This is a genomic window from Mesorhizobium sp. Root554 (assembly GCF_001427025.1).
Classification (GTDB): Bacteria; Pseudomonadota; Alphaproteobacteria; order Rhizobiales; family Rhizobiaceae; genus Mesorhizobium.
Genome location: NZ_LMGA01000001.1, coordinates 3387971 through 3445641 on the forward strand (window position 1 = coordinate 3387971; position 57671 = coordinate 3445641).

The following is a 57671-nucleotide window of genomic DNA, read 5'->3' on the forward strand; positions in this document are numbered from 1 at the left end:
GATATAGGCATAGGCATTCGACGTCATGAGGTTGCGATTGGGCCGCGCCGCGATCCCTGCTAGAACCCATGACGCCGCTTACAGTGGCCCAAGCCAGTTGCGATTGGGCCGCGCCGCGATCCCTGCTAGAACTTTCGTGTTCGGGGCGGACGACCCAGCGGAGTTGCGATTGGGCCGCGCCGCGATCCCTGCTAGAACTCGCAATCCTGTTTCCTTCGACGGTCACAAGTTGCGATTGGGCCGCGCCGCGATCCCTGCTAGAACTATCATTTCGGTATGTCGTTGGCAGATTTCGTTGCGATTGGGCCGCGCCGCGATCCCTGCTAGAACCAGAACGACAGACGATCCCGCACCATGATCGTTGCGATTGGGCCGCGCCGCGATCCCTGCTAGAACGAGATACCGTAAGTGTCGCCCTCGTATCGAGTTGCGATTGGGCCGCGCCGCGATCCCTGCTAGAACTGCCCCCGGAAAACCTCTTGTTTTCCGGGGGTTTTTTGTGCGTTTAGGTATGAAAAAGTGTCAGTAAAAGTGAGGTTTGGCCGCTTAGTCACGCCATTTTCCCGGCGAATCAGTGTCAAAATAGGGTCAGTTGGTCAGGCTTACCCGGCCGGGTCGGCGAAGCGCGGCCGCGAAAGCTCTGGATGCCTTCATATTGTTTGTCCGTAAACCAGATCACCTCGACAGTGCCTGGATCCGGCACGGCGCGACCGATACGCCGGGTGAGCGCCTCGGCCTGCTCCTTGCCTGCCGTGAAACGGATGTAACAGGAGAGCTGCATCATCGAGAATCCCTCGTCGAGCAGGAACAGCCGGAACTTGTTCGCCCGCTTGCGCTCGGCCTTGGTCAATACCGGAAGATCGAAAAGCGCCATGATCCACAAGATGCGATACCCCGACAGCAGCGAGACCTGGTTCACGGCAAGGCATCGGCTGCAAGCGACGGAATTGGAGAGGCGGGAAAGATGAGTTTTTTGCGCCCGCCTGTGAAGACCTGCGCCAGCGACACCGCAAGCCGAAAGAGGACATTTGAAAGCGGTGCGGAGCCTTCCGCAGTGACGAAATCGGCGTGCAGCACCTCGGCCAGCCGGCGCTTCGCCGCCGTATCGAGCCGGTCGACGCCTTCCAGGGTCAGGGCGTGGACCACGAGATCGACGGCAGGACGGAACGGCTCCATGACGTCGTCGGCCAGGCGCAGCGCGTCGCCCTTGCTGCGGTGCTGCAACGACAAAGAAGGATGCAGCCCGGCGGCGACGATGGCGCGCGCGGTCGCGGCGCGCAGCACCGTATAGCCGTAGTTCAGCATGGCGTTGGGGCCGTCGCCGTCGCGATGGCGGTAGAATCCCTTGCCGAACATTGCCGGAAAATAGCGCTGGGCGGCCTGCGCCTCGAGATTGTCGGGATCGCCCGAACGGACGCGCTCGGCAAGCGCACGGATCGGAACCGGATTCGCGCCGGTTCGCTCCAGCGCTGCCGCCTGGGCGAGGATCTTGGCGCGCACCAGTTCGGCCCACAGGCGCTTACGCGTCGGCAGGGTGGACTCGGCCTGCGCCTCCATGCGGTCGCCCTGCGCGTGATGGCCGTCCACCGGCAGCAGCCAGGCGGCGGGGCGGAAATCGGTGCCGCACACCACCAGAGGCGCACCGCGCAAGGCAAGGGCAGCGATGATCTGGCTGGTGAAACTGGCGGCCGGATTGGAAAGGATCACGGCCTCGATGTCGTCGAGCGGTACTTTCCCCAAAGGTCCGTCCGGCCCGGCGACAGTCAGGAAACCGCGGTCGAGCGAAAGTCTTCTGCCTTCACCTTCGATTTCGACGATCCGTCCCAGCATGGCACAGTTCTCCGTGGAGGAGCGCCACGCCGGCACAGTTTTGCTGCCGGCATTGCCCCTTGGAGAGGTAACCGGCAAGGAAAGTGCCAAGTGAGAAAAAACCCGCCGGGCGGACCCGGCGGGTTGTTCTAGAAGGATAGCGGCATGACCCAACCGCAACTCTCTACATTCACTCGGCCAACTTCGAGATCGTGAGAGCGGCTAACGTGGCTACCCCAATTAAGTGAGCTATAAACCAATTTAGGGTCGACAATGCTTTTTCATTCGTGACGACGGGAGTCGAACCCATAACCGCCTGTCTCAGAATGCAGGGCGCTCTTCCTGTTGAGCTACGTCACGCAGGAAGTGCGCTTATGGGATGTAGAGAAAGCAATAATCGGATCAGACCAAGTGAGAATATTTAGTGATCCAGAAATGTTTTATGTGTTTGAAATGCGCTTGGTCACCCTTCCCAATTCATCCACCTTGACCGCCACGCAGCCGCGCTCCTTGAGTTTGCCGATGTTGGCGAAGTCCCAGCGGAAGGGATCGTCGGCGTCCTGGTGGCGCTTTTGCAAGTCGCCGCCCTCATTGTGCTCGGTAAGCAGTACGAGGTTGGATTTCATCCAGATTTGCTGCACAAATTTGACGAGGCGCACGCCTGAACTTTCCAACTCCACCGCGTCACCTTTGTGCAGACGCATCACCAGCTTGCCGCCCAGTTTCTCGCGCTCCCACTGCGGCCGGAAGTCCTTCTGGTTGGCTTCAAAAACGGTGACGGCAAAGCCTTTCCATGCGCCGTCGCGCATTTGCACGACATCGACATGGTGGTTTTCGCCGGGTGCGACGGCCTTATAGGCCTTGTCTGTTTGCCGGTCGTGGATCGTCACCGCGCTCATGTCCTCCTTGCCGACGCGGATGCGACGCATCCCTTGCGCCTTGGCGAAGGTATCGAGCGCTGCGGCAAAGCCCTTGGCGTCGGAAACCTTGCCCCTGGCGTCGCGAGACGGCGCCACCGCGGCCTGCATCGCCTTGCGAAGTCCTGCGTCGCGAATACGGTCGACCTCGCCGGGCGTCAGGTCTACCAGCAGCTTGCGGCGCACGAGATTGCCGATCTCTTCCGCCTCGGCCTCGTCGCCGACGATGCCGTAGGCGGTGTCTTCATGCAGCGCGCCCTGCTTGCCGTGCTCGGGCTTGTTAGAGACGACGACGCGGTCCACCACCGACCGCACGGCGTCACGGAAATTGTCGAAAGGCCAGGGCACCTTGCCGACCACGTCGTCATAGTCGCTTTGCTCGGCCTTGCCGGCCAACGTGTTCAACTCGAGCAGCAGGCTGCGCGTCATGGCGCCGATGGTGATGGCGTCTATCGCGTGGTGCCGGTGGTCGGTGCGGTCTTTGAGGTTGTCGTCGGAGAGGATCGAATTCAGCCCCCACTTGCCGCGCAGCAAGCTGGTCAGCGCGCCGGGCGTGACGTAGACCGCGTCGGGGTCGCAGATCTTGCCGAGATAGGCCTTGGCCAGCCGCGACATGTGCTTGGTCTCGTTGAGGTGACGGGCCTGGAAACCGGTGGTGAGGCCCATCTGCTCCAGCGTGGTCTTGTCCATCTTGCCTGAGGTGCGCGCCTCGAAGACGTCCATCGCGTCCTCGCGGAAGCGCCAGCGCTTGTTGGGCGGCAGCTTTTCGGCATTGGCGGCAATGTCCGGCCATTTCGGATCGGCGTGAAAGGCTTCCCAAGGCGTCTTGCCGCGCTTGATGCGGTTGATGGTGCGGAAGCACAGAACCTTGTTGGCGGCGCTGTCGTCCAGCGTGCGCGAGCGCGGCAGGACGTGCTCGATCTCGATTTCCGGGCTGAAAAGCTGCGTGATGCCGATCGGATCGAGCGTGAACGGGCAATGCGCCACGCCGTTGCCGGCGCGTTGCTGTTCATCGTAGAGTTTCAGCCGTGCCCGATTCTCGCCGTTGTTGTCCTGCCCCAGTTCCACCAGTTTCTTAGTACGCTTTTCGTTCGCCTCGCGGTTGTCGCGGTTGCGGCGCTGTTCCTGCTCCTTCTCGCGCGCCGACATCTTCAGGTCGCGCGCCAGTTCGACGACGATCTGGTCGGGCGGGCCGAAGCGTTCGATCAGCGCGTTCACGAGTCGGCGCAACTGGTTGAGACCGATATGCACCGACGGGTTCATGATGCGGCCGTAGAATTTCGCCTCGTCCTTGCGGTCGGCCGGGTCCATCATGCCGGGCAGGATGTGGCGCTGCAGCACCTTGCCGTAATAGGGCAGGGCATCGAGAATTTCGCCGTCGCGCTCATCGGAATGGTGCCAGTCCTTGCCCAGCCTCTCGCCGGCGCGGCGAACCGCCTTGTCGTAGGTGACGACGAAGCCGTTTTCGTCGCGCGAGTCGATCAGTGCCTGGAGGATCGCGGCGTTGGCGGTTGGCCCCAGCCGCGAATAGCCGTCGGGCAGCGGGATCGAGGCGGCGTTGCGCGCCTGCACTGCGCTCAGGCCGTCCTCGGTCATTAACCGGGCGACCAGTTTGTCGTCGTCGGTCGCTTCGAGCAGTTTTTTTACGAAGGCGTCCTTGCCCGACCACGACAATGCGCGCCAGCGCGGACCGTAATGGTCGTCTTGGACGAGCAGGCGGTTGGTGCGCAAGTCGACCAACCCTTCCTCGCCCATTTCCTCGAAATTGATCCTGACCTCACCGCCGAGACGCAGCGCCTTGCGGAATTCAGTCTTAAAGGCCAACCCTTTGGTCTTGCTGACCTTGATCTTCGTCAGGCCGCAATGCAGCAGCGCTGTCGCCAAATCGTCGCGTTCGGAGGATTTTAGCGGGCGGTCCGTGCCGGAGCCGGTGGAAAGGCGGATATGGCCCAGCCGTTCGTAGATCTCGCGCGCCTGCACGGAAGGCAGCGCCTTGGGCAGTCGGCTTTCCTTTTCGCCAGCCGCGTATTCGAAAGTGCAAAGGCCGATTAACGGCGGCTTCAGTTCGCGCTGCCGAAACAGGATCGATCTGATCTTGTCGCCTGCTTCCCGCGTAAGCAGCATTGGATGATGGCGGGCCTGGGCTTCCCAGAGCGCGTCGAACTCATGGCACAGCATTTCGCGTGTCGGATAGAATTCGTAGAGCGCGGTCGCGCCCTGGCCTTCGAGGCGGATGCGGGTCGGCTGGCGTAGCTTTGCGGCGCGCAGATCCGGCTTCCCTTTGGCCGGGTCGTGCGCTTTCAAAACGGCCTGCCGTTTCATGTCGGGGTCGCGATGACGCCGCCACAGGAATTCGCCGAAGGTGCGCGCGTTTTCGTCCTCGAATTTTTTTGCAAGCGCGGCGGAAGCCGTCGCGATCTTGCCCTTGTCCCTGTCGTCGCTTTTGCGGTCTGTCTTGCGATTCGACTTGAAGCCGCGGCGCTGATGCAGATGGAAAATTGCGCGACCGAGTTCATGCGGTGCCAGCGCCTTGTCCAGCCCGGCGGCGCGAAGCTGATAGGGATCGAGGTCTGCCAGCGCCTTGCGCTCCTTCTCGCTGGCAGGCATCAAGCCGGCCTCGATCAATGCCGCGACCAGCGCCTCGCGCCGCAGCACGAAGCGGTCGCGGCGCTTGCGCGCCTGCCGCGGAATGCGCCGCATCGTCGCCAGCGACTGCCCGTCCTTCGGGTTGCGGCCGTCCTTGAACAGGCGCACGCCGGCGCCGAGCAGTTCCAGCGGCGCATCCTTCTCGCCGAAGATGCCCTTGGGGTCGCGACCCGTGCGCCAGACGGCCCAGCCTATGGAGTTCGTGCCGATGTCGAAGGAATAGCGCGTGCCCATCCCGTGCCCCTGTTCTTGTTTTTCCCCATTCCCAATAACCGCTTCATCCGCGAGATGACAAGACAGAGGATGACAAGACAGGGCTTGCACCATGGCGAGGCGTTGGCTATCTTTAGGACGTTCTAGCAAGGATCGCGGCGTGGCCTCTCCGTTAACAAGGCTTCATGCCACCAGATAAAGGCGGGCTCCGGTCCGCCTTTTTGCTTCTCGATGTGATCTGGGCGCCGTTTCAATAGCATACGTAGCTTACGGCAGGCTCTGCGAACGGCTTACGAGTTTGTTACAGATCTAGCGCAGAGGAAGCGCCAATCTCAGCTGAAACGACTGCAAAGCCCTAGATGTGAACTCGATCGGGCCACAGCGAAGTCGATGTTGAGGTTCTCGACGTGGTTCCAGCTCTACCTGGCGCTGCGTCCGCCGGTCCCGTTGACTGCCGACGATATCATGGAAACCTTCGACGGGTCGCGGTCGGAAGAGGTGTTCCGACTGCTTTGGCAGATGGCGTCCGTCGGGCAGGTGAGCTATCTTATGCACCCCCGTCACCTGTGCGACATAGCGCGCCAGGCCGTGCCGGCAGCCAGGGTGCATGAGATTTCATAGGCTAGATAAAAGCGTCTTTTGGCGAGCGGTCGGGTTATTAAAAGCCAGGCTATTCGATGTGCTAACCGGTTTGCAGCCGCGTCGCTAAGTATTGATCTATTTGATGCGTATTGCTGGCGTGTTTGCAAAAATACGGCTTTAATTACAACAACTTACACAAGACTACGAATCTGGGGGGCAGGAGTTCGAATCTCTTCGGGCGCGCCATACTGTTTCCACGACTTGGCATCTTTTTCGGCCAACTGCGGCGCTTTGGTTTGCGGACGGTTTGCAATCCGTGCTTGATGCTTTTCCCAAAACGGTCAACTGCTTTGCTCGCCAGGATGCGGTTGTCAATCGGCCCTCAATATGCCCCCCGGATCGGGGCGTAAGAGGACCTCGGTGGCTCGTGCTTGCGCCTGATGCCGGTTGCCATCACCGTCATAGGCACTGCGCAAGTCATCGCGCAGGATCCAGCCTGCCGGCGCGACATGGGAACCGGCCAACGGCTGTGTCTGCCTTGGTGCCGAGCTTCTGGTTAATCCTCAAAATCTGCTGTTTAGCTTCAGTCCGAGGGCATGGCTGTGACTGTCTTCGAAGCCGATCGTGCCACGGTAGTCGAAGCCGATGGTCATCTGGTTGTGCAGCCGCAGATCCGCGCCGAGCCCGATCATCACCTGGTCCCGTGCAAACGGCGTCGTCTGGAAACCATAAGCGGGACCGCCCGGCAGGTCGGCGTAGAGGATGTCCACATCGCTCGAACCTGAAAACTCATGCGTGTATTCAAACCGGAAGCGTGGCACGAGCAGGCCAATCGCCACCGGTATCTCGTAACTGCCGGTAAGCCCGATCGTACCGTCAAGGCTGTCGACGCTCTGCTCGCCATAGGCTAGCGAATAGATACCCGCCCCGCTTTCGGTGAACGCATCCAGCGTCGACGAGGAGGCTGCAAGCCGGGCGAATGGCGTCAATTGCAAGCTGCCGGTCGAATAGTCAAATCCGGTTGTGATCGAGCCGAACACCTGATCGCCGTCGCGCTGGCCATTCGCGAAACCGCCTGTGCCGGTAACGAAGCGGCGCGAGTCGAAACTGAAGTCGCCGTATCCGGCCAATGCATCGACAAACAGCCACTCGGTTGGACGGTAGCTGGCATAGAGCGTGACGCTGTAAGCTTCGCCTGAACTCTTCGTGCCATTGACGCCGATGTCGCTTTCGTCGCTGGCATAGCCGATGCCCAACCCGGCAACGAACTGGTTGTTGAAGCGATAGTCGAAACCCGCTGTCACATCGACGGAGATGGAGTCGCGGGTCGTCCCATCGTCCGGCGATTTGTAGCCAAAATCGACATAGCCGCCGGCCCAGAACCCCACGCCCCCGGTCATGGCCGCGTTGTCGCACCCCGTTTTATCAGGCAGTACGACGCTTCCCGGCCTGCCATCCTCGCCTGCGCCGGACAAACGAACCGCGTTTGCAAAGGTGTCGCGGCAGGTCTCGCCGCGCAAAGCGCCCATGCGTTGATTGATGTTGTCGATCTGCCCGGCGGCGAATTGTTGCGCGGCCTGTGCCTGCGCATTGAGTAGCCCCGCAACCTCGGGGTCGTCGGACGGATCAGGCCTTGGGGCGACCGTTATCGTCACGGTCGCCGGGGCAGAGACGCCGCCGGGTCCCGTCAGCGTGTAGGTCACGATGGCCGTGCCCGAAAACGCCGATGACGACGTAAAAGTCAGTGCGTAGGCCGGTGCGCCGGACAATGTGGCCGTACCTGCTTCCGTTGGTGTGCTGGATAGGATCGCGGCGTCGCTGAATGGCCCGCCAGTAGCCCCCTGCGTCAGAGGCAGCGTGACGGTTTCACCGGCAACAACCGATGCGGTGAGCGAGGGTGCGGTGGGCGGAGGCAGGGCGTCGATGACGAGCGTGTATTGGCGGCTGCCGCGATTATCGGCGGCATCGAACACATCGACCGTAAAGGGAAAACTGCCGCTCTGCGTCGGAGTGCCCGCAAGTGTTCCATCCAACGCCATGTCGATGCCGTCCGGCAAATTTCCGACGACTACAAAATATCGGTACGGGGCGCCGATGCCGCCGCTGGCCGTAAATGTCTGGCTGTACATTTGGCCAATCTGGCCGGCCGTTATCGTGGTCGGGCTCAAAGTCACGGGCGGCGTGGAAGAAATCACGATTGAATATTGACGTTCGATGAAATTTCCACCGCGATCCGTCGCGCGCAGTGTGAAGGGGTACGTGCCGGCGACCGTTGCCGTGCCGGAGAACCTGCCGTCAGCATATGCAAGTCCGGGAGGCGTGACCGGGATGCCGACAAGCGTGATGGAATATGGCCCGCCCGCGCCGCCGGAAGCGACTACCGTCTGATCATAAGGCTGGCCGACCTGGCCATCTGGCAGCGCCGTTGGCGAGAGGGTAACCGGGGTGTCCGCGATCACGATCGAATAGTCGCGCTCGGTGAAATTTCCGGCGCGATCCACCGCCCGGACCGTAAAACTGTAGGTGCCTGCCACGGTCGCCGTGCCGGAGAGCCTGCCGCCAGCATATGCAAGGCCAGGCGGCATGACCGGGATGCCGACAAGCGTGATGGAATAGGGCCCGCCCGCGCCGCCGGACGCTACCATCGTTTCATCGTAAAACTGGCCAACTTTTCCGTCTGGAAGCGTTGCTGGTGCAATCGTGACGGGCGGCCCATCGGAGATCACCACCTTGTAGTCGCGCTCGCCCGTATAGCCGACATCGTCGGTGGCCCGGATTCGGAAGTTATATATTCCGGCGACGAGCGCCGTGCCCGACATGACCCCTGCGCTGCTGAACGTGCCAACGGGCAGGTTGCCGGAGACGATGGAGAATTGATAAGGCCCTCGCACACCACCGGATGCTGTCAATGTGTGATTGTAAGGCTGCCCGAGTTGCCCATCGGGCAGTATTGCTGGCGCCACGACGACCGGCGGCGGCGGCGCGATCTCGAAAGTGTAGCTCCGGTCGCCAGAGCGGCCGCCGCTGTCCGTCGCGCGGAATCTGACGGTAAAGCTGCCGCTTTGAATTGGCGTGCCGCCTATCGCACCGGCGGCACTGAATGACATGCCGATCGGGATTGCTCCAGACACGATGGAGAAACTGTACGCTCCATCGCCGCCGCTCGCCGTCAGTTGTGCGCTGTAAGGCTGGCCAGCCTGGCCATCTGGAAGACCAGCGAGCGTGATCTCGACAGGGTCGGGCTCGGCAATGACGACCGTGTATATCTTCGGGACGGGGGGCGACGCGCCCGGGACCTCGTCGAGCCAAGCCCTTTCACCGAACAAGTATCTCAGGACATATGTGCCGGCGGCTTTAGGTACGCCGGAAATTCGGAACTCGTTGTTGGCGAAGCAGCACAGGCCCGGTATCCGGTCGGAGGCTCCCGAAAAGGTTGAGAAATACGGGCCGCCGCTCAACCCTCCCGATACGACGTACGTCTGGTCATACGCGACACCTACCTTGCCGGGGGGCAAAACTTCCGGCGAAACGCTAATGGGGTCTGCCTGGGCTTGGCCGGCAGCAAATGCCGAGGCTATCAGCACAAACACAATGCAAAGAAAATTTTGGACCGCGGCGACTTTGCCCGTCCGCAGCTTTGAAATCGTCATACTTCCCCGCATGGCCATTTTCTGGCTGCCCAACTCGCGAGGAGGGTTTCCGATTTCCGAAACCTTGAATACCCGTCATATAACAGGGGTGCCGCGCGGCGAGGTCAGCCTGTGACATGTGGGCAACAGCCCGAGCCAGCCTGGATTCAATCGGCGCGATGCAGCGGCAGGGTCGACTTGATCAATGCAACAAGTTCGCTTTGGCGGTGCGTGCCGGTCTTTCGGAAAATCTGCTCGAGGTAATGGCGTGCCGTCGTCGTCCGGATATTCTGCTCCGCTGCTGCCTGCTTGAGCGCCACACCTGTCGCAAGTGCGGCTGCCAGCTTGGCTTCAGCAGGTGCGAGATCGAACAGGCCGGACAGCAACGTGGGAGACGGGACGATGTTGCTCGCATTGACGGCCGTGGCCGCCACGAGAATATCCGCACCCGAAAAAATATCGTGGGCGCTGCGACGCAACGGCATTATATGTATCACGAGCGGACCGGCCTCCTTAGGTCTGACAGGGATGGAGCGCACCACCGGCTCAGCGGCTTGGCTCGACGCTTGAATAGCCTTCCTAAAAAGTCCGTTGGCGGCTACGTCAGCGATTGCCATGCCGCCAAAGGACTTCGGCAGGAATACCGAAGTCATGCTGTCAAACAGGTCGTTCGAAGCCCGCACGCACCCATTGCCGGAAAGCACGGCAGCAGGTAGTCCGATAGCCTGCAAAGCCGAGGCAGTTGCTTGTGCCTGCCGCAGGCCCAGGCGCGCCGCCATCAGCCCGGCACGCGCTAGATGGGGACGAAAGCTGTCTAACAAACGGATAGAACGGCGATCATAGGCGCCGTCCTTCGTCCATCGCTGAAATACGAATGTAACGAGTTCCCCGCTTGGCATGGGCACAGCCGCGCAGACATGCTGGCCAATCCCAAATGCTCTGAGTTTCGACCGCACTGGGTCTTCCTCAACTTCGTCGGCGGTCATAAAATCCTCTACGGCAACGAAGCTCGTTGGCTGCAGGGCGCGCATGCGTTGAATTCCGCCGGAAGACCGCCATGTGTCGCCGGCCAGAAACTCTTCGAAAAGATGGCGAACGTTCTCTTGGGCGCTGCCTCTTACCGGAGACTCATCGCTGAACAGGCAAATCGCGCCGCTTGCGGAGGCCGACAAATCGCTGATTGCAGCCAGTACTTGCGGCCATTCGTCCGGTACAAAGGCGGCTTCGTAGATGCGATCGACGAGTTGGTTCGGCATGGATCAAGACCCGTGTATCTCGTCAGGGATAGCAGAAACAGATTGAGTTACATATTCGGGATGCCTCGTGCCTCGGCTTTGCCTGCGTCGGGCCTTGAGTTGACCGCCTTGTTCCGCGGCAGCGATGAAATGGCGACAGCAGCACATACCTATTTGGAGGATTTGCCGTCACTCAAAAAGTCCGGGATTGTCCGACTCGATCTGCGGCAGATCGGTCAGGATGCCGTTCAGATGAACCCGCATTGCATCGGCGGCGGCGTCCGCGTCCTTCCCGTCGATCGCCATCACGATCTTTTCGTGCTGGCCGATCAGATTGCCCATTGAGGCCGGATTGCGAAGCTGCAGGTTGCAGACCCGGTCCATATGCGCCTTGATGTCGGAAATCGCATTCCAGGCGAGCGCACAACCGGCGCCTTCGGCGATGGCGATATGAAACTGCTCATCCTCCTTGCGGAACCAGTTGTGGTCGTGCGCCTCCATGGCGCTTCGCTGCCGCGCCAGAATGCCGTCGAGCTTGCGCCTGGTCCAGGCGTCGAAGTTTTCGCTGGCGCGCCGGGCGACCGCGGTTTCGATCACCTCGCGCACAAAACGCGCCTCCATCATCTGGCGCGCTGAAATCTTGACCACGACGGTCCCGCGGTTGGGCCGGATATCCACCAGCTTGGATTTTCCGAGTGCGATCAACGCTTCCCGGACCGGCTGGCGCGATACGCCCATGCGGGTGGCGATGTCCTGCTCGGAAAGGCGCGAGCCGGGCGCAAAATCCAGGCGAATGATCGCCTCGCGCAAGTCCCGCTCGACCTGCGCCGCGGTCGATTCTCCGGTCTCGATTTTCAGTATCTCAAGGTTCATGCGTGTTGCCGCCAGCTCAACGTTGACACCAGTTCAGAACCACCATACAGTACCATACAATTCAAGGCCAACACAAACCCGGCGCTCGACAAGCTGGGTTAGCATGGAGGGGCCGGGACACATCGCCCGGTTGATTGATGACAGTATATCCTAACTTCATAGTGCCGGATTCTAGTGATCCGCGCCTGCAGAGTAAATCCCGATACAGGATGCTGATCGACGGCCGGTCCGTCGACGCCGCGTCGGGCAAGACGATCGACCGGGTAAGTCCGGGTCATGCTGGCGTTGTAGTCGGCACCTGGCCAGATGCTTCGGCCGACGATGTGCGTACCGCGGTCGCGGCTGCACGCCGCGCGTTCGACACCGGGCCATGGCCACGCATGTCCGGCGCCGAACGGTCCCGCCTCATGTTCAGGACGGCCGAGCTGATCCTCGCGCATGTCGAGGAGATCGCGCTGATTGAGAGCCTCGAAGTTGGCAAGCCGATCGCCCAGGCGCGCGGCGAGATCACCTTCTGCGCCGACCTCTGGTCCTATGCCGCGGGCCAGGCCCGAGCGCTGGAGGGTCAGACCCACAACAATATCGGCGATAATCGCCTCGGGCTGGTGCTGCGGGAGCCGATCGGCGTCGTCGGCATCATAACGCCTTGGAATTTCCCCTTCATCATCGCGTCGGAACGGGTTCCCTGGGCGATCGGCGGCGGTTGCACCGTCGTGCTGAAGCCATCCGAATTCACATCCGGCACGTCGATCCGCATGGCCGAACTGGCGCGCGAGGCAGGCATCCCCGACGGCGTGTTCAATGTCGTCACTGGCTATGGCGATCCGGCTGGCCAGGTTCTGGCCGAGGAACCCGGCACCGATATGATCGCCTTCACCGGTTCGACCCGCGTCGGCATCAAGCTGGGCGAGATCGCCGCACGCAGCGTCAAGCGCGTCGGCCTCGAACTTGGTGGCAAGGGACCGCAGATCGTCTTCGCCGACGCCGACCTCGACGCGGCGGCCGATGGCATTGCCTATGGCGTCTACCACAATGCCGGCCAATGCTGCATTTCAGGCAGCCGGCTGATCGTGCAGGAGTCCATCCGCGACGCGTTGCTCGAACGGCTGCTCGATATTTCCCGAAAAGTCACATTCGGCGATCCGCTGAGCGAGCGGACGAAGATCGGCGCCATGATTTCCGAAGCCCATGCGGGCAAGGTGCATTCTTACGTCGAAACTGGCCAGGCCTCCGGAGCGGAACTGCTGCTGGGGGGCACGCGTGTGGGTGACGGAGCCGGGCTCTATTATGCGCCAACTATATTTGGCGGCGTCACTTCCGACATGTCGATCGCGCGTGACGAAATCTTCGGTCCGGTGCTTGCGACCATGACGTTCAAGACCGCGGACGAGGCCGTTGCGCTCGCCAATGCCTCGGAGTTCGGCCTGTCGGCCAGCGTCTGGTCCACCAGTCTCGAAACCGCGCTTCAGAGCATCCGCCGTATTCGCGCCGGACGCTGCTGGATCAACAGCGTCATTGACGGCACGCCGGAACTGCCGATCGGGGGCTACAAGAAAAGCGGCCTCGGGCGCGAGCTGGGGCGCTACGGTTTTGACGAATACTCACAGTTCAAGGGCATCCACGTGACGCTCGGACGGCCGGATCCCTGGTTCGGGTGATGGTTTTCTCGTGAATTGAGAGGGAGGAAATCCCGGCTGGCGCGATCTTTGGTCAGAGCTCGCCAGCCGAGATACGGGTCTTTCGACCCGATTGCATATCCAAAGGGAGGACACGCAAATGAAATCGACAAAACTGGCAGCCGCAATGCTTGCGGCCTGCACCGCCACGGCTTGGACTTCAATTGCTTCGGCCGCCGACGTCAAGGCGACGATGATCATCTACCTGGACCCAAGCGTCCAGTTCTTCAATCCGGTCGTCAAAGGCGCCCAGGACGCCGCCGCGCAGTTCGGCGTGGATCTCGACGTGCAGTATGCCAACAACGATCCGGTCCGCCAGAACGACCTGATCGAAGCTGCGACGGCGGCCGGCGTCGATGGCATCGCGGTGGCGATCTCCAGCTCCGACGCCTTCGACAACAGCATCTGCAACGCCACCAAGGCCGGCATCATCGTCATCGGCTTCAACAATGACGATCTGGAAGGCGCAAAAGGCAACTGCCGTCAGGCCTATGTCGGCATGAACGAATTCGCCTCCGGCTACGAACTCGGCCAGCGCATGATCGAGAAGTTCGGGCTGAAGGAAGGCGATGTCGTCTTCAATCCGCGCGAAATTCCGGAGGCCAGCTTCGCGGTGGCGCGCGGCGGCGGCATCGAAAAGGCGATGAGCGAAAAGGGCATCAAGGTCGAGACCGTGAAGTCCGGCCTCGATCTCGCCGAGGCGCGCAACATCATGGCGCAGTTCCTGATCGCCAACAAGAACGTCAAGGCGCTGTTCGGAACCGGATCGGTCACCTCGACGGTCGGTGCCGGCGCTATCAAGGATGCCGGCGTCGACATTCCCTTCGGCGGCTTCGACCTCGCGGTGGAAATCGTCAACGCGGTTGAATCGGGCGCCATGTTCGCGACGATGGACCAGCAGCCCTATCTCCAGGGCTTCTATCCGATCGCCCAGATCGCGCTGGCCAAGAAGTATGGCCTGACCCCCACCGATATCGACACCGGCCAGGGCGCGTTCCTCGACAAGGATCGCATCGGCGCCGTCAAGCCGCTGATCGGCACCTACCGCTAGCCCTTCTCAACCGGACCCTCCGGATATGCCGGAGGGTCCCTTGCGCCGGATCCCAGATGTCCTCACCATCACCCAGCTCCGCTCCGGCGGCTTCCGCCGTCGCCCCGCGCCGCGTGCGGACGCAGTCGCCGTTCAGACGCCTGCTCGTCGCGCCCGCCGGCGCCATCCTGGTCGCTTTTCTTGCCTTGCAGGTCATCTGCATCATCTATGCGCTGATCAATCCGGACGAGTTTCGCTACCTCTCTTCCCAGAACCTGACGATCCTGATGAAGGCGATCCCGGTGCTGGGCTGCTTGGCGCTTGGCGTCGGCGTCCTGATGATCGCCGGCGAATTCGATCTGTCGGTCGGGTCGGTCTATACGCTGACCGCGATCGTCATGGCCGTGCAGGTAAACGCCGGCTGGACCCCGTTCCTGGCCGCGCCGATAGCGATCCTGATCGGCGTCCTTATCGGCGTCCTGCATGGGACGATCACGCTGAAGGCGAGGCTGCCCTCGTTCATCGTGACGCTCGGCGGCCTGCTGTTCTGGCGCGGCGCGGTGCTGCTCTACAACGGCGCCGTGCAGGTTCGTTTCGATCCCGGCCCGATCTTCCAGGGCCTGTTCAGCGGCACCTTCCTCGGCATCAACGCGGCCTTCTGGTGGTTCCTGGTCCTGTCGCTCGCCTTCTATGGTCTGCTGCATCGCCACCGCTTCGGCAACCACGTCTTCGCCACCGGCGGCAACCAGGCGGCGGCCACCGCGATCGGCATCAACACCAATCGGGTCAAGATCATCGCCTTCGCCATCGCCGGCGGCATGGCGGCATTCGCCGGCATCCTTGCGACCGTGCGCGTCGGCAGTGTCCAGCCGGGCCAGGGCGTCGGCATCGAACTTCAGGCCATCGCCGCCTGCGTCATCGGCGGCGTCTCGCTGACCGGTGGGCGCGGCTCGATTCTCGGCATTTTCCTCGGCGCCATGCTGATCCACACCATCACCGATGTGCTCCTGCTCCTGCGCGCGCCGGGTTTCTATCTCGACATGTTCATCGCCGTGCTGATCGTCGGCGCGGCCGCTTTCAACAGCCTCATCGAACGCAAGGGCGCCGGTTGATGTCGACTCCGATCCTGGAACTGCACAACATCTGCAAAAGCTTCGGAGCGCTCGACGCTCTGCGCAGCCTGAGTTTCCATATCGGCCAGGGCGAAGTGATCGGCCTGCTCGGCGACAATGGGGCGGGCAAGTCGACCGCCGTCAACCTGATATCCGGCATCCACAAGCCGACCTCGGGACATCTCAGCGTCGACGGCAAGCAGACGCTCTTCACCTGCCGCATGGACTCGGCCGAAGCCGGCATCGAAACGATCTACCAGAACACCGCGCTCGTGGATTCGTTGTCGATCACCCGCAACATATTCATGGGTCGCGAACGCTGTTCAGGCGGCGGGTTCCTCAAGCTGTCCGACATGCGGGAGATCGCCATGGAGGTCCTGCAGAGCGCCGTGCACATATCGGGCATCGACTCGCCGGACATGCTGGTCGGTGAATTGTCCGGTGGCCAGAAACAGGCCGTCGCGATCGCCCGCGCCGTCTTCTTTAAGCGACGCATCCTGATGCTCGACGAGCCGACGTCGGCGCTGTCGGTGCGCGAGACGGAAGCGCTGCTCAACCAGGTGCTGAGGCTCAAGGCCGAGAACGTCTCGAGCGTGTTCGTCACCCACAATCTCTATCACGCCTACCAGGTGTGCGACCGCTTTGTAATCATGAGCCATGGGACGAAGGTCTTCGACGTGGCGAAGGCCGATACGTCGATCAGCCAGCTGACCGAATATGTCGTTCTGACCTGACAGCCCGGTTCTTCAGAAAAGGCAATGCAAGTGAGGATTTCCGTGAACATACGCCAGGTCATCGGCCCCGAAGACGCCGCCCGACGCGACACAAGTGGATTGCGGGACGCCTTCCTGATCGAAGACCTGTTCCACCCTGGAGATATCAATCTCACCTACAGCCATCTCGATCGAATGATCGTCGGGGGTATCATTCCACTGGCGCAGCGACTGACTATCGACCACGTGAAGGAAACCGGCACCGAGCGGTTTCTCGAACGGCGCGAGGCCGCCATTCTCAACATTGGCGCTCCAGGCGTCGTGACGGCCGGCGGCATCGATTATCCGCTTGGCTTCCAGGAAGCGCTCTATGTCGGGATGGGCGAGGGTCCGCTCACTTTCGCAAGCGATGATGCGGACAATCCCGCGCGCTTCTACCTACTCAGCGCACCGGCGCATCGTACCTGCCCGTCGGTTCTGATCACGCTCGACATGGCCAAGAAGGTGCGCACCGGCTCCGCCGAGGAGGCCAACGCCCGCACCATCAACCAATATGTGCATCCGGATGTCTGCGAAAGCTGCCAGTTGCTGGTCGGGCTCACCATCTTCGAACCCGGCTCGGTGTGGAACACCATGCCGGCGCACGTGCACGACCGGCGCATGGAGGTCTATCTCTATTTCGGCATGGAGGAGGCGACGCGGATATTCCATTTCATGGGCGAACCGCACGAGACACGGCATCTCGTGGTCAAGAACCATGAAGCGGTGCTGTCCCCCGGCTGGTCCATTCATTCCGGCGCCGGCACCGGGCGGTATTCCTTTATCTGGGCGATGGCCGGTGACAATATGAGCTTCACGGACATGGACAAGGTTCCGATGGACAGTTTGCGATGAACCTGTTCGATCTTTCCGGCCGCTGCGCCATCGTCACCGGCGCCAATACGGGTATCGGCCGGGCGATCGCCGCAGGGCTTGCCAGGGCCGGCGCCGACATCATCGGCGTCGGGCGTTCGTCGATGGACGAAACGGCAGCATCCATCTCGTCGACTGGTCGGGTTTTTCACGCGTTGAACGCCGATCTTTCCAGGGTCGAGGCGGCGCGGGATGTCGTCGCTCAGGCGCGGGCATTGGGCGCGAAGCCGGATATCCTGGTCAACAATGCCGGGATCATAAGACGCGCCGATACGGTCGACTTTACCGAAGCGGATTGGGATGCCGTGATCGATACAAATCTGAAATCGGTGTTCTTCCTTTGCCAGGCGTTTGCGAAGGCGGTCCTGGATGACGGCATTCCGGCAAAGATCATCAACGTCGCCTCCCTCCTGTCCTTCCAGGGCGGTATTCGCGTGGCCTCCTACACGGCGTCGAAAAGCGGTATTGCCGGATTGACCCGGCTGATGGCCAACGAATGGGCAGTCCGCAACATCAACGTCAATGCCATCGCCCCCGGTTATGTCGAGACCAACAACACGCAAGCCCTGCGCGCCGATGCCGAGCGCCATGCCGATATTCTCATACGCATACCGGCAGGGCGTTGGGCGCAGCCGGACGATATGGCGGGGGCCGCCATCTTCCTCGCCTCGCGCGCCTCGGATTATGTCCACGGCACGATTTTGCCTGTGGATGGCGGGTGGCTGGCGCGATGACCAAGGACAAGCTCTTGCCTACATTCTATTCCCTCCCTGAAGATCTGGTCTGGACCGAACTGGCGCCCGGCAACCGCCGTGCGGTCTTGTCGGCGCGACCGGAATTGATGCTGGTCGCCTTCAGCTTCGAAAAGGGCGCCGTCGGCGCGCTGCATTCCCATCCGCATACGCAAGTCAGCTATGTTGCTGAGGGCGCCTTCCTGGTCACGGTGGATGGCGTGACGAAGACGCTGAGGGCCGGCAGCAGCTTCATGGTCGCACCGAACCTTCTGCACGGCGTTCTCGCGCTCGAAAGGGGATTGCTGATCGACACCTTCACGCCGTGCAGGGATGATTTCATCTCGCGGTGATCCTTCATCAGCCCGGCAGGGATGGCGGGCGTCCGGTCATCATCCACGCCCGTTCAGCTACCGACGCTTGCCCCTGCCGGTGAATTCTTGCCGAGTATCGTCGATACCGGGCCTTGCACAATATCTCGTTGGCCTGCCAAAGCGTCGGTTCTCCCGCTCCAGAGCCTTTAGCTTCTCGGCAGCCTCGGATGCTTCGGCTTGCCCTTGTGCCTACGGACTTTGTCGCGATCGGCATTCAGTGGTTTATCCAGATGCCCAGGGATATTCTCGGGCCCTCGGCCTTTGCCGATTTTCGGCCCTGCCTGCCAATCTGAGCCACGGGCCCCTTCGGCAGGCTTGATGACGATGCCCGGCTGAATGGCGCCAGGCCGTTTGATCTGCCCCGCGAAATCGGCCGCCCTGTCGGCTGCGATCTCGAAGCGGGTTTCCGTGTCGTCGATTCTGATCGAGCCGACATCACGCTTCGACACGCCGCCGGCCTTGCAAATCATCGGCAACAGCCATTTTGGATCGGCGCGCTGCTTGCGTCCGAGCGACAAGGTGAACCAGACGCCACCCTCCATATCGGATTTCCGAGGTTCTCGCGCCTTCACGGAGCCGCGTTCGTCCTCGACTCGGCCGCCTCGTTTGAGCTTTCCTGCCTGCATGGTTGCGACGGGCAGCGGAGAAATATCCTCCGGCACCGGGCGGGCGGCAAGCTGTTGGCGCAAGAAGACAACGGCAATCCGTTCCGGGGAGGCCTTTTCAAGCAGTTCCGCCACGAACGCCGCCTCCACCTCGTCTGGCTCAGCGGTGGAAACCGCCGTATCAAGGATTTGCCTGCGATAGCGCGCCTCGATCTCCATAAAGGAGGGGGCGGCGCGCACAATGGCCGACAGCTTGGCAAGTGTCAGAACACGTTGGGCTGCGACGCGCCTGTTCTCGGGCACGATAAGTACGCAAATCCCCTTGCGGCCCGCGCGCCCGGTTCGGCCGGAGCGGTGGAGCAGCGTCGCGGGATTGCTCGGCACATCCGCGTGGATCACCAGATCAAGATTTGGCAGGTCGATGCCGCGCGCCGCGACATCGGTCGCCACACAGACATGCGCACGACCGTCGCGCATGGACTGCAAGGCGTTCGATCGCTCCGACTGCGCCATCTCTCCCGACAGGGAAACGACCGAGAAGCCGCGATTGGCAAGCCGGGCGGACAGGTGCCGCACCGCCTCGCGAGTGTGGCAGAATACCAGCGCACTCGCGCTGTCGGAATCGAGCAACGTATTGATAACGGCATGTTCGCGCTCGTCACGCCGAACCAGCATCATCTGATATTCGATATCGGCGTGCTGCTCGGTAGAAGCTGTGGCCGCGATGCGCACCGCGTCCTTCTGGAAACTCCTGGCCAGTTCCGCGATCCCGCGAGGGACTGTCGCCGAAAACAGCAGCGTCCGGCGCTCTTGTGGCGCCGCGCCGAGAATAAATTCAAGGTCCTCGCGGAAACCCAGGTCCAGCATCTCGTCGGCCTCGTCGAGGACGATCGCACGGATCGCGCCGAGATCGAGCGTCCCCTTGTTGATGTGGTCGCGCAGGCGGCCGGGCGTGCCGACGACAAGATGTGCACCGCGCTCCAAGGCACGGCGTTCCGTACGCATATCCATGCCACCGACACAGGTCGCGGTCTGGACGTACGTCGCGGCATAGAGCCAATCCAGTTCCCGCTGCACCTGGATCGCCAGTTCGCGTGTCGGCGCGATAACCAGTCCGAGAGGACGCTCAGCCGCCTTGAATTTTTCGGTATTGCCCAAAAGCGTCGAGGCGATCGCGATGCCGAAAGCGACCGTCTTGCCGGAGCCGGTTTGTGCCGAAACCAGAAGGTCGGCGTCGCCATGACCGCCGTTCGCCATCTCCATCTGGACCGGCGTCAACTGGGTGTAGCCCTTCGCTTTCAGTGCAAAAGCGAGGTCTGGGTGGATGGCATTCGGAAAGGAAAATGTCTCGTTGGCAGGCGTCATGGTCGCGGTCTCTGTTTGAAGCCGCATATCATGATAGCTGCCCGGGCGCCTAATGACGTTCGTGGGCCTCTCCTAAGAAACTGACACCGATCGTCCAATGACGCTTGTGTTGCCGTCGCTTTGCATCTGCTCTGCGATCGAAAATTCGTTGCCGAAGGTCGTGGTTCTGACGCCGCCAGAGCCAAATCGCCAAATTAAAGATGTCACTTATAAGTTATTTTAACAATATATAAAAAGCAAAGACTAAGTTTTTATTTTTATAATTAAGTCAAACATCTCCTGCTGTAAGAAATAAAAAAATTTTTAAATACTTATAATTAACTGACCCGGTTAAGTCGTACAGGAGATATTTTGAATGGCGCAAGAATTATCTCAAGGATTATCGTCGAGCGCCTATCTTTTGAGAGCCAACCAGGTTACCTTGGCAATGTCGCATCCGTTCGCGGCTTCAGAAGATATCGAGAATCCGGCCACTCCACGACTGCCTCGTTATCCGGCGCGTCGTGAGGGTTCTAGCTATCGCGCCCGACACGAAGGCAAGGGCTCAATGCTCTTGAGTTTGATACTTGGTCGCTAACGAATTTTTAGGCGGGCCTCTCGTCGACCGCAAGCAATAGGAGTTCATTTGATGATTACCTATGTCAAAAATCCTGATCTGACGCCCACGGCCAAAGATACAGAACAAAATCGCTTCGAAACCATCCGCAAGGCGGCCGCAGATCGGCACAAGAAAGCAGACACCGACGGCGCCCGGCGGCGGACTCGCCAGACGGTCGAGGACAACCGCCTCCGATAAAAGGGTAGTGCGCCCGCTTGTATGCAGTCATATGGCTTCTGCCTGCCGGCCTTTCGCGTGGCGGCCGCTCACGCATGGAGAACTGACCGTTGTCGTTGACGCAATCCGCCACTTCCATCTGCCCGTTTGCGGACAACCAACGGTCTTGGCCAGCGGTTCTCGCCAGGTATCGGCAGCCGCGCAGGGCGCGTAGCCTTCTTGAACTCACACTCACACTTTTCCCCTTTATCGGCTTTTGGGCACTGGCCGTAATGACGGTGCATCATGGCTTTTGGTGGGGGATGGCGCTAACGGTTCCCGCGGCTGGCTTCCTACTTCGACTATTCATGATTCAGCACGATTGCGGTCACGGCTCCTTCTTCGCTAACCGCAGGGCGGATGACTGGACCGGTCGCCTGATCGGCGCCCTGACGTTCACGCCTTATGATTATTGGCGCCGGGCGCACGCGGTGCATCATGCCTCTGCCGGCAATCTCGACGAGCGCGGCGTTGGCGACATCACCACGCTGACGGTAGCCGAGTACCGGCAGATGTCGTGCTTGCGCAAGCTCGGCTACAGGCTCTACCGCAATCCAGCCGTGATGTTCGGCATTGGCCCCATCTGGCTTTTCCTGTTCAAGCAAAGACTACCTTTCGGCATGATGCGATCAGGGCTGGAGCCATGGGTCTCGACGATGACGACCAATCTGGCGATCCTGGTTCTGGCTTTCGGCCCCATCTGGTTTGTAGGACTTGCGCCGGTCATGCTGGTGCAGTTGCCGATCGTGGTGTTGGCAGGATCGGCGGGCATCTGGCTGTTTTATATCCAGCATCAGTTCGAGGAAACGCACTGGTCGCAAAGTTCGCAATGGCAATTCCAGGACGCCGCTTTGCACGGCTCCTCGTATTACGTGCTGCCCTTCGGCCTGCGATGGCTGACCGCCAACATCGGCATTCATCACGTCCACCATCTATCGAGCAGAGTGCCATATTATCGGCTTCCGGAAGTACTTCGCGACTATCCGGAGCTGCGGGACGTCGGTCGCATTACCGTCATGGAGAGCTTTCGCTGCGTCAAGCTCGTCCTGTGGGATGAACAGGCCCAGCGCCTCGTTTCGTTTCGTGACATGCGCGCATGCCGTCTTAATGAGAAACATCTCGCCACTATGACGAATCATCTCGCCACTATGACGAATATTGACATGGCTGCAGGCGCCAGGTCAGCGGATTGGCAATGCCGCCACGATGGTCGGTGATGATGGGCGCTTGCAGCCATCGCCGGTCTGTCAGGCATTTGCCGAGCTGAGACCTGGAGCAAAGCGCTTCTTTAGCGTGATGTCCTTAAGCACCCGGCGCAAATGCGCGCCGGGTGTCTGTTCGGGCGATTATTTCGCAGCCCACTTGTCCATCTGCCACGAAGGCAGGCCACGCAGATCCTGAGCGGAGGTATCGGTAAAGCCCTTTTCGTCCGGCACCTTGCCGCTCGCCTCGTAGACCTTGGCAAGCAAGGGCGCCGATTTCGCGAAGCCTGCCTTGACCTGCTCCCAGCTCAACGGAGCGTCGATCTGCTTGCCTTCAACCATGAAATTCGAGATCTGCAGGATTGCGGCTGCGTCGCCCTCGGTCGGCCAGATCCAGCCGCGGCGGAACAGAACCTCGTCCTCGACGACCTTGGCGCCGAGCTCGGACGGCAGGCCCCAATATTTGTTGACCATGTCGGAGACGGCAGCCGGTTTTTCCTTGCCGAGTGCGACCAGCGCCCGCTGGGCGGCGACCAGGAAGGCCTGGCCGATCGGGGCGTCGTCGGTCACGATGCGGTCCGAGCAGATCCAGAAAGAGCGGTGCAGGTAATAGCCATCCGGATAGAATTTCGACTTCTTGACGCTCTCGAGCAGATGTCCCGCGCCTTCGCCGGCGGGGCCGCTATAACCGTCCTCGGTATAGCCGAATGAATTCATGATGCCCTTGACGCCGATCTCGGCCTTGGCCTTGAGGAAGGCCGGATAAATGGCGATGGCGGCATCCATGCCCTGCGGCACCGATGCGGCCTGCGCCTGCGTCGGCGTGTTGACGATGGTGATGCCGAAGGCCTTCGGATCCGCATTGCCGGTCTCGTAGAGCAACATCTGTGAAAGGGCGTTGTAGGGATCGCCGCCGACCAGCGCGCCGACCGTCTTGCCCTTCAGGTCCTGGATCGTCTTGATGTCGGAGTCCGCGCGCGTGCACAGCACCATGCGCAGGTGGCCTTCGCCTACCGTCAGGATATTGATGGGTTGCTGCTGTGCCAGAAGCCTGACGATCGGGGTGTTGCCCCACATGCCGATATCGAGGTCGCCGGACAGGAAGGCTTCGACCATCGGCAGGGCTGACGGGTAGTCGCGCCAGTCGACTTCCAGCTCGTAGCCGAGTTCGCTTGCTGCCTGTTCGAGCATCTTGTCGGCGATCATCTTTTGCGTGATCGGCGAATTTCCGGCAGCAAATGGCTGGCGCCCTACGGAAACCTTGGCTTTCTTCCCAGCCTGGGCCCGCCCGATCGAAGGCAGCGCGAGCATGCTGGCGGCGCCAGCCATGAAGTGCCGCCGGTTGAGGCGGAATGGATTCAACACAGTCATCAGTCTTCCTCCCTTGGTTTCATTTCATCGTTGCGCGATAGGCTTCTTCGCGGATCAGTTCCCAGATCTCCTGGGACAGTTCGGCAAACCTTGCGGATTTGCGCGTTTCGCCATTGCGTGGCCGTGGCAGGTCGATATCGACGATCGCTTTCAGCCTTCCCGGATGGCTGCTGAGGACGACGACGCGATCGGCAAGAAACACGGCCTCGTCGATGCCATGCGTGACGAACATGACGGTCCTGCGCGTCTCCTGCGCTGTATCCTGACCCCAGATACGAAGCAGCTCTTCCTGCAAAATGATGCGGGTCTGCGCGTCCAGCGCGGCCAGCGGCTCGTCCATCAGCAGGATGTCGGGCTGGTTGGCGACCAGCCGGCCAAGCGCGACGCGCTGGCGCATGCCACCGGACAACTGGTGGGGATACTTGTTCTCGGCGCCGGAAAGACCAACGAGCGCGATCGCGTCATCTACCCGCTTGCGGCGCGCTTCGCTGGAGACGCCCTGGCCGGGCTTGCCGTAGAGCAGGCCGAATTCGATGTTGCCGCGCACGGTGCGCCAGGGAAACAGCGCATAATCCTGGAACATCACGCCGCGCTCGGCGCCCGGTCCGGAAATCGCGACGCCGTCGAGCAGGATTTGTCCCGAAGAGGGACTATCGAGCCCGGCGAGCATATTGAGGACCGTCGTCTTGCCGCAGCCCGAGGGTCCTACGACGGCGAGGAACTCGCCGGCACGGATATCGAAACTGAGGTCGGACAAAGCAACGAAAGCGTTGTTTACGTGCCCGAAGCTTTTGTTGACGCCCTTCAACGCGATCTTCGGCATCATCGTGCGTTACTCCATGGGGTGATGAAGGTCAGGCAGAGGCTGACCAGCCGGTCGAGGCAAAAAGCGACCACGCCAACCGCCGCCATGCACACGACGATGCCGCTGAGCTGGATGCTGTAGGCGTAGAAGACGAACATCATCTGGCCGATGCCGCCGCTGCTGCCTGACTTCGCGCCGACCGCCAGCTCCGCCGCGATGATGGCTGTCCAGGCGACGCCAAGGGCGATCCTCATGCCGACCAGGATTGACGGCATCGCTGCCGGAAGCAGCACCGCATGAAGGCGGGTGAGGGGCGACAGGCCCATCGTGTGGGCGGCGCGCAGAAGCGAAGGCTCGACATTCTTGACGCCGGAGATCGTGTTGACCAGCACCGGGAAGAAGGCCGCGTAAGCGACGATGGCGATTGCCGCGGTGTTCCCCGTGCCGAGCCAGAGAATGACCAGCGGCAGGATGGCGATGGCGGCGACCGGCCGGAAGGATTCGACCACAGGATCGAGATTGCGCTCGACCGAACGGACCGCGCCCATGACGAGGCCGAGCGGCACGGCGACAAGGCAGGCAACGACGAAGCCCGCAAGCACCCGCACGATGCTTGTCGAAAGACCCGCCAGCAATTCTCCGCTGGCGATGAGTTCGCCCGCCGCAACGAAGACCGTGGAGGGGCTTGGGGCGCGCGGACTGCCGGAGAGCCGGACCAACACCTCCCACAAGACAAGCAGTCCGACGGGGGACATGAGGCGGATGGCGAGCCACTTCATGGCAGCACCCGGTCGCGGGACCACGGAGTGAGCCAGGTTTCGGCCAGACGCAGCAGCTTGTCGGTCAGGGACCCGAGAATACCGATGACCACGATGAAGGCGATGACGTGGTCCGTCGCCAGCATGGAGCGGAAATATTCGATGGCATATCCGAGACCGCTGGGTGCTCCGACCAGTTCCGCGGCCACCACGGCCGTCCAGGCTGCGGCCACGGCAAGCCGCAGCGAGACGATGATGGAGGGCAGGGCGCTCGGCAGGACGACATGCAGCACCAGCGGCATCCCGGTCACGCCCATGGTGCGGGCGGCGGCGAGCAGGCGCCGGTCGGTGCCGCGCACGCCTGCGGCGGTTCCAATGATCAGCGGAAACAACGCCGTATAGAACATGATGAAAACCGGCAGCGTGTTGCCGATGCCGAACATGAAAAGAGCGAGCGGTATCCAGGCGATGCCGGCGATCGGCCGCAGCAGCTCGATCGGCAGCTCGAACGCATCTTCCCAACTGCGGCTAAGTCCGATCACCAGTCCCAGCGGCAGACCGATCACCGCGGCCGCCAGCATTGCCACGACAAGCCGCAACAGGCTCGTGAACGCATGGAAGGCGAGGTCGCCGTCCCGAGCGGCATCGAGCAGGGCCCAAAAGACACTCGTCGGCGACGGAAGCAGGAGACGGTTGGAAATGAGCATTGCGCCGACGAACCAGATCCCGATAAAAATCAGCATCGTCCGGAAATAGACGAGAACGCCGTGGGCTCTGGCGTTGCGCGGGGGGCGGCCCGCGGGGGCTGTCCGCACGATCTCGCTCACAGATGCGCCCCGCCGGTTGCCTCGAGATTTGCGCCGGTGATGTAGCTGCCCGCGTCCGAGCACAGGAGCAGCGCCGCCGCCGCCATTTCTTCGGGCCTTCCGGCGCGCCCGAGAGGCGAAAACCGCTCCTGGATGTCGTGCCAGACCTTGGCGTCCTGCCGACGCCAGCGATTGCGTTCCGTCGCTATGAGGCCGGGCGCCAGATTGTTGACAGTGACGCCGTAGCGGGCGTTGTCCCGCGCGAGGTTCATCGCCAAATTTGTCTGGGCGCTCTTGAGCGCCGCGTAGACCGGTTGATCGGCGTCCGGCTTCATCTCGTTGATGCTGCCGATGGTCAGGATGCGTCCCCAACCCTGTTCCCGCATTCCCGGCAGCGCCGCCTGCAGCAGTTCGAGTGTCGCGAGGAAGTTGATGCGGACCTGCCGCTCCATCTCCTCCATGGGATAGTCGTCAAAGGGTATCCGCTTTTGCACCGACGCGCAGACGACCACCACATCGATGCCTGAAAGCGCGGCGCGGGCGGTTTCGACGCAGCGTCTCGCCTCGCCGGTAACGGAGAAGTCCGCTTCGACTGCGACCCCTCGGTGCCCGCGTGCTTCGATCTCCCCGACAACGGTGGCGGCGGCATCGGGCAGGCCGAATGCCGCGTCGGCTGCCGCGGAATAATGCACGGCAATGTCGGCGCCGGCTTCGGCAAAGGCCAGGACGATGTCGCGGCCGATGCTGACGCTTCCCCCCGTCACGAGCGCGCGTCGGCCCTCCATGGAAAAGCGGCGCGCCAGCCGCCGGGCGTTGGACGTCGCGATATCGGTGTCGTCTTGCGCCATCATCGTGCCCTGAGGCTGACAAGGTTATGGACGTGCACATGCTCGCCCTTCACGACCGGCGCGGTGAGTTCACCAATGATCTCGCCATATTTGCGGACGCGATGACCGGCCGTCATATCGTGCATCGCCACCTTGTGGCCGGTTGGCAGCGCCGTTCGGATGTCGACCAGGCAAATGTCCGCGCCATTGAGCGTCCGGATGCGTTCGCCGGCGGCAACGTCGCGCAGGACGACGGCGATATCGTCGTCCTTGTGCAGGACCAGCGCATCGGGCCGTTCATTGTGCGCCGAACCGGTCATTGCGCGAGACGCACCGTGACGCCCGCCTCGTCCTCGCGGAGCTTGAGGACGGCGCCGACGTCCTTGTTGGCGAGTCCTCGCGCCATCGCCTCGGCCAATGCTTCAAGCGTCGCCGAGCCGACCGGGGTGGAAACGCCCAACTCCTGGTTCATCCCGATGGCGAGCCGGCAGTCCTTGTGGGCCAGCTTCACCATGAAGCCAGGCTCGAAATCGCCCTTCAGGGCGCGAGCGTGCATGGCAATGGCGAGCTGATTGTTCCAGGCCATGGTCGTCTTCAGCACGCTGATCATCGTGTCGAGCGTGAGGCCCGCCTTGCGCCCGGCAACCAGCGCTTCGGAACTCGCAGTGATCAGAACGCTTGCCAGCAAGTTGTTGACGAGCTTCATGGCCTGTCCCATGCCGAGTTCGCCACAGCGGATGAGATCCTGGCCCATGAGGCGCAGGATCGGTTCTACCTGGGTGATGACCGCATCCTCGCCGCCGAGCATGAGCGTGGAGGTGCCGGCGATCGCCTGGTCGACCGTCTTGCCGACGGGAGAATCGATCATGTCGACGCCCTTTTTCTTAAACAGCGCCCCGATCCGCCGCGTCGTGGCGGGATCGATCGTGCTCATGTCGACATAGACAGAGCCTGGCCGGATGTTTTCAAGAATGCCCCCGTCACCGGTCGCAGCGGCCTCGACGTCGGGAGCGTCGGGCAACATGGTGAAGACGATTTCGGCAGATTTTGCTGCCTCGGCGATGGACACCGCGGCTCTGGCGCCATGCCCGACCAGTTTCGCGACCGACTTCGGATTCAGGTCGAATACGATGAGATCGTGACCACCTTTCAAAAGGTTCGTCGCCATCGGTGCTCCCATGGTGCCGAGCCCGATAAAGCCAATCGTCGTCATCACGTTCTTCCTGTCCTGTTAGGCGTTCGATCTTTGATCAAACCTTTGTCCACTAGAGAGACCCGAGAATCCGCGTCGGCACTTCCAGCCCTTCCTTCAGCACCTCGCCCCATGTCAGCTTGCCGTTGCAAACTTCGACCAGGGAAGCCACCAAACGCGATCCGGCATCGGCGATGCTCTCAACACCCAAAAACGTGTCGCCGGCATCGAAATCGATCTGCTCGCGCAGGCGCGCCGTTGTCGCCGGTTGCGCGGTAATCTTGAGGGTAGGGGCGATGGCGTTGGTGAAGCTGTTGCCGGGGCCTGTGGTGAAGAGCATGATCTGGGCTCCAGCGGCGGCGAAGCCGGTCAGCGACTCGGGGGAGAAGGACGGACCATCCATGGCGTGGACGCCCGCTCCAACCGGCTTTTCTCCGACCGAAACCAGGCTCTGGATCGGCCGCGTGCCCGATTTGACGATTGCGCCCAGAGATTTCTCCTCAATGGTCGAGAGCCCGCCGCGAATGTTCTCTTCGCCCGGATTGTTGCCGGTGAGGCTTTTGCCGGAGGACCGCGCCCATTGCTCCCGCCGCTCAACGGCGGCGACGATCGCCTCGGACAGTTCCGGTGTCTTCGCCCGCTTTGCCAGCAGATGCTCGGCGCCCAGCCATTCTATGGTCTCGCCCAGAATGATCGTCGCGCCGAGGTCGGCGAGCCGGTCGACGGCGGCGCCGACGACCAGGTTTCCCGCCACACCGGAGCTTGCGTCGGAATGGCCGCATTCAATCCCGATGATCAACTCGGAGATTGGGGCCTGTTCGCGCGGTTGATCGGATATCAGCCGGGCAAGCCGGGCGGCGCGGCGGATGCCAAGATCGACCAGCGCGAGCATGTCTTCCTGGGTCTCGGCGAATGTAACGACGTCACACGGCTTGCCGATTTGGCTAATCCGCGCCGTGACGGCATCAGCGGACATCTGGTCGACACCGACGACGAGCACCGCGCCCACATTGGGGTTTTTCGCAAGACCGATGAGTTGGTTCATGTGAAGCGAGAAGTCGGGCTCGATCTGACCGCGTCCGGCATGGGTGGCCGCCAGCGTCGCGCCGAGAATGTTGGCGGCGATGCGTTCCGCGGCGCGTGCGGCCAGGCCGTTGATGCCCAGAACCAGCATATGGTTGCGGATACCGAATTGCCCGTCGGTCCGGCGATAGCCAAATATCTTCGCACCATCGACGTCCGACACCAATTCGTCTCCTGCCCTCGGTCCTTAATCTACGAATTGGACCATATTTGATCAAAAAATATCATGCAAGAGCAGAAATTGACAATTTCCAGCGGCTATGCATGCTGGATTTGCTCAAATCGGGATTTGGCATGGCAAGAACATCCGACATCGGACAGCAAATGCGGAATGACATAATCGCCGGCGCTCTGCCCTTTGGAGCCCGCCTGCGGATCGATGAACTGGCGCACCGCTACGGCGTCAGCCATATGCCGGTCCGGGAAGCATTGCGTGTCCTGCATGGCGAGGGGCTTGTCGTCATCGAGCCGAACCGCGGCGCCCGTGTCCAGTCAATGGACCGCGGCTTCATCGAGGATCTCTTTGACATTCGCAGCGCTATCGAAACCATGCTCGCCAAGCGCGCCGCCGAGCGCCGCACGCAAGCCGATATCGCGAACCTGCAGGCGATCGAGGACGAACTCGAAGCGCGGGTCCATCGCGGCGACTATTTGATCGTGCCGGAGGCGAACAAGAACTTCCACAGTGCAATCAACGATGCTGCGGGCAATCCGGGAGCGCTGTCGATCGTCGAGCGCCACTGGCTTCTGATGGCGGCGCTCTGGCAACGTCTCGGCGTCGAGGAAGGACGCTTTCCTATCGTGATCGATGATCATCGGCAGCTGATCCGCGCCATCGAGCGGCGCGATGCGACATCGGCCTCCGTGCTGATGGGCGCTCACATAGAACGCGCCAAGCACGATCTCCTCGACCGGTTCCATGAGTTCGAGCAGCGCACGGGAGCGGCCGCGTGACCGCGACGACAGATGGCGACGTCGCGCCTGTCGTCCACAATGAAGATATTTTGGGAGAGAGCCCGTTTTGGGACTGGCGGACCGGGTACCTCTATTGGGTGGATCTTCGCAAGCCTGCGTTGCACCGCCTCGACCCGGCCACCGGGGTTGTTCAAAGTTGGGGGATGCCGAGCTTTATCGGCTGTGTGGTGGGACGCCGCTCCGGCGGGGTGGTCGTGGGGCTTGCCGACGGTCTCTACGCCTTTGCGCCGGAAAACGGAGGCTTGTCGCGTCTGTTGCCGCTGGAGGCCGATGTCGCGGACCATCGATTGAACGACGCCAAGTGTGATGCGCAGGGGGCGTTGTGGATCGGAACGATGCGGGATTTCGGCCGTGCCCCGACTGGCCGCCTCTATCGTATTGCGCCGGATCTGTCGGTTTCGGTCATACGGCGCGACGTGTCCGTCCCGAACGCCATCTGTTTTTCTCCCGACGGCGGAACGCTGTATTTCACCGACAGCCGCCTTGGGACACTTGAAAGTGCGACGCTCGATGCCCAGCGGCAAGGCGTGGCCCAGTGGAAGACCATCCTTTCCGCAAGCCGTTTCCCGGGAAGTCCCGACGGCGCCACTGTCGATGCGGAAGGTCTGATCTGGCATGCGCGCTACGGCGGTGGCGCCATTGTCCGGCTGGCGTCTGACGGCCGTATCGACCGCGAACTCAAGCTGCCTGTTTCGCAGCCGACGTCCTGCGCTTTTGGCGGTCCGGATCTCTCGACGCTTTACGTCACGACCGCGCGCCAGGGATTGTCGGCCGCGCAACTGGCTTGCGAACCGCTGGCCGGGGCGCTGTTCGCTGTCGGGCTCGAAGTCCAGGGCAGGCGCGAGCCGCTTTTTGGCGGCGGATCGGTCAGCGCAGACGCCGGGAACGAAGCGGCATCATTTCCGGGACTGGTTGGCAAGGCCGGAATTGGGAGTAGACGACTTCAAGGCGCATAAATTGTATCTGGCGCAATTGCAAACGGGAGGGTCGTTTACCGCGGATGCGCGTTTGGGGAACGGGAGTGCAAAGCATCTACACCCTGGCGTTGGAGGCCATCGCGGTAGGCCGCAATCTCTCGGGCGTCATTGACAGCCATGGCTTTGGCGAGACCGTAGATTTGGAACGGCTTGCCACGGAGGGCGAACTCGACGTGCCGGTCCGCCATCCCGAACCTGCGCATATGATCCTATCGGGAACCGGGACTCACACACTTGGGTTCGGTGTCCACCCGGGACACGATGCATTCGGCGGCCAACGGCGTCGGCCTGATGGACTCCATGAAGATGCTCCGCATGGGGCTGGAAAATGGAAAGCCGGGCGCCGTCATGGCCGACGCTTGTCAGTGCACTGGTCGCAAGCTGTTTGCTTATCTCCCGCCTCCAGAAGACGAGCGGGAACGATGCCGACCGCCTGCGCAAATACCTTTTGCGGTTCGGGCTGGATTTCGATGCGGTAAAGTCGATCTAATTCAGCGGATGATTGAGTCGGAAGTCCCCAAATGGCTTGCCCCGCTTCGTCAAGCGGTTGATTTTATTGGCTCAGGACATCTATCGGTTGTAGAAATAATGATTTGACTGCAGTCGTTTACCCCAGACTACGAATCTGGGGAGTTCGAAACTCTTCGGGCGCACCAATTCCGCTTATAACTTTAAACAGATGTGAGGGAAGGGCTTTGCCTTTCCTGTCGTGAGGCTGGTTGCAATCTTGAGTCTTTGTTTCGACGCGGTCTGGCATATCGACCATCATCGTTTCGAGGGACAATGGGAATTGTTTACCTCAGTCGGCTTTAGAATCCGCTGCAACCTCGGTTTCTGGCCGTAGGATCCGTTGCCTGCCGGCGTCGTAATTTCTCCGACCACCTCGTAATCCGTATCCACATTCATCCCGAAATGGTGGATGACGGCAGCGGAGATGCTACGCGGTCCCCCCGGCTCGACGAGGAGCCACGCCGCTTCCCGTTCAGTACAGGGCACGCGTGCCACCGCCTCTTCGGCCACCCGATCGCTGCCAGGGTAGCCGCCGATTATCCACGCCTCGCCGATGGGTTTGGCGCCGATTGTGTAGAGCACAGTCGGCGAGTGGCCCGTCAGATCGATCATCGGCGTACCGGCAGTGAAACCCGCATGTTCGATCAATTTGGTAGTTTCGTTGAAATACCGCGCAAAACCGTCCTCGAGAAGGAGTTTGCTGCCGCCGACATTCGTCACCTGGGTGTTGAGACGCAGCGGTTGCGGTTGCCGGTAGGGAGCCTCCGAGGCGGCATAGGCAGCAAGAAACGCAACCAGCTGGCACAGCATCGCGACGGGCAGAAGGGGGCGCCATGAACCCACCCGCTCCACGACGAGCAGCAGCAGGGGTACAACCGAGGCCACCCAGAACAGGCCGGCCGCCACCGAACGGCTCCAATAGTTGTCGGCCGTCCCGAAGACGAAAGCGTAGGGCAACATCAGCAAGGCGATTGACAGCGCCAGACGCCGCACGACCGCCTTGGAGAATATCTCGCCGCGGATCAGCACAAGGCATGCCACCGCCGCTCCAAGTGGTATGGAAAGCATGATCTTGGCGTCGAAATCGGCCGGGCGAATGTTCGGCAGCCATAGTCCGAAGATCAAAGCGAGCTCAAACATGGCCACGGCGGCCGGTACAAGAAAGCCGAGTATGATCACTGCCCGATTTCTCGATGCGCAGAGGCAGACGCCAACGAATGTCGTCAGGGTGCCGATCGCAAAACCGATCTTTGCCTTCGGAGCGAGCCCGAACTTCTCCCACCTGAAAAGGGTTTGCGCTTGACCGCTGCCGAGAGCGTCGAAGCTCGTGAGGCCAGCCTTGAGCCGCCAATATGTACCCTGAGGGGACCCGTCGATGAGCAGGGACGCTATCAGGAGCAACAGGGCGGCGGTGAGCACGGACACTGATGCCATGCGCACGTTGAACTTCCCGGCAGCGGGAATGTACAGGGCGACAAGCACTGCGAGGGCCGCCGCCGTCGATGGCTTTGCCAGGAAAGCAAGCGCACCGCCGATACCGATCGTTGCCCAGCCAGCGACACTAACCCTGGAGGGTTGTCGATCGGCCAGAACGATCCCGGCCGCCACGATAGTCACGGCCTGCAGGGTCAAGCCATTGTAGCTTGGCGTAACCAGCCAATAGTAAAAGAAGGAGAACGATCCGGCCGCCATTGCCGCGGTGATGATGGTGCGTACCCACGCGGGCATGGCGTCTGGTCTGACTGGATGGCGGAAAAGCAGAGCGGCGCAAAAAACCCAAGCAAATCCAAATGTGAGTACGATGTTGGCTTGACGCAGCAGGACGATGTCCCCACCCAACAGCCGGTAGATCGGATGGTAGACGAAACCGAACAGCGTGACTGAAACCGGATAAGTCCCGGGAGCAGCGATCCAGTTTAGGTAAAAACCTTCGTCGGTGATGTCGATGCCACGGCGGGCAAGCAGCAGCATCCAAGCCACAACGGCCAAGGTCGCCAACCCCGACAAAATCAGAGCGACAAAGTCGGCGGTGGAACGATTTTTTGAATTCACGGCAAGGCTCGGCTGCGCTGTCGGGGTCTATAACGCAAAAAAGCCCTGCTGACGCAAGCCAGCGGGGCTTTGGTGTTTAAGGGTGGAGCTGCCAGATTGCGCTTTGTCGGATACCATCGAGGACGATAATCTTGTTCATAGCCTCAAGGCTCGCGACCGCTCAGGCGGCGTCGACTGTATCCAGCAGGCCGGTGAGGTAGGCTTTGTAACTGCCATTCGGATAGGTCGCGATCGTCGCCCGCAACTGCCCGGACGTCACAAAACCCTTGCGTAGCGCCACCTCTTCGGGACAGGCGATGCGCATGGCGGCTCTTTTTTCCAGCACACGGACAAGCTGGCCGGCTTCGAACAGGTCGTCCGGCGTGCCGCCGTCCAGCCATGCGATGCCGCGCATTATCCGTTCTACATAAAGCTCGCCAAGTTCCAGATAGGCCCGATTGATGTCGGTGATCTCAAGCTCGCCCCGCCCCGAGCGGACCTGTTGCGCTGCGATAGTGGCGACACGATTGTCGTAGAAATAAAGTCCTGGGACAGCGAGTTGCGACCCCGGATGGGTTGGCTTTTCAATCAGCGAAACGGCCCGCCCGTCGTCGCCAAGCGTAACCACGCCGAAGCTCGACGCGTCGGCGACTTCATAACCGTAAATGGTCGCGCCGCGATCACGCGCCAGGCCGCGTTGCACCAGGCTCGTCAGCCCCGCGCCGTAGAAGATGTTGTCTCCTAAAATGAGCGCGACGTTTCGCTCGCCGATATCCGGCTGGCAGATGCGAAAGCATTCCGCGATGCCGCCGGGGTTTTCCTGTACGCGCATCGTTATCGAAATGCCGAGATGCGAGCCGTCGCCAAGCAAGGCCTCGAATTGCGGGACATGCTCCGGCGAGGTGACAATGAAAAAGTCCCTGAGACCGCCCAGCATCAATGTTGTCAGCGGGAAATAGATCATCGGCTTGTCATAGACCGGCAGCAGATGCTTGTTGACGCTGCGGGTCAGTGGCTCAAGCCGCGAACCGGATCCGCCCGCCATGATGACCGCACACCAGTTGACCATCTTCTCTCCACCCGCAGCTCAGGGGATGGCCGCGCCACCCGTCAGGCCGAGCCGGCCGAAACTCTGCTTTGACGCGATCCAGTCACGATTGTCGAGATACCAGTCGACCGTCCTGGCCAGCCCGCTGTCGAGGGTCTCCTTGCGCCGCCAGCCAAGATCGCGCTCGGCCCTGGAGGAGTCTATGGCGTAACGGAAATCATGGCCGGGCCGATCGGTGACGAAATCGATGAAACTGGCATATGAGCCGCCGTCGGGGCGCGGCAAGCGTCGGTCGAGAAGTTCGCAGATCGACCGCACCAGCCTTATATTGGACCGTTCTGCAGAGCCGCCGAAATTGTATTTTTGCCCTGGCTTGCCGCGGGTAAGCGCGTCCATCAGGCCCTGCACGTGATCGTCAACGAAAAGCCAATCCCGGATATTTTCGCCGTTTCCGTAAACTGGAATCGGTTGGCCAGCGAGTGCTGTACGGATGACCGTCGGAATCAGTTTTTCGGAATTCTGGTAGGGACCGTAATTGTTCGAGCAGTTGGTCACGATGGTCGGCAGCCCGTACGTCTCGTGCCAGGCGCGGGCAAGATGATCGGCCGACGCCTTGCTGGCCGAATAGGGCGAATTCGGTGCGTAAGCCGCGGTCTCCGAGAAAAGGCCAGTGTCACCCAGGCTTCCATAGACCTCATCAGTGGAAACCAGCACGAAACGGAATTCGTCCGCGCCGCGCCGCGCGTTGCGACAATGGTTGAGTGCCGCTTCCAGCATCACGTACGTGCCGATGATGTTGGTGGTGAGGAAGTCGGCCGGCCCGTCGATCGACCGGTCGACGTGGCTTTCCGCGGCGAGATGAATGACGGCCGTCGGCTGAAAATCGCGGAAGGCGGCGGCCATCGCCTCGGCATCGACAATGTCTGCCTGCAGGAATTGGTAGCCAGGATTGGCTTCACAACCGGCGACCCCACGCAAATCTCCCGCATATGTCAGCTTGTCGATATTGAGAACCGCAGCCCCTTCCGAGATAAAGCGACGCACCGCGGCGGAACCGATGAAACCGGCGCCGCCGGTTATGATGAGGCGCATGATTTCCTACCATACGTTGCCCGCTGTTTGCGCATTACATAGGCCATGGGTAAGGATCAACGGGCAAGGCTCTTTTTCCAGCGTTGACCGAAGACAGGAGAACCTGGTGGACGGCTTCGGACAGACATTCGACGATTGGTGCAGCCACATACCGGGACTGCGGAAGACTGGGGACCGCCAATGGACTCATGTGAAGGAATCGGCGGTTTCCTATCCGCAGGCCGGGCTGGCGCGGCTCGCTGAGATCGAACCGGTTTCCTTCTGGTTCCGGCACCGCAACAACGTAATCGTCGCGGCGTTGAAGCGCTATCCTCCCCACGGCCGACTGGTGGATATAGGAGGTGGCAACGGGTTCGTCAGCCTAGCGATGGCGCAGGCGGGCATTGACTGCGTCGTCGTCGAACCCGATGCCGGTGGCGCTGCAACGGCGGTGTCGCGGGGATTGCCTGTTGTATGCGCCGCGTTCCAGAACCTGGACTTGCGCGCCGCATCGCTGGACGCTATCGGCATGTTCGATGTTCTCGAACACATCGAGGACGAGGGTGGAGTGCTCGACGAACTTTTCCATAAACTGAAGCCTGGCGGCATGATCTACATCACGGTTCCGGCTTACCGGTTCCTCTGGTCGAGGGAAGACGTCTATGCCGGACATTTTCGCAGATATAGCCGCCGCCGCCTCGATCGCGCTCTGCGGCAAGCGGGGTTTGCGCCCCTCTATTCCAGTTACTTCTTTTCGATGCTGGTGCCAGCGGTCGCAGCGTTCAGAAGTATCCCCTCCCTGTTGCGTTTGGGTCGCCGCAGAGCGCATGACATCGATCCCCAGGATCACCAGTTGCCGGGCGGAATAGCTGCATCGGTCCTGAAGGGGTCGTTCCAGGCGGAGGTGCGAAGAATTTCCAGGGGAAGGCGCGTGGCGTTCGGAACGAGCTGCCTCGCGATAGCGCGCAAGCCGGATGGCGGCGGCTCCGAAACTGGCGGTGGCAATGATTAAAAAAACCTACATCGCGGTCGTTGTCCCGGTTTACCGGGGCGAACAGTTTGTCGAAGAGCTGTGCAACAGGCTCCACGCCACGCTTGGGCAGATCGATGCCAGCTATTCCATCGTGCTGGTCGATGATGCGAGCCCGGACAATTCCTGGCAGAGGATCAAGGACGAAGCGCGCAAGGATTCGCGTGTCCTGGGCGTCCAGCTAAGCCGGAATTTCGGACAGCATTACGCAATTACCGCCGGTTTGGACAATGTCGATGCGGATTGGGTCGTCGTCATGGACGGCGATCTGCAAGACCAGCCCGAAGATATTTTGACCATGCACGAGAAGGCGGTTCGGGATGGCTTCGACGTCGTTATCGCCGAACGTTCGCTGAGGACAGATCCATTTCTCCGCAAGATGAGCTCCGCCATTTTCAACCGGTTTCTCAGTCTGTTGTCAGGGCTCAACCTCAGCGCGCGCTATGGCAATTTCCGGATCATGAACCGCAACGCGCATCAGGCCTTCGCGCAGATGCGCGAACACATGCGCTTTTATCCGGCGATCATGCAGTGGATCGGCTTCAGATCGGGATATGCGCAGACCAGCCGGGTAGCACGTCCGCATGGCCGTTCCTCCTATACGCTCGTTCGCCTCATCAAATTGGCGGTCCAGGCGACCGTCGCCTATTCGGAACGCCCGCTCCACGTCAGCATCGTGCTGGGTCTCGTCATCTCGCTGGCTGCGTTCATTCTCGGAGCCTACGTGATCGCGATGAAGCTCTTCTGGAACGTCGATGTCGAAGGTTGGACGAGCTTGTTTGCGACCGTGAGCTTTTTGGGCGGGCTGCAGATTTTTCTCCTCGGAATCGTTGGGCTTTATATCGGGAAGACATTCCAGGAATCGAAGAAGAGGCCGCTTTATCTGGTGAGGGAGCGGGCGGATGGGGCGGTCAATACCGCGATTTTGCCGAAGCCCGTAAAAGCCCTTCCGTCTGCGGAGCAATCGAGACCGACACGCAGATCGACGGCTGACCGCAAGGGATTTAAGGACAACCGATGACCAGCCGATTTTCGAGCGAACGGATCATGGAGTTCTGGACCGAGCAGGCCCTGGCCCACGGCCAGGAAGCAGGCGCCTCATGGTCGGACGTTCGTGTTATGGAGATGGAGGTGCGGGAGATCGCCAAACGCCTCGGTCATGGCATGCGTGTTCTGGATGTCGGCTGTGCAAACGGGTTTTCCACGCTGCAACTGGCAAGGAGTACTGGCATCAATGTGCGCGGGATCGACTACATTCCCGAGATGATCGAGGCAGCCAGGCTGAACCTCGCCGAATCGAAGGATATTCCACAAGCGCAAGTCGAATTCGATGTCGGCAATATCCTGTCGCTTGCTGAAGCAGATCAAAGTTTCGACGCCGTGGTCGTCATCCGGGTCGTCATCAATCTAGAGAACTGGCAGCGCCAGCAGCAGGGGCTCTTGGAATGCGCGCGCGTCTTGCGCCCGGGCGGCCTGCTGCTGCTCTCGGAGGCAACGCTTCAAGGGTTGAGCCGGCTCAACGCGTTGCGTCGCGAATGGGGTCTCGATGACATTCCAATGCCACCCTTCAATTTCTACCTGGATGAGCCGAAGGTGGCGGCGCATCTTGAGGGATCGCTTGAACTGGTCGAAATTGTCAACTTCGCCAGCACCTATTTCGCTGCGACGCGTGTGATCAAGCCGCTGCTTGCCAAACTGGCGGGTGACTTTGTCAATCCGGCGGATCCACTGATGGAGTTCAATCGTTGGATGTCCACCGCGCCGGCCTGGGGGGACTACGGGACGCAGAAACTCCTGGTGTTCAGGAAGAGATGAGCTACGCGCCGCTGGCCACCAGAAGGACGCCGGCGACGATGAAGAGGTTCCCGATCAGCGCGGGCCATGAAAAGGCCTCGCCGAGAACCAGCACCGCGCCGGCGAACACCATCGGATAGGACAGGGCGGCAACCGGAAATGCCAGCGACAGGGGAAGCCGCGAAATCCCGGCATACCAGCACACTGCCGCGAAGACCAGCACGCCCACTCCCAGCATCAGCCTCCAGTCTTGCAGAACCGCCAGCAGGTAGCGAAGAAAATCGCCGGGAACCAGCGGAATGGCGCCATGCGTGCCCAGCCGGCTCTTGATGATCAACTGGGTAACGGTGAGCAGGCAGACCGAGAGCAGGACGAGGCTCAGGCCCGTCGTTCTGAATTCCATGGCAGGCATCCAAGGTTTGGAGAGCGGCGCGGTGCATCTAGCGCGCATTTCATTAATGTTGGAAGACGGCAGCCCGGCGTTGTGAGAGGAACCAGCGTCCACGCATGGCCGGTCCTTGCGGCGCTTTCCATAGCAGGCGCGACATGCCATATGCGTGTCAGTTTTGAACCGGCCACGGACCGCCATGCTCGATCCACGTCAGCTGCTTTCCTACGCATGGGTTTACAGCCTGTTCCGCCGACTGGTCACCGGCAAGAAAGAAAACCGCTATCTTAAGGAATTTCTCCGCATCGTTCCGGGGCAGCGGGTGCTCGACATTGGCTGCGGCCCGGCAGACCTTCTGGCCGACTTCCCCGTGGGCGTTGACTATCACGGCTACGATCATGAGCCAGACTATATTGCTTCGGCGAAAGCCCGTTACGGGGATCGCGGCACTTTTCGCGTGCATGCGGTCACGCCGGACGCCGTGGATGACATCGGTACCTTTGACGTTGTCATTGCCACCGCCGTCCTGCACCATCTGACCGACGAAGAAGCCGGTACGCTTCTGGCCGGCGCCGCAAAGGTGCTGCGGCCCGGGGGTCGCCTTGTCACGCTGGACGGCGCCTACGTCGAAGGACAGGCCTGGCTGGCAAGGTTGCTGCTAAAGCTGGATCGTGGCCGCTTCGTGCGAACGCCCGATGCTTATCTTGCCCTCGCACGGCGTCATTTCGGGCATGTGGAAGCGACGGTCGTGCATGACCTCATTGCGATACCATACACGCATATTATCCTTGAGGCGGCCGATCCTCTCCCGTCCCTGTAACGGTGGGCTTCACCTAAGGCGCTTCATTCGCTCTTGAAAAATAAGAATGCACCGCATCGATCACCCGGGTCGCGGCGTCGCCATCCATGCCATGATAAAGCGGCAGCCGCACCAGGCTCTCGGCAACCCGTTCGGTTGTCGTCATGGGGCCAGCGGTGCGGCCGTATTTCTGTCCGCCGGGACTTGAATGCAGAGGAACGTAATGAAACGCGGACGAGACGCCGGCCACACGCAGAGCATCGATGAATGCACCGCGTTCCGCGGCGGTGCCGAGCAGCAGATAGTAAATGTGACCGTTGTGGCTTGCGTAATTGGGAATGACGGGACGGCGCACAAGGCCTGATAACTCCAGCCCGGCAAAGCCCCGATGATAATTCTCCCACGTCACCAGCCGGTCGGCATTGATTCGGTCGGTATGCTGCAACTGCGAAAATAGAAACGCCGCAATCAGTTCGCTCGGCAGGTATGAAGAACCGATATCGACCCAGGTATATTTGCCGACTTCGCCTCTGGAGAACTGGCTGCGGTTGGTGCCTTTCTCGCGGATGATCTCCGCGCGCTCGATCATGGCGGAATCGTTCAGCACCAGCGCACCGCCCTCGCCGGAGACGATGTTCTTGGTTTCGTGGAACGAAAGAGCTGCGAGATCGCCAAGCGCGCCGGCCGGCCTGCCTCTATGGAACGACCCCAGCGCCTGCGCCGCATCCTCCACGACCATCAATCCGCGTGATCGTGCGACCGCGTTGATGGCGTCCATGTCGCATGGCACGCCGGCGTAATGCACAACGAAAATCGCTTTCGTCCGCGGCGTGATAGCCGCTTCGATCGCTGCCGGATCGATGTTGAGCGTTTCGGGATCGATATCGACGAAGACCGGAGTGGCGCCACGCAAGACCACCGCATTGGCTGTCGATACAAAGGTGAAGGACGGCATGACGACCTCGTCGCCCGGTCCCAGACCGCACAGGATCGCCGCCATTTCGAGGGCAGCGGTGCAGGAGTGGGTCAGCAATGCTTTGGGGGATCCAAGGCGTGACTCGAGCCAGGCGTTACATCTCTTTGTGAATTCGCCGTCGCCCGACAATTTGCCGGTTTTCAACGCCTCGGCAATGGTTTCGAGTTCGTTGCCGATCAGTGGAGGCCGGTTGAAAGGGATCATCTTTTCGGCAACTCAGTTCCACGCAGCGCCATATGCCCTGTGATCGGTCCGGTTGCTAGCACGACTTGACGGGAACAGGCCATACTGCCAGCGCCGGCACGGGTTCGAGTGACTGTGCCGGGCTCCTGCACGGCTGTTGCCTTCAGGCACTGGCATGCCGCCCGGCGCGAACCCGCCGCGCGGCCAGCCAGGTAAATCCGGCGCCGGTCAAAACGGCGACCAGCCAGTAGGGTGCGGTCGGATGGATCTTTGCGAAAAGCAGACCGCACAGGGCCGGTCCGATCACCCGGCCGATGGCTGCGGCGCTGTTGGCATAGCCAAGCAGGGCGCCCCGGGAGTGATCCGCGGAAAGTCGCGAAAGAAGCGTGGTGCACAGCGTCTGGATCGTGGTTATCCCGCCCAGCAGGACCGGCGAAGTGATGATGAGCACGAGAGCGGATTGCGGGAAAATCAAAAAGACCGCTGCCGCCAGGAAGGTCACCAGCACGCCTCCCAACAGCAGGATACCTTCGTCGAACCTGTCGATCAGTTTGGGCAGCAATGCGATCTGGACACCAACGGTGAAAAGCGCCGCCCAAAGAAACAGGATGCTCACCCGCGCGGCATTCCAGCCGAAGGTATGAGACACCCAGAAGCCGGTCATGGCGACCAGACCGGTCTGGATCATGGCCGTCGCCCCGAACAGGCCGAGCAGTTCGTGCCTAGACCAGGGACAGGGGCCGGCCGGGCCGCCCGCATCGGTCTCGCCGGACTGCGCAGCCCCCGGTATTTTTTCCGTGCCGTATAACCCGGCAACCGAGATGAAGGCCGCACCGCTTGCCAACGCCGCCAGGATCCCTGGCCAGAATGCGATGTAGTCCATGTCATGGGGCAGCATCGCGCCGATGGCGGGACCCATGACAAATCCGAGCGCCCACGCCGCGGAGAGCATCGCCATCGCCTTACCGCGCTTGGCGCCGGGGCTGGCGTCGGCGACGGCCGCTTGTACGACGCCGGTGCTGCCGGCCATCGCACCGGCCAGCAGGCGCGACAGGAAAAGGCTGGCAAGGGTGCCGCTGAACGCGAACAGGATATGAGCCAGGACCCTTCCAAACAGCGGCAGGAGAATAACCGGGCGGCGGCCGAAACGATCGGAAAGCACGCCAAGTAGCGGCGCCGAAATGGCGGCCATGAAAGCGTAGGCGGCGGTCAGCAGTCCACCCGTCAGCGCCCCGGCGTCATGAGCCTCCAGGATGAAGGGCAGCAGCGGAAGGATGAGGGCATAACCAATTGAATCCAGCAGGACAACCGAGGTGAGCGCATTCATGGCGCGGTTGCCAGATTTGCCGCTGGTCTTCACACCAGCTTCGCGACCAGCGCGCAATTCAGTCCGCCGAACGCGAATGACGTCGACATCGCCGCCCGAAAATCGATGCCTTCCGCTTTGAGAACCAGGGGCAGCCGGCACTCTTCATCCGGCCTTATGTAGTTCAGGATGGCCGGCGCCTGCTTCTTGTAAATCGCAAGAATAGCCAGCAGGAATTCCATGGCGCCGGTTGCGCCGAGCATATGGCCGTGGCTGGATTTGGTGGCGATCACCCTGTTGTGGTTGAGACTGTCGCCATAGACATTGCGGAACACTTCCGCCTCGGTCCTGTCGTTCAGGATCGTCCCGGTGCCGTGGGCGCTAAGCAGGATCGGCTCGTTCACGTCAAGGCCGGCGTCCCGGTGAGCCGCCTTCACCGCGGCCGCTGCTCTTTCCGCGTTCGGCTTGGTGATATGCGCGGCATCCGAGGTCGCCCCGCTGCCGGCTATTTCGGCGTAGATGCGCGCACCGCGCTTTTGTGCGCTTTCCATGTCCTCCAGGATCAGCGTCGCTGCGCCTTCGCCGACGGCGGTGCCATCGCGTTCGGCCGAAAAAGGCCGGCAGGCGGTTGGCGAAAGCGCCTGCAGCGATTCCCATGCTCGCAGACTGCCATAGGTGAGGCTGGCGTCGCTGCCGCCGGTGATCACCATATCGGCGCGGCCGCTGCGGATCAGGTGCATGCCCTCGCTGACCGCATGCGCGGAGGAGGCGCAGGCGCTGGAGAGCGCATAGGCCAGACCCTGGATGCCAAACAGGATGGAAATATGCGAGACGCCGGCGCTGCCCATGATCCTCGGCACGGTCAGCGGATGCAGGCTGGAGCGGCGCTTGATGAAAAGCTGATTGTACTCCTGGTTGAGCGTGACCAGCCCGCCGCTCGTCGTCGCATAGAGGATCGCGGCGTCGCGAAGCGCCGGATTGCCGATCTCGATACCGGCGTCGGCCAGCGCCTCGGCAGTCGCCACCGCGGCCAGATTCGCGAAAGGATCGACGCTGTTGATCTGCCGGGGACCGAACCGCTCGCGTAGCTTCGGCACCGGATCGTCCTTGATGCGGGCGAGAGGCAGGGAAAAATCCATTCCCTCAAGTCCGGGCTCGCTGATCGTCTCTTCGGCGATTCCACACACGCCGTTCATCAGATTGGACCAGGCGGTCGCCGTGTTTTCACCCAGGGCCGAAACGGAGCCCAGTCCGGTTACCGCCACTCGGCGCATGTCATCTCCGTTCGATCCACGTCTGCGTCATCGATGCCATTCGCCTGCCGCCACTCAGTCTTTGCCCAGCACGCCGAATTTCTTTTCGCCCGGTGGTTCATTCATGACGCCCTCGATGTAGCGGCAGACCTCTTCCACCAGGAACGGGCTTTTCTCGACGGCCGCGTCGCCATATTCCAGCGCGATCCATTGCTGCACCGGCAGCTTGACGCCACAGGTCCGCTCGATCCGGTAGCTGGCGCGCAGCAGGTCCAGGCTGTCGATATCCAGATCGTTGAGCAGATGTGTGCTGCTGGCGACGGTATTGGGTTCGACCCCGCATTCTTCAAGAAGCGCAGAACGAAGCAGATCCAGCGTATCCATGGTATATTTTCCTCAGCCGCAAGGGATCCCGGCAGGACTTGCAATCACAGGGCTTCGAACCTCTTGGCCAGAAAGCCGAGATCAGCACCAGTATCGGCTGCGGCCGCCGACCAGTTTCGCATTGCCCGCAGAATCTGTCTCTGGCTGGATGTCCCCATGCCGTCGGGAACATCGCCCGGCAACTGCTCGATCAGCCCGTTTCCGAACGAAAGCAGTGCCGCACACAGCGTTTCGGCGGAGGCATCGGGCCTGTCCAGGCAGACCGCCCGCACGAGTTCGGCGCTGCCGATATTGAACACCGGGAGCCCATGCTGCAAGGCAAAGGCAAGCTCGTGCCCTGGAGCGACGCTTGCGCCTGAGCCAGGAAACGCATGCCCCATCTTTTGCAGCGTCTCGACCAGAAGCAGCCTCAGGGCCTTCAGATATTCAGGCTGGTTACCGGCGCCGCCAATGTCTTCGAGGATGCTCCGGATGCCGGTGCCGGCGCTCCAGAAGAAATCCACCAGATTTTCGAAGGAATTGCTGATGACGAGCGTGCTGCCGGTCTCGGGATCGGCCAACCCCGACATGGAGGCGGCGTCTGAAGTCGGTTCCATTGTCATGCTTCCTCGACTGCGGCGTACAAGAAACCATGCTGCAGCAGCCTCAGCGCCGTAGCAGCGTCCCGTGGCGTCGCAAAATCGTTCGTCGCATTCGTGCCGGCCGTTTGCAAATGATCGACAATCGCCGAACCAACGACCGCCGCCGCGTCCTTGAGATGGAGGCTGGTCGCATTGGGCAGGAAGCCATGCGCCCGGACACCCTGCGCCAGGGCCAGCCGGATCGCAGGCAGCCGGTCGGAAGGAAAAATCCGCCTTTCAAAATAGGCGTTCACGGCCTCGAAGAGGGTCAACTGACCCGGCTCCTTCGAAAGCCCGCCCGCATCGAGGTTTTCGTGCAGCGCCGTCAACAGCGCCACACCCTCCCGCACCGCCGGCCGTTTCGCATCGACGGCGAAGTGGCTCCAGCGTTCGAAAATCCATTTCATGTTGGACTGCACATGCCCGCATGACGCCATCAGCACATCCATGGCGGCCATCAGCGCCAACTGGCCGTAAGCATAGGCGGACTCGGCAAGTCCCGCCTTGACGGCGAGCCGCAGGAACAGGGCGTTGAACAGATAGTCCTTCAGACGGGATGCCGCCGTGGCGCCGCAAAGTGTCGCCAGTCGGTGATGATAGCTTTCGCCATCGCTGAACGGCACGCCGTTGGTGATCCTTTCGAGGTCAACCCACCGGACAGGCATATCTTCGGTCAGCCTGGCATTCAGGACGATGGCCTGCAGGGTGGGGTGAGCCGTGGCGCTCTCGAGCGTGTCGAGCGTTGTCTCGATGTTGGCGCCGCTCAAAAGCTTCAGACCCACCCGCCGCTGCTGGAAGAAAAGCATGTTCGACGTCGCGTGGTTTTCGGGCAAGGGACCGTCCGCAACCAGCATGATGTCGATGTCGCTGGTGCTTGACGCCAGGCCCCGCGCGACCGTGCTGACATAGAAGGGCCGATGCGACGGGTCGCTGCGCTCCAGCACGAATTTCTCGAATTCGGCCTTGTCGAGACCCTGACTGGCGAAGAACTGGTCCACGTTGTGGCGGCCTCGCCGCAGCGTATCATCCTGGTAGGCCGATAGTTCCTCCATGACGATCATGCCGGCTGCTCCTCGCCCAGCCATTCCGGCACGCGGTCGACCAGAGCGCGGGAACGGTTGCGGCCGATCCAGTAATCGACAACCGAAGGCATGTAGGATTCGGGTATCGGCATGGCGTTGCCGAGCAGGCGCGGCTCGATGTCCCGGCCGCTGCCGCCATGGGCGATATAGCCGGCCATGATGTCGCTGATTTGCTCGACCTTGGAGAACTGCTGTTCCATATCCCAGCTTTTCGAAGCTTTCATCAGGAAGCGGAATTGCCTCTCGCTGATGATCGAGATCTGCGGCAGGGCGCCGAGACCTGCCGCGGCTCGTGTGTCATTGACCCGGGCCGAGGTGATCTCGGCGAACTTTGCCAGTCTGATGGCGTTGTTGCCGGAGGCGACGATGAGCCTCAGCACCGGGTCGGCGTCTGAAAGCTGCCGCGCCGCCAGCTCGATCTCGCGCCAGACGATATCGATGGGCACCGTATCGACCGTGTAGGTGCGCTCCGCGATCAGGCACGGCACCTCGGCCATGGCGATCAGGCTCATCATCGGATAGAGGCCGTTGAAGCGGGCGATCCAGCCGTCCGATTGCGAACCCACCACGAGGCTGCAACGGATCGTCGCCAGATAGGCCCTAGCGGAGAAATCATCCAAAAGCATGCGTTCTGCCTGCAGCTTCGTCGCCTCATAGGCGTTGCGCGGTTCCGCATCGTCGCTGCAGAAAGCCGTGGACAGGAAGATGATCGCCGGGCGGTTCCTGCTCGCTTCCACGGCGAGTTGTGCGAACCGCCGCGTGCCGTCGATGTTGATGGGCCCCACCAACCGCTGGGATTTGGTCCAGGACACATCGCCGGCGCAATGGATGGCCAGACAGCGGTGATGCGCACCGACCGCCGCTTGAGCCGCCGCCGCATCTTCGTCTTTCGTCAGATCGGCGTAGACAGGTATTACCCGGGCGGCCATATCGTCGCCCACCGCCTTGCGCAGGCGGTCCATGGATGACGGCTCTCGCAGGATGCAAATAAGCTTCTGCGGCCAGTGTTCGGTCAGTTCCCGCACGAGGAAGCTGCCCACCGCGCCCGACGCTCCCGAAAGGATTATGGCGTCATAATCAAGCACGGGCATCCTCGTGACGGCTTCGCGCCTCGATTTCACGCAGCATCTGGCCGCAGTTGTCGCGAATGGCCTTTTCGCCGAGGGGATGCAAGATGTGCGATAGGGCAGGAACGCCAAGGTCGAACGTCACACTGTACCGAGCGATGACGGAGTTTCCGCTTTCTATCGTTTCGAACGAACCCGTCCACTCTGCAAGGTCGCCGCTGATCTGCTCGAATGTCATGCGATGCACGGCGTCGAAATATTCGTCGGCCTCCGTCCATTGGAGCTCGTTGCCATTGAAAAGCACCACCCATGCCGTGGCATGCGCCACGCCGGGGATATCGCATTGCTCGACGCTAATCACCTGCTCCATGAATTTCGGATAATCGAGCAGGTTTCGGGCGATGGTCCAGACCCGTTCGGCGGATACGCCGACGATTTCCCGTTCGACTGTCACATCAGGCATTGGTATCTCCTTGCATCGATGCAGCGACGTTTTGATATGCTGCAGATGCGAAATATGGCGTCACAGGTCGCCAACTCGACCATTGATTGTCGAAAAGCGCCGGAAAAGGGTGAAGGATAAGGCGGCTCGGTGACAAGCATTGCGCGAAACCCCGTGACAGCGGAAAGTTTCCCAGGCTTTTCAATTGCTTTTCATCTTGCATTTAGAAGCGGCCAGACGCCAATGTTCGTCTACTTTTTGAAACTTTTCCAAATAAAAGCCGGCTATGTCAAGCCAAGTACAAAAAGGTTTGATCGAAATTGCAGCGCACAAAAAATAACAAGCGGCCGTGAGTAAAAGTTGATTTGCCTTGTCAACACACACCGCCCGCCCGAAATACTATATCGTCGGATCGACGCAACGGTTGCACGCGCTGCCTTCATCGCAAATTAAGGGCTGTGACGGATGGTGGCGCGGAGTGGGCGAGCGGACTTCCGGTCGCAGTTTTCCGGTAGCGGTTTTCCATGTTTCCCGAAGGATCTGAGATCGTTCTGTCGATGGTGGTCGCAACCCTTGGCCGTTCCGACGAATTGTCGCCGCTGCTGCAGTCTCTCTGCGGGCAAAGCCGGCGCGATTTCGAAGTCATCGTCGTCGATCAGAACCCGGACGATCGTCTCGTGCCGGTGCTCGCCTCCAAGGGAGCGGAGCTGAACATCGTTCATCTACGCACCGACAGGCACGGCGTCTGCCGGGCCCGTAACCTGGGGGCGGCGCACGCACGGGGAGAATGGCTGCTCTTTCCGGACGACGATTGCTGGTATCCGGACGATTTTCTCGGTCGTCTCGATGCAGTCAGGGCATCGCATCCGGCCGATTTCTATAGCGGCAGGGCCGCCGCCCCGGACGGTCGCGACATCATGGGTGCGTTCGAGTCCAGCGCCATGCCGATTACGCGGGCGAATGTATGGACGACACTGATCGAATGGATGCTGACGGTGCGCAAGGCAGCTTTCACCGAGGCGGGCGGGTTCGACGAGAATATCGGTCCCGGCGCTAAGACCCCGTGGGGCGCCTATGAGGTCCAGGACCTTGCGCTCAATCTGCTCGCTCATGGCCGTCGTGGCTACTACGATCCATCGTTGACGGGCCATCACCCCGAAGACCTGAGCGACCGCACGACGGCGACGAACATTGCCAAAATGCGCGTCTACAGCGGCGGTCTCGGCTACGTCATGCGCAGGCACGGATACGCCTTGCCGGCGTTTCTGCCCAGCCTGCTACGGCCGCTTGCCGGCGTCGCTGTCTATACGGCTTCAGGCAAGCCTGGAATGGCGCGAAGGTCGTGGCAGATATTCCTCGGCCGATGGACCGGCTGGCGCGATGCGCCGCGACCCCCGGAGCCTGAAAAGGCGAGGGTATCTTAAGACTCCGGCGCTAGAGTCCGCGCGGTGGCGCCATGGCACATGACGTGCTGTGCTTTCAGGACCTGTGATGACCAAAGGCATCATGTCGAATTCGATCGTCAATGCGGCGGCGGGAATGCTGCTGCTGGTGACCGGATTCTGCTGCTCGGTCATCGTTGCGCGGCTTCTGGGGCCGGAAGCAAACGGCACGATCGCCTTTGCATTGTGGATTGCCGCCACCGGTTCGCTGATTGCCGAACTCGGCACCGGCATTCTCCTGATGCGACTTCTGCCACAGCTCAAGACAGCCGGACTGGACCATGACCGCCGCCGCGCGTTCGCGGCCTATCTGGCCTACCCGGTCCTGGCAGCGACGCTTCTGCTGGCCGTCGTCTATGTCGGCATTTTCCAGGCGCCGCGGGTGGCCGAATGGATCAAATCGACCACGCATGTGGTGATCCTCACCGGTGTGCTGTTGTTGGCGCAGTCGCTGGGGTCGTTCGCCAAGAACTACCTGATCGGCGAACAGCGCCTCGGCACATTCTTCCGGCTCACGCTGATCGGCTCGATCCTGCAACTGGCTGTCGTCCTGGGCGGTGCTATGACATACGGGGTTCTCGGCGCGCTCTTAGGCTACGTCGTTGGGCAGGCGGTTCTGTTTGCATACACACTGAGAATCCTGACGACGCCTCCCCGGAGCGCCGGGCACGATGCCCGCCTTTTGGCCGGCACATCGGCGGTGCTTTTCATCGAATACCTCATCAGTGCGGTCTTCCTGACCCGGCCCGAGCTTTTCTTTCTCCAGCATTTTCGCGCCGTGGAGGAAGTCGGTTTCTATGCCGTGGCGTTGTCGCTCGCCAATCTGGCGCTGCAATTGCCGATCCAGCTCACCGGCAGCCTCATCCCCTTCTATTCGGAGAAGCGCGGCGCCGAAAATGGAACCGTGCCGGCCGAAACCTTCTCCGGCGTCATCCGCAGCTTCGCCTACATAACGCTTCCCATGTGCTTCGGTCTCGCGGCGATCGCCCAACCGCTGGTCGTCGCGGTCTACGGACCGCAATTCGCTCCGGCAGGCCTCGTCGTTGCCATACTGGCGCTCGGCTCGCCGGCCTATGTCTTCATTCAGCTCATGACGCAGTATCTTTATTCGATGGACCGCGTCGGCTACCGGCTCATGGTCAGCGGCATCGGCGCGCTCATCATGGTCGCCGGCTGCCTTCTCGCCGTGCCGCTGTGGGGCGGCGCCGGCGCCTCGGCGGTGCGCGGCCTGGTGTTCCTGGTCATGGGTCTGCTGTTGCTCCGCCACGTCCGCCTGACGGGAGGGCACGAAGCGTCCGGCGCTGTGGTGACAAAGATCGTGCTGGCGGCGCTGGCCTGCGGCGCTGTGGCGTTTTTCATGACCAAGGTGATGGCTGGCGTTGCCGGAATCGCCCTCGGCGTCGTTGCCGGCGCGATAGCCTATGCGGTGATGCTGCGGCTGCTGGCGGCGGTTCCACCGCAGGATGCCGCCGTGCTTGAACGCCTGCTGACCAGATTGCCGACCGGTGCCCGCAAAGTTCTCAGGCCTCTGGTCGGGCTCGTCGTACCGCTGAATTTGACGCGGCAGGCCGCCGAATGAGGGCCATTGGCGACCCTGGGCACGTTGCGGCTCAGTCCGAGCGGGAACCGGCAGCGGCAGCGCAGCCCGTCACCTTCGCGCGCACCGTCGGGCTCTACACGCCGGCGAAAGGCCGGCAGCTCTCCGCCTCGGTGCTGTTCCTCAGCCCGTGGGGGTTCGAGGAGATGTGCACGCGAAAGCTTTGGCGCATCCTCGCCGACCGGTTCACCGAAATCGGCGTCGCCAGTCTGCGCTTCGATTATCCCGGTACCGGCGACTCCCTCGATGCTGTCGATCACGGCACTGGTCTGCCGCTGTGGGAAGATTCGATCGTTGCCGCTGCCGCCGAATTGCGCCGATTGTCCGGCGCACACCGGATCGTCCTTGTCGGCCACGGCCTTGGCGCTGCGCTTGCCGGCATCGTCGCGCCGCGCCTGACCGACGTCGAGGCCATCGTCATGATGGCGCCCGTCGTTGAAGGCCGGTCCTATCTGCGCGAACTGGCAGCTTGGTCCAAAATGGTCGATGAGGGACTTGGTCTAAAGGCAGATCAGCGCATGACCGGCCATATCGCCATTGCCGGTCTCGTGATGCCTGATCAGGTCGCCGCAGAAGTCAAAAAGCTCGCGCTGAGCCGGCTTGAGGAGCCGCCGGCACCGCGAATATTGGTGGTCCAGCGTCCCAACCAACCACGGGACGCCGGCATCGCCGACCATTTCGAAGCGTGTGGCGCGGATGTCGGGCGTCTGCCTTATACCGGCTACGAGGACCTCGTTTCCAATCCAGCCATCGCCAGGCAGCCGGAGGCGCTTGTCGAGAAACTGGTGAACTGGCTGGGCCGGGGTGCCGAACCTTTCGAACCGACCACTTCGGTTCCGGGTCTACCGAAGGAGGTTGTCCTTCACGGCAAGGATTTCATCGAAACGCCGCTGCGTTTCGGCGAAGGCGACCGACTTTTCGGTATTCTCTGCCGCCCTCTGGGGCAACGGCGCGGCGCAACGGTGATCCAACTGGGCACCGCCTATGACCGCGCCGCCGGCTGGGGCCGCTCCAGCGTGGAAACGGCTCGATATCTTGCCTCGAACGGCGTCGCCAGCCTGCGCTTCGATGCCGCCAATGTCGGCGACAGCCCACCGGCGCCCGCGGCGCCGGAACAGGTGTTGTTCGCGGATAGCCAGGTAGCCGACGTGCGTGCGGCGCTCGACCTTGTGAAGGCGCATGAACTTGGATCGGCGATACTTGCTGGCCGCTGCAGTGGCGCCTATCTCGCCTTCCGGGGTGCCGTGGCCGATGCGCGGTGCAAGGCGGCACTGGTCGTCAACCCATACACCTATGTCTGGGACCACGAGGAAATCGTAGACGAAGCGCTACGCCAGACGGCGCGGTCTCTCGAGGACTATCGCAGCCGCGCCTTGCGGGCAGAGACGCTCAGGCGTCTGGCCGCCGGCGACATCGACCTCGCACGCGCCGTACTCAACATCAGCAAGCAGATCGGCCGCAGACTTTCAGCCAGATCGGTTCGGCTTGGTAGCCTCTCCCGGCAGGGGCGAATCCACGAGGCCATTCACGCCGACTTCCGCATCCTGTGCGACCGTGGCGTGCCGCTCACGATCCTCTACAGCGGCGGCGATGTCGGCCTGCATCGATACCGGCTGCATTTCGGCCGCGAGGGCGCCGGAATGAAACGCTATCCGAATGTCGCGGTCGAAATCGTGCCGGATGCGGACCACAACATGTCGCCATCCTTCGCCAGGGTGCTTGTCCGCGATCGGATATTGCAGATGGCCCTGAAGTTCTGAAGGCCGGAAACTGGCTATAATGCCCTGGCCGCGCTCGGCTAGAATTGCACCGTCGATTTCATGTTGATCGCGCGGACGTCGCCGAAAGGTTTGGCCTCGCTTGACCGGCGCGAGAGCCGCACCAGCCTTGGCTCGTCGGGAGCAAGGTTGAACCAGTTATCGCCGGCTGAAAAGCCTGGCGCATCTATCTGCACGCCCTGCGCCAGATGGCTGACCGACAGCGTTAGCAGCCAGCCTTCGGAATCCTCGCTCAGCTCGACCGAAACCTCGGTGTTGCCGAGCGGGGCGGCGCTGCCGAGCGGAAAATGGAACGCCTCGCTGATTACAGCGCCGGTCTGCGCGTCCTTCAGCCGAGCCACCGTGACGTCATGCGAGGGCGGCCCGAACCGGAACGCGTAATTCGTATCGAAGAAAGCACCGAAGATCTGCGTCGCGGGCAGGGTCATGTCCTGCCGCGCGGCAAGAGTAACAATGCTTTCGCCGCGGACCACCGGAACCGAGCCATCGCGCAGGCAGACGAGTTCGATACGCAATTCGCGTGCCGCCGCCGTCTCGTTCAATACGTGTACATCGACCCCATTGGTGCCTTCGTCGGAAAGCAATATCTGCACCGGCCGAAAAGCGCGGCGCAGGGCATGGAACGCCGGCTTTGGTGTGCCAGTCGCGTCGATGACGCCCCAGCCGGCGCCGGGCAGGAAATCCTGCAGGGACAGCACGAGCGCCCCATTGCAGCTGGATCCGGGCCTGCGCCATTCCGCGAACGTCGCTTCCATCACCTCCGCCGAGACTATACGCGACAGGTCGAGATAGAGCGTCGGGTTTTCGCGCCTCATACGGATGGGGTCATGTCCGTAGAGGTCGGCGAGATAGTGATCGCGGATATCTTCGAAGTCCCACGAAGCGCCACGGTCGCGGGGCACGCGCGCCTTCCAGCGCGGATCGTGCACCGCCGGGACCGGCAGATGCGTGTCCAGCGTCGATTGTTCCGGCACATTGGCAAAGGCGAGGCTCTCGGCGGCAAAGCGCACATTGGCCCGGCGCGCATCGTCGAGCGGCCGGCAATAGGCGCCGACGCCATAATAATGGGTCACTCCCGAATTCGGCGAGAACGGCATTGCCCCGCCGCACGGGCTGTTCGGCACGTAGGGCAGATCCGGCCTGATTTCGGTTGCAACTCTGGGGAGGATTTCGTCGGTCAGCGGGCCGGACAACGAAGCCTGGGGCAGCCCGAGCATAGCCGCCTGCTGCGCCATTTCGCTGCCGCCACACAGCACGGCAAGTGAGGGGGATGCGGACGTTCCCTGCAGAAACTGCCGCGCTTCCTGCTCGACCAGCGCCGCGAAGTCCGGATCTTCGGCGGGATAGTCGAAATTGGCGAACATGAAGTCCTGCCAGACCATGATGCCGAGCTCATCGCACAGCCGGAAAAAGTTCGGCGTCTCGTAGGTCATGGTGCCTGGAATGCGCAGCATGTTCATGCCGGAATCCGCGGCCAGACGCAGCCATGGTTCGTAGCCCTCCCGGGTACCCGGCAGGTTCGCCATGTCGGCGTTTGTCCACACCGCGCCGCGGCAGAAGACGCGCTCGCCATTGATGAGAATGGCGAAATCCTTGCCATCCGCGCCACGATCGATTTCGATGCGACGGAAGCCGGTGCGTCCTGCCGGATGCGCTCCGTCCGCGGTAACGATCGTCACATCCTGCAAGGCCGGACGTCCATGCGTGTGCGGCCACCATGCTTCGATGCTGGGCAGCAGAAGCGAGCCCGAAAAGCAGTCGCCGTCACGCACAAGCTCGGCTTCCCGATCAGCGCAGACGACTTTGACTGGTCCGCGCAATCCATGAGCGGAAAAACGTATATCGAGCCGGCCGTTGCCTGCCTCGTCGAGGCCTGCGCGCATGACGACGTCGCGCGGCGCGGGCGAGGCGTCCCGGAAGAGGCGGATCGGCCGAAAAGGACCGGCGGGATGGACTTCCGGGCACCAGCCCGGCATGTAGCCGATCAGCGACGTACGGGTAAGCCGCAACCCCTGCGGCGTAATCATCTGCGGCCGCCAGCGGGCGCGGCGGCCGCGCTGATCCAGATACGGCGCCAGCGCCCGGAAGCAGATGGCGAGACGATCCGTTCCGGTCAATATGACCGGAACGTCCAGAGCCACGAACATCGAGTTTGACGCGGCGACCAAACGGTCGTTCAGGAAGATTTCGGCGATGGTCGCCAATCCTTCGAACCGAAGCGTCGCTGCTCCTGGCGCTTCACCGGCGAGGTCGACCAAATACCACGCGTCTTGACCGTTCAAGGGTTGCGGCGCGGCGCGGTCGAACTTCCCCGCCCGCTCCAAGGCGCCAGCCACCGTGCCGGGCACCTGCGCGTCGATCAGTTTGGCGTTGTCGCACGCGCTTGGATCCGCCCAGGCTCCGGCGGGGGTTACAGCCATTCGCCAACCCCTGTCGAGCAGACGGTCGGTTTGCTCCAGAGGGGAGATGATCATGTCCATGCTCAGCCGATCCGCCCGGCCAGGATGCCGAACAGCCGGTCCCAGGCCTCTGCGGCAGGCTCGAGGATGCCCGCCAGCGGCTCGAATTTCCTGCGGGTGACGGCGCGGGCGAGCTGGAACTGAGCCGACTTGGCGACCTCGGAGACGCGCCGCGCTTCCGTGGCTGCCTCGCTCAGCGACCCATCCGGCGCGATCCAGTCCAAGTGACTTGCCGCCAGTTCGAAATTGGCGCCGAGCTGGCGCAGCGTGTTGAACGCGTATTGGTGGAAGAAGCCGAAAGGCCGTTCGGCGATTTCGGTGACCTGCTCGGGAAAAACCTGGGCGAATGCCGCGACGGGATTGGCCGCCGGCCGGCGGGCAAAGTGAACGCCAAGCAGCCGCAGCGCCTCGACGTGCAGATGATCTGGCGTGGGTGGCGCGGCGGGAAAACGCGCGAACTCCGTGTAGGGCAGGAAGGACGGTTCGTCCGGCGCGGCGTTGTGGTGGAACAGCCCGTCGAAATCGTCGTCCTCCAGCCGGAAGAACCCGCCATTGTGGAAGTAATCGAGACTACGGCCAGCTATATCGAGCCGGTTGACGGCGATCGTCGTCTTGCCGTGCTCGGTCCGGTAGGCGACGCCGCGCGTATCGGGCAGGAAATAGCTGTCCATCTCGACCAGGCAAAGCCGGCCGCGCTCGATCTGCACCGCAAGATGGGTCTCGACGCGGTCGTAAATGGCGAGTTCGGTGCATCTGATGCCGTAGAGCGATTCCAGATCGTCCAGCGGAACCTTGAAGAAAGTGAATTGGTCGCCCTCGAAATCCTGTGTCAGCGTAAAGCCGAGCATCGCCTCGGGCGGCGCGCCGAAGCTGTTCAGCACTTCGATCCACAGATCGACATAGCAATTGGTCTCCGGCCACATGCGCTCGGCATCGTGCAGCGCATGCGGACGGTAGCTCCCGGGGTCAAGCCCGGCGAAGACGGCCTTCTGGCTCAAGCCGAATATCCGAGCGCCTCGCGAACGGCGGTGGGCCAGTCGGCCACGCGCAGCCCGTGATGATGGAACAGCGCCAGCGCGATGCGCTCCAGCCCGAAGCCGACGCAGGCGGTATGCGCCACTTCGCCGTCGCTGGTCGTCAACTCCCAGGTCTTGCCGAAATGGTCCTGATGATAGTTGAAGCTCATGCAGGCGGTGGGCTTCGCCACCGAAGTGATCGGGATCAGCAGCTCGAACTTCAGATTCTGGTCGCGCTGGTTATTCTTCATCATCCGCCCGGCGCGACCGAAGAACGGGTCGTTGGCGACATCGATCTCCACCGGAAGCCCAACCTTCGCCATCAGCTTCTTGCCGCGCTCCATCCACTCGCCACGGAAGGCCACGACCTGCTCGGGCGTGCCCATACGGACGAATTCACGCATGCGGAAAAGCTGCATGCGGGCAGGATCGTTGGACGGCTCGTGACGGAAGCAGTAGGACTGCAAAGCGAATAGCCCGCCCTTGACCGGCAACGGACCGCGCTTGGCGACCGTCGGATAGAGCGGATAGCAGGCGGCCGGCGTCAACACGATGTCGGTCGCTTCCTGCCCTTTTGTCCAATCCTGTCCGGTTTCCAGGCATTGCAGCAGGTTCATGTGGTCGAGTTCGTTGCCGCAGAAGCTGTGCACCGTGCCGGCAAGCTGCGGGAAGCTCTTCAAATAGCCGCTGCCCTCGAAATGCGCCTTGTTCATGCCCGGCGGAAAGCTGATCGCTTCAGCAGCATCGCCGGTCGCGAAGGTCTCGATCAGCGCCTCGAAGCGCCGGATAACGTCCTCGAATTCGCCGCTGCGGCCGTAAAGGCCTTCGACGCCCATATCGATGAGGAGGCCTGACTCGAACAGCCTGTCGAGCAGTGAGGTCTGCATGTCCATTGGATTATCCTGTCAGGCTGGTGTCCTGCCTGTGCGCCAGCAACAGGTTGGACGTGTTGCCCAGTATGCGGTCGTTGGAGATCATCAGCTGCGCCGAATGCGCATCGCGCAGATGCCGTCCGAGGCTGAAGGGCGTGCCGTTCTTGTAGCCGAGGATGCCGCAGATCAGCATGGCGTGATTGATGATGGTGAGGATTGTCTCGGAAGCGCCGACCTTCACATTGTTCATCGCCACCGCGAAGCTCATCGACGACAGCCGGTCCGGATCGGACTTGGCCGTTTCGTATTCGCGCAACCCGGCAATCACGTTCGATTTGACCAGCTGAAGCAGGTTCGACGCCTCGGCCAGCCGCAGCGCGCCGGGCGGCGTGACGCCGGGGCTCTTGCGGGCCGCCGCGCGCACAAAGTTCTGCGCCCGCACCACCGCATTGACGGCGATGCCGTACCACACCGCGCTCCATAGCAGATGCGAGGTCGCCAGCATCGATTGGGCCGCGATTTCGGCGAAAGGCTTGGGCAGGATTTGCTCGGCCGGCGCCTCGCCCTTGAACAGATAGCCGTCGGAGCAGGTGCCGCGCATGCCGAGCGTATCCCAGATCTGGGTGCGTTCGAGCGAATACTGGTCTCTGGTGAAGGCTGTCATCACCTGGTCGGTCGACGCAGCTTCGGCGTTGGCGCGTGAGGTGATCAGGATCGCGTCGGCATATGCGCCATAAGATATGACGGTCGCGTCCTTTTCCAACGTGCAGCGGTCTCCGTTGACCGAAATGGCGCAGATGCTGTTGCGCAGATTGCCGCCGATGCCGCCTTCTGTGGTTGCCGAGGCGAGAAGCAGCTGTTCGTCGCAGATGCGCCGCATGAAGGCGCGATGCCAGGCGCTGTCGGCGCCATGCGTGACGAGGCTCGATAGTTTGATGTGGTGCATGGCGAACATCATCGCCGCCGCCGAACAGGACTGGCCGAGCAGCGAGCAGATTTCCGCGACCTGCGACAGGCTGGCGTCCTCGCCGCCCAGATTGCTGGCGACCTGGATCGACAACAGCCGCTCCAGCTTCATCGCATCCGCCGCTTCCTGCGGAAAGCGCGCCTGGGCGTCGACATCGTCCGCATGAGCGGCCGCGATTGCCGCGACACGCCCGGCGCGTTCGGCCAGGCTGGCGTTGACGGAGATGGTCATCAGGCTGCCGCCGCGCTGCCGGTAATGCTTTCCACGGCGAGCGCAATCGAGTCGATGCTCTGGAATGACCTGCGGTTGAGCAGGGCGTCGGGA

Annotated in this window: 50 protein-coding genes, 1 tRNA gene, 1 pseudogene and 1 CRISPR repeat array (1 of these 53 cut by a window edge); of the genes and pseudogenes, 19 read left to right on the forward strand and 33 right to left on the reverse strand. The window is 61.8% G+C overall.

Annotation, left to right across the window (positions count from 1 at the left end):
* Window positions 1-30: 30 nt before the first annotated feature.
* A CRISPR array of direct repeats spans window positions 31-462; the repeat unit is 36 nt; unit sequence GTTGCGATTGGGCCGCGCCGCGATCCCTGCTAGAAC.
* Window positions 463-577: 115 nt separating this feature from the next.
* The 4 genes from cas2 to cas9 form a co-directional block, all read right to left on the reverse strand.
* Entirely contained in the window at window positions 578-919 is a 342-nt protein-coding gene (cas2, locus tag ASD44_RS16435; RefSeq protein ID WP_244478789.1) for a CRISPR-associated endonuclease Cas2, read from the reverse strand.
* Complete coding sequence (cas1, locus tag ASD44_RS16440) at window positions 916-1830, reverse strand: type II CRISPR-associated endonuclease Cas1 (RefSeq protein ID WP_056114357.1); 915 nt, start codon at window positions 1828-1830, stop codon at window positions 916-918. The genes cas2 and cas1 overlap by 4 nt, the downstream gene beginning before the upstream one ends.
* Window positions 1831-2094: 264 nt before the next feature.
* Window positions 2095-2169, reverse strand: a tRNA-Arg gene (locus tag ASD44_RS16445).
* 80 nt (window positions 2170-2249) lie between these two features.
* Window positions 2250-5606: a type II CRISPR RNA-guided endonuclease Cas9 gene (gene cas9, locus ASD44_RS16450; protein ID WP_056114361.1), complete on the reverse strand. Its 3357-nt coding sequence runs from the start codon at window positions 5604-5606 to the stop codon at window positions 2250-2252.
* A 369-nt stretch (window positions 5607-5975) separates the two neighbouring features.
* On the opposite strand from cas9, the gene ASD44_RS16455 reads away from it, so the two are divergent.
* On the forward strand, window positions 5976-6206 hold the full coding sequence (locus ASD44_RS16455; protein ID WP_056114364.1) for a hypothetical protein: 231 nt from the start codon (window positions 5976-5978) through the stop codon (window positions 6204-6206).
* A 524-nt stretch (window positions 6207-6730) separates the two neighbouring features.
* On the opposite strand, the gene ASD44_RS16460 is transcribed toward ASD44_RS16455, so the two are convergent.
* The 3 genes from ASD44_RS16460 to ASD44_RS16470 all read right to left on the reverse strand — a co-directional run bounded on the left by ASD44_RS16460 (window position 6731) and on the right by ASD44_RS16470 (window position 11904).
* A complete protein-coding gene (locus tag ASD44_RS16460) occupies window positions 6731-9817 on the reverse strand; it encodes an autotransporter domain-containing protein (protein ID WP_162246429.1) in 3087 nt (1028 codons plus the stop codon).
* Between the two features lie 146 nt (window positions 9818-9963).
* Window positions 9964-11052, reverse strand: a complete 1089-nt coding sequence (locus ASD44_RS16465) for a hypothetical protein (protein ID WP_056114369.1) — start codon at window positions 11050-11052, stop codon at window positions 9964-9966.
* Window positions 11053-11220: 168 nt separating this feature from the next.
* Window positions 11221-11904, reverse strand: coding sequence for a GntR family transcriptional regulator (locus ASD44_RS16470; protein ID WP_056114370.1), 684 nt, complete (start codon window positions 11902-11904; stop codon window positions 11221-11223).
* 137 nt (window positions 11905-12041) lie between these two features.
* Here ASD44_RS16470 and ASD44_RS16475 point away from each other — a divergent pair, with 137 nt between their 5' ends.
* The 7 genes from ASD44_RS16475 to ASD44_RS16505 all read left to right on the forward strand — a co-directional run bounded on the left by ASD44_RS16475 (window position 12042) and on the right by ASD44_RS16505 (window position 18431).
* Window positions 12042-13562, forward strand: a complete 1521-nt coding sequence (locus tag ASD44_RS16475) for an aldehyde dehydrogenase family protein (RefSeq protein ID WP_056114373.1) — start codon at window positions 12042-12044, stop codon at window positions 13560-13562.
* Between the two features lie 118 nt (window positions 13563-13680).
* The gene (locus ASD44_RS16480; RefSeq protein WP_056114376.1) at window positions 13681-14631 is read left to right on the forward strand and encodes a substrate-binding domain-containing protein; all 951 of its coding nucleotides are present in this window, start codon (window positions 13681-13683) and stop codon (window positions 14629-14631) included.
* Between the two features lie 56 nt (window positions 14632-14687).
* Window positions 14688-15722, forward strand: coding sequence for an ABC transporter permease (locus tag ASD44_RS16485; RefSeq protein ID WP_082542507.1), 1035 nt, complete (start codon window positions 14688-14690; stop codon window positions 15720-15722).
* Entirely contained in the window at window positions 15722-16456 is a 735-nt protein-coding gene (locus tag ASD44_RS16490) for an ATP-binding cassette domain-containing protein (RefSeq protein ID WP_056114380.1), read from the forward strand. Before ASD44_RS16485 ends, ASD44_RS16490 begins: the two co-directional genes overlap by 1 nt.
* A gap of 30 nt (window positions 16457-16486) precedes the next feature.
* On the forward strand, window positions 16487-17329 hold the full coding sequence (gene kduI, locus ASD44_RS16495) for a 5-dehydro-4-deoxy-D-glucuronate isomerase (RefSeq protein ID WP_056116402.1): 843 nt from the start codon (window positions 16487-16489) through the stop codon (window positions 17327-17329).
* On the forward strand, window positions 17326-18081 hold the full coding sequence (kduD, locus tag ASD44_RS16500; protein WP_056114383.1) for a 2-dehydro-3-deoxy-D-gluconate 5-dehydrogenase KduD: 756 nt from the start codon (window positions 17326-17328) through the stop codon (window positions 18079-18081). The genes kduI and kduD overlap by 4 nt, the downstream gene beginning before the upstream one ends.
* Entirely contained in the window at window positions 18078-18431 is a 354-nt protein-coding gene (locus ASD44_RS16505) for a cupin domain-containing protein (RefSeq protein ID WP_056114386.1), read from the forward strand. The genes kduD and ASD44_RS16505 overlap by 4 nt, the downstream gene beginning before the upstream one ends.
* A gap of 167 nt (window positions 18432-18598) precedes the next feature.
* On the opposite strand, the gene ASD44_RS16510 is transcribed toward ASD44_RS16505, so the two are convergent.
* On the reverse strand, window positions 18599-20422 hold the full coding sequence (locus ASD44_RS16510) for a DEAD/DEAH box helicase (RefSeq protein WP_056116403.1): 1824 nt from the start codon (window positions 20420-20422) through the stop codon (window positions 18599-18601).
* 628 nt (window positions 20423-21050) lie between these two features.
* Here ASD44_RS16510 and ASD44_RS18610 point away from each other — a divergent pair.
* Window positions 21051-21218: a hypothetical protein gene (locus ASD44_RS18610; protein WP_200946426.1), complete on the forward strand. Its 168-nt coding sequence runs from the start codon at window positions 21051-21053 to the stop codon at window positions 21216-21218.
* 95 nt (window positions 21219-21313) lie between these two features.
* A pseudogene (locus ASD44_RS16515) lies at window positions 21314-22342 on the forward strand (fatty acid desaturase); the annotation flags it as partial.
* Between the two features lie 240 nt (window positions 22343-22582).
* On the opposite strand, the gene ASD44_RS16520 reads toward ASD44_RS16515, so the two are convergent.
* Genes ASD44_RS16520 through ASD44_RS16555 form a run of 8 tightly spaced genes read right to left on the reverse strand, consistent with a single transcriptional unit; the run spans window position 22583 to window position 29443 of the window.
* On the reverse strand, window positions 22583-23809 hold the full coding sequence (locus tag ASD44_RS16520; protein WP_056114387.1) for a PhnD/SsuA/transferrin family substrate-binding protein: 1227 nt from the start codon (window positions 23807-23809) through the stop codon (window positions 22583-22585).
* A gap of 19 nt (window positions 23810-23828) precedes the next feature.
* Window positions 23829-24635: an ABC transporter ATP-binding protein gene (locus tag ASD44_RS16525; RefSeq protein WP_056114390.1), complete on the reverse strand. Its 807-nt coding sequence runs from the start codon at window positions 24633-24635 to the stop codon at window positions 23829-23831.
* A complete protein-coding gene (locus tag ASD44_RS16530) occupies window positions 24632-25393 on the reverse strand; it encodes an ABC transporter permease (protein ID WP_056114393.1) in 762 nt (253 codons plus the stop codon). The genes ASD44_RS16525 and ASD44_RS16530 overlap by 4 nt, the downstream gene beginning before the upstream one ends.
* A complete protein-coding gene (locus tag ASD44_RS16535) occupies window positions 25390-26187 on the reverse strand; it encodes an ABC transporter permease (RefSeq protein ID WP_156459871.1) in 798 nt (265 codons plus the stop codon). The genes ASD44_RS16530 and ASD44_RS16535 overlap by 4 nt, the downstream gene beginning before the upstream one ends.
* 8 nt (window positions 26188-26195) lie before the next feature.
* Entirely contained in the window at window positions 26196-27026 is an 831-nt protein-coding gene (locus tag ASD44_RS16540; RefSeq protein WP_200946427.1) for an SDR family oxidoreductase, read from the reverse strand.
* Window positions 27026-27325 carry a UxaA family hydrolase gene (locus ASD44_RS16545; RefSeq protein ID WP_056114402.1) on the reverse strand — a complete coding sequence of 100 codons (300 nt, stop codon included), beginning with the start codon at window positions 27323-27325 and terminating at the stop codon, window positions 27026-27028. Before ASD44_RS16545 ends, ASD44_RS16540 begins: the two co-directional genes overlap by 1 nt.
* Window positions 27322-28218: an NAD(P)-dependent oxidoreductase gene (locus tag ASD44_RS16550; RefSeq protein WP_056114406.1), complete on the reverse strand. Its 897-nt coding sequence runs from the start codon at window positions 28216-28218 to the stop codon at window positions 27322-27324. Before ASD44_RS16550 ends, ASD44_RS16545 begins: the two co-directional genes overlap by 4 nt.
* A 52-nt stretch (window positions 28219-28270) precedes the next feature.
* A complete protein-coding gene (locus ASD44_RS16555; RefSeq protein WP_162246430.1) occupies window positions 28271-29443 on the reverse strand; it encodes a UxaA family hydrolase in 1173 nt (390 codons plus the stop codon).
* A gap of 131 nt (window positions 29444-29574) precedes the next feature.
* Here ASD44_RS16555 and ASD44_RS16560 point away from each other — a divergent pair, with 131 nt between their 5' ends.
* The gene (locus ASD44_RS16560) at window positions 29575-30234 is read left to right on the forward strand and encodes a GntR family transcriptional regulator (protein ID WP_274533097.1); all 660 of its coding nucleotides are present in this window, start codon (window positions 29575-29577) and stop codon (window positions 30232-30234) included.
* Complete coding sequence (locus ASD44_RS16565; RefSeq protein WP_082542509.1) at window positions 30231-31211, forward strand: SMP-30/gluconolactonase/LRE family protein; 981 nt, start codon at window positions 30231-30233, stop codon at window positions 31209-31211. The genes ASD44_RS16560 and ASD44_RS16565 overlap by 4 nt, the downstream gene beginning before the upstream one ends.
* A 786-nt stretch (window positions 31212-31997) precedes the next feature.
* Here the strand turns inward: ASD44_RS16565 and ASD44_RS16575 are convergent.
* The 3 genes from ASD44_RS16575 to rfbB form a co-directional block, all read right to left on the reverse strand.
* On the reverse strand, window positions 31998-33794 hold the full coding sequence (locus ASD44_RS16575; RefSeq protein ID WP_156459872.1) for a hypothetical protein: 1797 nt from the start codon (window positions 33792-33794) through the stop codon (window positions 31998-32000).
* A 160-nt stretch (window positions 33795-33954) separates the two neighbouring features.
* Window positions 33955-34842: a sugar phosphate nucleotidyltransferase gene (locus ASD44_RS16580; RefSeq protein WP_056114425.1), complete on the reverse strand. Its 888-nt coding sequence runs from the start codon at window positions 34840-34842 to the stop codon at window positions 33955-33957.
* Between the two features lie 18 nt (window positions 34843-34860).
* The gene (gene rfbB, locus ASD44_RS16585) at window positions 34861-35913 is read right to left on the reverse strand and encodes a dTDP-glucose 4,6-dehydratase (RefSeq protein ID WP_056114428.1); all 1053 of its coding nucleotides are present in this window, start codon (window positions 35911-35913) and stop codon (window positions 34861-34863) included.
* On the opposite strand from rfbB, the gene ASD44_RS16590 reads away from it, so the two are divergent.
* Genes ASD44_RS16590 through ASD44_RS16600 form a run of 3 tightly spaced genes read left to right on the forward strand, consistent with a single transcriptional unit; the run spans window position 35879 to window position 38737 of the window.
* Complete coding sequence (locus ASD44_RS16590) at window positions 35879-36904, forward strand: class I SAM-dependent methyltransferase (RefSeq protein ID WP_082542579.1); 1026 nt, start codon at window positions 35879-35881, stop codon at window positions 36902-36904. The genes rfbB and ASD44_RS16590 overlap by 35 nt on opposite strands.
* Window positions 36867-37943, forward strand: a complete 1077-nt coding sequence (locus ASD44_RS16595) for a glycosyltransferase family 2 protein (protein ID WP_056114435.1) — start codon at window positions 36867-36869, stop codon at window positions 37941-37943. Before ASD44_RS16590 ends, ASD44_RS16595 begins: the two co-directional genes overlap by 38 nt.
* Window positions 37940-38737, forward strand: coding sequence for a class I SAM-dependent methyltransferase (locus ASD44_RS16600; protein WP_056114438.1), 798 nt, complete (start codon window positions 37940-37942; stop codon window positions 38735-38737). The genes ASD44_RS16595 and ASD44_RS16600 overlap by 4 nt, the downstream gene beginning before the upstream one ends.
* A gap of 1 nt (window position 38738) precedes the next feature.
* Here the strand turns inward: ASD44_RS16600 and ASD44_RS16605 are convergent, their stop codons facing one another.
* Window positions 38739-39119 (reverse strand): hypothetical protein, encoded by a 381-nt coding sequence (locus tag ASD44_RS16605; RefSeq protein WP_156459873.1) that lies wholly within the window; start codon window positions 39117-39119, stop codon window positions 38739-38741.
* Window positions 39120-39303: 184 nt separating this feature from the next.
* On the opposite strand from ASD44_RS16605, the gene ASD44_RS16610 reads away from it, so the two are divergent.
* Window positions 39304-39924, forward strand: a complete 621-nt coding sequence (locus ASD44_RS16610; protein ID WP_056114445.1) for a class I SAM-dependent methyltransferase — start codon at window positions 39304-39306, stop codon at window positions 39922-39924.
* A 13-nt stretch (window positions 39925-39937) separates the two neighbouring features.
* Here ASD44_RS16610 and rffA read toward each other — a convergent pair whose 3' ends face one another.
* The 8 genes from rffA to ASD44_RS16650 all read right to left on the reverse strand — a co-directional run bounded on the left by rffA (window position 39938) and on the right by ASD44_RS16650 (window position 47237).
* Window positions 39938-41083 (reverse strand): dTDP-4-amino-4,6-dideoxygalactose transaminase, encoded by a 1146-nt coding sequence (gene rffA, locus ASD44_RS16615; protein ID WP_056114448.1) that lies wholly within the window; start codon window positions 41081-41083, stop codon window positions 39938-39940.
* Window positions 41084-41225: 142 nt separating this feature from the next.
* Window positions 41226-42422, reverse strand: coding sequence for an MFS transporter (locus ASD44_RS16620; RefSeq protein WP_056114451.1), 1197 nt, complete (start codon window positions 42420-42422; stop codon window positions 41226-41228).
* Window positions 42419-43642 (reverse strand): beta-ketoacyl-[acyl-carrier-protein] synthase family protein, encoded by a 1224-nt coding sequence (locus ASD44_RS16625; RefSeq protein ID WP_056114454.1) that lies wholly within the window; start codon window positions 43640-43642, stop codon window positions 42419-42421. Before ASD44_RS16625 ends, ASD44_RS16620 begins: the two co-directional genes overlap by 4 nt.
* 54 nt (window positions 43643-43696) lie before the next feature.
* The gene (locus tag ASD44_RS16630; protein ID WP_056114457.1) at window positions 43697-44005 is read right to left on the reverse strand and encodes a phosphopantetheine-binding protein; all 309 of its coding nucleotides are present in this window, start codon (window positions 44003-44005) and stop codon (window positions 43697-43699) included.
* A 44-nt stretch (window positions 44006-44049) separates the two neighbouring features.
* Window positions 44050-44601 carry a DUF6031 family protein gene (locus tag ASD44_RS16635; protein ID WP_056114460.1) on the reverse strand — a complete coding sequence of 184 codons (552 nt, stop codon included), beginning with the start codon at window positions 44599-44601 and terminating at the stop codon, window positions 44050-44052.
* 2 nt (window positions 44602-44603) lie between these two features.
* The gene (locus tag ASD44_RS16640; protein ID WP_056114463.1) at window positions 44604-45686 is read right to left on the reverse strand and encodes a DUF6001 family protein; all 1083 of its coding nucleotides are present in this window, start codon (window positions 45684-45686) and stop codon (window positions 44604-44606) included.
* On the reverse strand, window positions 45683-46792 hold the full coding sequence (locus ASD44_RS16645; protein ID WP_162246432.1) for an SDR family oxidoreductase: 1110 nt from the start codon (window positions 46790-46792) through the stop codon (window positions 45683-45685). Before ASD44_RS16645 ends, ASD44_RS16640 begins: the two co-directional genes overlap by 4 nt.
* Window positions 46785-47237 carry an SRPBCC family protein gene (locus ASD44_RS16650; RefSeq protein WP_056114470.1) on the reverse strand — a complete coding sequence of 151 codons (453 nt, stop codon included), beginning with the start codon at window positions 47235-47237 and terminating at the stop codon, window positions 46785-46787. Before ASD44_RS16650 ends, ASD44_RS16645 begins: the two co-directional genes overlap by 8 nt.
* 503 nt (window positions 47238-47740) lie before the next feature.
* Between ASD44_RS16650 and ASD44_RS16655 the strand changes: the two genes are divergently transcribed.
* The 3 genes from ASD44_RS16655 (at window position 47741) to ASD44_RS16665 (ending at window position 52015) form a co-directional block, all read left to right on the forward strand.
* Window positions 47741-48640, forward strand: coding sequence for a glycosyltransferase family A protein (locus ASD44_RS16655; protein ID WP_056114474.1), 900 nt, complete (start codon window positions 47741-47743; stop codon window positions 48638-48640).
* Between the two features lie 67 nt (window positions 48641-48707).
* On the forward strand, window positions 48708-50237 hold the full coding sequence (locus tag ASD44_RS16660) for an oligosaccharide flippase family protein (protein WP_082542510.1): 1530 nt from the start codon (window positions 48708-48710) through the stop codon (window positions 50235-50237).
* Entirely contained in the window at window positions 50234-52015 is a 1782-nt protein-coding gene (locus tag ASD44_RS16665) for an alpha/beta hydrolase (RefSeq protein ID WP_056114476.1), read from the forward strand. The genes ASD44_RS16660 and ASD44_RS16665 overlap by 4 nt, the downstream gene beginning before the upstream one ends.
* 38 nt (window positions 52016-52053) lie before the next feature.
* On the opposite strand, the gene ASD44_RS16670 is transcribed toward ASD44_RS16665, so the two are convergent.
* From ASD44_RS16670 to ASD44_RS16690, 5 genes are all read right to left on the reverse strand, one after another.
* On the reverse strand, window positions 52054-54453 hold the full coding sequence (locus tag ASD44_RS16670; RefSeq protein WP_244478791.1) for a glycoside hydrolase family 2 protein: 2400 nt from the start codon (window positions 54451-54453) through the stop codon (window positions 52054-52056).
* A 62-nt stretch (window positions 54454-54515) separates the two neighbouring features.
* On the reverse strand, window positions 54516-55499 hold the full coding sequence (locus tag ASD44_RS16675; protein ID WP_056114484.1) for a DUF1839 family protein: 984 nt from the start codon (window positions 55497-55499) through the stop codon (window positions 54516-54518).
* Window positions 55487-56401, reverse strand: coding sequence for an amino acid--[acyl-carrier-protein] ligase (locus tag ASD44_RS16680; RefSeq protein ID WP_056114487.1), 915 nt, complete (start codon window positions 56399-56401; stop codon window positions 55487-55489). Before ASD44_RS16680 ends, ASD44_RS16675 begins: the two co-directional genes overlap by 13 nt.
* Window positions 56402-56405: 4 nt before the next feature.
* Window positions 56406-57578: an acyl-CoA dehydrogenase family protein gene (locus ASD44_RS16685; RefSeq protein WP_056114489.1), complete on the reverse strand. Its 1173-nt coding sequence runs from the start codon at window positions 57576-57578 to the stop codon at window positions 56406-56408.
* On the reverse strand, window positions 57578-57671 hold the end of the coding sequence (locus ASD44_RS16690; protein WP_056114493.1) for an acyl carrier protein. Its footprint extends 158 nt past the window's final position; the window shows 94 of its 252 coding nt (coding positions 159-252); its start codon lies off the right edge, out of view — the gene reads right to left on this strand; it ends in the stop codon at window positions 57578-57580. The genes ASD44_RS16685 and ASD44_RS16690 overlap by 1 nt, the downstream gene beginning before the upstream one ends.

Coding starts and splice junctions, on each gene's coding strand:
- cas1 (WP_056114357.1), bottom strand. CDS start 1,830: ATGCTGGGACGGATCGTCGAAATCGAAGGTGAAGGCAGAAGACTTTCG.
- cas9 (WP_056114361.1), bottom strand. CDS start 5,606: ATGGGCACGCGCTATTCCTTCGACATCGGCACGAACTCCATAGGCTGG.
- ASD44_RS16455 (WP_056114364.1), top strand. CDS start 5,976: ATGTTGAGGTTCTCGACGTGGTTCCAGCTCTACCTGGCGCTGCGTCCG.
- ASD44_RS16460 (WP_162246429.1), bottom strand. CDS start 9,817: ATGACGATTTCAAAGCTGCGGACGGGCAAAGTCGCCGCGGTCCAAAAT.
- ASD44_RS16465 (WP_056114369.1), bottom strand. CDS start 11,052: ATGCCGAACCAACTCGTCGATCGCATCTACGAAGCCGCCTTTGTACCG.
- ASD44_RS16470 (WP_056114370.1), bottom strand. CDS start 11,904: ATGAACCTTGAGATACTGAAAATCGAGACCGGAGAATCGACCGCGGCG.
- ASD44_RS16475 (WP_056114373.1), top strand. CDS start 12,042: ATGACAGTATATCCTAACTTCATAGTGCCGGATTCTAGTGATCCGCGC.
- ASD44_RS16480 (WP_056114376.1), top strand. CDS start 13,681: ATGAAATCGACAAAACTGGCAGCCGCAATGCTTGCGGCCTGCACCGCC.
- ASD44_RS16485 (WP_082542507.1), top strand. CDS start 14,688: ATGTCCTCACCATCACCCAGCTCCGCTCCGGCGGCTTCCGCCGTCGCC.
- ASD44_RS16490 (WP_056114380.1), top strand. CDS start 15,722: ATGTCGACTCCGATCCTGGAACTGCACAACATCTGCAAAAGCTTCGGA.
- kduD (WP_056114383.1), top strand. CDS start 17,326: ATGAACCTGTTCGATCTTTCCGGCCGCTGCGCCATCGTCACCGGCGCC.
- ASD44_RS16505 (WP_056114386.1), top strand. CDS start 18,078: ATGACCAAGGACAAGCTCTTGCCTACATTCTATTCCCTCCCTGAAGAT.
- ASD44_RS16510 (WP_056116403.1), bottom strand. CDS start 20,422: ATGACGCCTGCCAACGAGACATTTTCCTTTCCGAATGCCATCCACCCA.
- ASD44_RS18610 (WP_200946426.1), top strand. CDS start 21,051: ATGATTACCTATGTCAAAAATCCTGATCTGACGCCCACGGCCAAAGAT.
- ASD44_RS16520 (WP_056114387.1), bottom strand. CDS start 23,809: ATGACTGTGTTGAATCCATTCCGCCTCAACCGGCGGCACTTCATGGCT.
- ASD44_RS16525 (WP_056114390.1), bottom strand. CDS start 24,635: ATGATGCCGAAGATCGCGTTGAAGGGCGTCAACAAAAGCTTCGGGCAC.
- ASD44_RS16530 (WP_056114393.1), bottom strand. CDS start 25,393: ATGAAGTGGCTCGCCATCCGCCTCATGTCCCCCGTCGGACTGCTTGTC.
- ASD44_RS16540 (WP_200946427.1), bottom strand. CDS start 27,026: ATGGCGCAAGACGACACCGATATCGCGACGTCCAACGCCCGGCGGCTG.
- ASD44_RS16545 (WP_056114402.1), bottom strand. CDS start 27,325: ATGACCGGTTCGGCGCACAATGAACGGCCCGATGCGCTGGTCCTGCAC.
- ASD44_RS16550 (WP_056114406.1), bottom strand. CDS start 28,218: ATGACGACGATTGGCTTTATCGGGCTCGGCACCATGGGAGCACCGATG.
- ASD44_RS16560 (WP_274533097.1), top strand. CDS start 29,575: ATGGCAAGAACATCCGACATCGGACAGCAAATGCGGAATGACATAATC.
- ASD44_RS16580 (WP_056114425.1), bottom strand. CDS start 34,842: ATGGTCAACTGGTGTGCGGTCATCATGGCGGGCGGATCCGGTTCGCGG.
- ASD44_RS16590 (WP_082542579.1), top strand. CDS start 35,879: ATGAAACCGGCGCCGCCGGTTATGATGAGGCGCATGATTTCCTACCAT.
- rfbB (WP_056114428.1), bottom strand. CDS start 35,913: ATGCGCCTCATCATAACCGGCGGCGCCGGTTTCATCGGTTCCGCCGCG.
- ASD44_RS16595 (WP_056114435.1), top strand. CDS start 36,867: ATGGCGGCGGCTCCGAAACTGGCGGTGGCAATGATTAAAAAAACCTAC.
- ASD44_RS16600 (WP_056114438.1), top strand. CDS start 37,940: ATGACCAGCCGATTTTCGAGCGAACGGATCATGGAGTTCTGGACCGAG.
- ASD44_RS16605 (WP_156459873.1), bottom strand. CDS start 39,119: ATGGAATTCAGAACGACGGGCCTGAGCCTCGTCCTGCTCTCGGTCTGC.
- ASD44_RS16610 (WP_056114445.1), top strand. CDS start 39,304: ATGCTCGATCCACGTCAGCTGCTTTCCTACGCATGGGTTTACAGCCTG.
- rffA (WP_056114448.1), bottom strand. CDS start 41,083: ATGATCCCTTTCAACCGGCCTCCACTGATCGGCAACGAACTCGAAACC.
- ASD44_RS16625 (WP_056114454.1), bottom strand. CDS start 43,642: ATGCGCCGAGTGGCGGTAACCGGACTGGGCTCCGTTTCGGCCCTGGGT.
- ASD44_RS16630 (WP_056114457.1), bottom strand. CDS start 44,005: ATGGATACGCTGGATCTGCTTCGTTCTGCGCTTCTTGAAGAATGCGGG.
- ASD44_RS16635 (WP_056114460.1), bottom strand. CDS start 44,601: ATGGAACCGACTTCAGACGCCGCCTCCATGTCGGGGTTGGCCGATCCC.
- ASD44_RS16640 (WP_056114463.1), bottom strand. CDS start 45,686: ATGATCGTCATGGAGGAACTATCGGCCTACCAGGATGATACGCTGCGG.
- ASD44_RS16650 (WP_056114470.1), bottom strand. CDS start 47,237: ATGCCTGATGTGACAGTCGAACGGGAAATCGTCGGCGTATCCGCCGAA.
- ASD44_RS16655 (WP_056114474.1), top strand. CDS start 47,741: ATGTTTCCCGAAGGATCTGAGATCGTTCTGTCGATGGTGGTCGCAACC.
- ASD44_RS16660 (WP_082542510.1), top strand. CDS start 48,708: ATGACCAAAGGCATCATGTCGAATTCGATCGTCAATGCGGCGGCGGGA.
- ASD44_RS16665 (WP_056114476.1), top strand. CDS start 50,234: ATGAGGGCCATTGGCGACCCTGGGCACGTTGCGGCTCAGTCCGAGCGG.
- ASD44_RS16670 (WP_244478791.1), bottom strand. CDS start 54,453: ATGGCTGTAACCCCCGCCGGAGCCTGGGCGGATCCAAGCGCGTGCGAC.
- ASD44_RS16680 (WP_056114487.1), bottom strand. CDS start 56,401: ATGGACATGCAGACCTCACTGCTCGACAGGCTGTTCGAGTCAGGCCTC.
- ASD44_RS16685 (WP_056114489.1), bottom strand. CDS start 57,578: ATGACCATCTCCGTCAACGCCAGCCTGGCCGAACGCGCCGGGCGTGTC.